A 57,671-nucleotide genomic window follows, 5' to 3' on the forward strand; every position below is an offset into this window, starting at 1 on the left:
TGCGATCTCCCTTGGCCGTCCTCCTGTCGGTGCTTGCGTACGTCGGTAGTCGGGATCCCCAGGCGGCCGAACGGGCGTTCCTGGAAGGATGGCGAGTCCTGGCGCTTTCTGAGCAAAGGTTGCTCCCTCACCAGGAGTGTGGTTTCAGCGCGCTTGATGCGGCACTCGTGGAACTGGACCGGGCGGCGCCGCAGGTGAAGAAGCAGACGCTGGAAGCAGCAGTCGCCTGCATCACCGCGGACCGGGAGGTCACGGTGGAGGAGGGCGAGCTCCTGCGCGCCGTTGCGGCCTGGATCAACTGCCCGATGCCGCCGATCATCGGCTAGGAATGTAGCGGATTGCGAGAAACCCGGTACGAGGTGCTGCGAGAGTCTCCGTGCAGCAGCGGTTCGCCTGAGTACCGGTGAACACTCTGTTGACGACTGGAAGGCGGCGGGAGCGAGCACTGCGACCTGGCGAGCCCCTCGGCCGGACGATTCGGGACGCCGGATCAGCGATGGACGTCCGCGTTCTCGCACTACCGTGCGGCCATGTCGCCCGCACGGAACATCGTCCTGTGCCTCGACGGCACGTGGAACCGGGAGGACGGAGAGTGGCCTACCAATGTCGTCCGAACGAGTCGGGCGGTGGCGCCGTCGACGGACTCGGGCCTTGCGCAGCTTCGGTACTACGACCGGGGCGTGGGGACAGGACGCTTCGACCGGGTGCGTGGCGGCGTGGTTGGCCTTGGTCTGGCTCGCAACGTGGAGCAGGCCTACGTCTGGCTGAGCCGTCGCTACCGGCCGGGTGACCGGATCTTCCTCTTTGGCTACAGCCGGGGCGCGTACACCGCGAGGAGTCTGGCCGGCCTCATCGGACTGTGCGGTATCGCTGACCCGGAGCGGTGTTCTGCCGCCGGCCGCCAGGTCGCGGATACGGCATTGGAGGGGATGTCGATCTACCGCCTTGCTTCGGGGCCGGCACGTGAGGACCGGGCGGCGCTCTACCAGGAGAACTGGACCCGCTCGACGATTGGCGGCGGTTCGGGCAGTGACACGGACGTGCGCGGTGTCCACTTCGTGGGTGTCTGGGACACCGTCGGATCACTGGGCCTGCCACTGAGCGGCCTGCGGTGGATCGCCGCCCGACGCCACCGCTTTCACGACGTGAGCGTCGGCGATCACATCCGCCATGCCTACCATGCGGTTGCAATCGATGAGCGGCGGCGGCCCTTCGCACCGGCGCTATGGCTGCACGAGCCCGAGGCGGTCGAGCGGGTGGAGCAGGTGTGGTTCCCCGGCGTTCACGGGGATGTCGGTGGCGGCGGTCCGGCCGCCGGCCTTTCGGCGGGCGCTCTGCTCTGGATGTGGTCGAAAGCCTGGGCGGCAGGCCTTGCGTTCCGACCCGAGAGCGTCGAGACGGTCAAGCCCGATCCCCTTGGCGTCCTGAGTGATTCGCTGTCGTTCGTCTACCGGGTCTGGGGCTCGCATGACCGTCCGGTGGGCGCCCGCGACGGAGATGGCGAACCGGCCGCCGCCGGCGAAGCCCTGCACTGGTCCGCGCTACGACGCCTTGAAGCCGGCGAGACGCGCGCCTACCGCGACGGAGTGGCAGGCCGCACCGTCCTGCCGCTGTTGGAGCGTGGTCTGATCGGCCGGGCCGTCGTGGGGGCCGCCGAGGAGGATCCGCGCTCGATCGCCTGGCGGGCTCCGAAGGCCGGACCGATCAGCCGCCTACGGGCTCAAGCCTGATCGCAAGGTCGGACCAGATCCAGCCGGGCTGCGCGGGCTCGTTGTCGTACTTACCGCGGAAACCGAAGCCGACCGCCATCTGCTGGCCGGTGCCGAAGGGAATCTCGGCGATGTTGGGCCGGGCCGCGGAGCGGACGAGTTCGTTCCCGTCCGAATCGGCGATCGTGAGGAGGATGCGTCCCGCGCCAGCGTCGAAGTCGAAACGGACGCCGTACGTCTCTCCGGCCTGCATCAGGTAGCGCTCGACCACACGCTGTTTCTGGGTGTGCCTGATGCCCCAGTCGGTGCGGTAGAAGACCTGCGGGGGGCCGCCCGGACCCTTGGCGATGCCGAACCCGAAGAGATCGCGGTGCCCGTCGCGTGCGAACCAGAAGAGGTTGTGGTTTCTGGACGGGACCGCGTTCCATCCGCCGTGGTAGACGCTGAAGCGGAACACGGCTCGCCGGTAGAGGCCCGGAGGCACCTCGAGCCGGGTTTCGAGACTGGGGCTGGCGCTCGTGGCGCTGTGAAAGGCCCCGGCCAGGCCGAGACGGACCACGCCTGGCTCGGCTTCCGGGACCTCCGGGCCCGTCGGTGGCTCAACGGCTCTTCGTTCGTCGGCTGGCGTCGCGGCCGACCGCTCAGGCCCGATCCGGGCAGCGGCGGCCCAGGCGACTCCCCGGGCCTGCCGGCAGAGGTCGATGAAGGTCGAACGATCGCGGCCCTCCGGGAGTCTGGCGGCGATGTCGACGACCGCCTCGGTCATCGTTTCGGCGATCCGCTGCTGGAGCTCGATTGCCTCCCGGCCCGGCGGGCGGTGCCGGAAGGCTTCGACGATGTCCTTGCGTTTCATTCCGGATCTCGGTCCTACTCGCCGCGCTCGGCGAGCAGGACCTTGTGGATGTTGTCGAGCAGGCGATTGCCGGCCTTGATCTCGCCCTTGATCTCGGAAACGGACTTGGCGACTTCCGTGACGCGCCCGTCGAGTCGGGACAGGTCGCTGTGCGTGGGGAGTTGGCTGCCGGTGGCCTCGAGTACGGAGACGCGTTCCTTGGCGTTGGAGAGCTCGCCTCGCAGCCCATTGATCTCGCCGGTATGGACGGCCTCGATCTCGATGATCTTGCTCTCGTTCGCCTTGCCGCGTGCGGTCAGGTGGGAATAGACCCCGTTGACGACCACGAGGAGGACGGGCCAAAGAGTGCCGATGGCTTCGAGGTTCATGGCGCGTGCCTGTGTCTTCCTGCGGCCATGTCGGCCAACGAGGCATGGCTTCGGTACGCCCCGCCCGTCCACTCGCCAATCGCGAGGATGCTCCGGCGCCGGCGCATTCCGTGGGAGATGTGGAGCCAGGCTGGACGGCCGAAGCCGCCGCCGTACTCGTGGATGACCTGGTCGATGTCGAGTTCTTCGACCAGGAGCGCTGCGACCGCGAACAGCCAGCCGGTCCCGGTCAGGAGGTCGACGCGGCCGTCAAGACTGTTGGCTACCAGATCCAGCGGAAACCGCCCGCACGCCCGCTCCGGTGTCCATCCGGGCCCGAGACGGATGTCGGCGGCTTCTCCGAGACAGTGTTGGGATCGCTCCGCACCGCCGACGCGGCGGTTCAACTCGATGCAGCGGTAGCCGCTGTTGACGCGGATCGGCCAGTCGAAGAGGTGCCGGAGAGGTTCCAGCGTGGTGGTCGCGAGCCGTTGCAGCGCTCCTTCGACCCCGGCGGGAGGCGCGCATTGCCGGCGCCAGAGTTCGGGATCCCGGCGAGCCGTTCCCGACTCGATCATCTCGGCAAGAGTGAAGTGAGCACTGAGACGTAGGGTTTCCGCCATGGCCGGCCATTCTGCGCCCGCGTCGTGACTCTGCCTCCGGGCGACGTGTCACGACGAGAAGGCTCCGAACAGGCCGGCTTCAACGGCCGTCGATGATGCGCCGCACCTGGCGGACACTCAGACCGTGCCGGCGGGCGATGGCGCTGTAGTTCGCGCCGTCGAACTGCTTCTTGATTCTCGCGTTCCTGCGCGCGCGGCCCAACTCCGCCCGCACCGTACTCGCGGTCGGCGCGGCGCCGTCGAGGCTCTCGGCCACGGCCAGCACGATCATGGCCGCGCGCTCCTCCTCGTTGCCGACCGCGCCGAGCCAGGCGGGCGAACGCATCGTGCGCCAGACCGCTGCGAGGAGACCGGCGACGCTCTTCTGGGCCGCCGTCACGAGGGTGCCTCCGCCGCAGCCATCGGAGCAGCCATTCTCAGGCCACCTTCGTCTCTCGCCTCCCGGCAACGTCGAGGCGGCCAAGAAGCGCGGCGACCGCTCCATCGTCGGGAAGGATGCGCTCGTCCAGGCTCTCCTCTGCGTACCGTTGCGGATCGAGCACCGCGTCGGCGACGGCAGCGGTGATTCGATCCTCGCCGCGGGCCGCGGCTTCGAGGAGGCAGTCGTCGGCCAGGGCGGCCAGGTCGAGCCAGTTGCGCGCCTGGGCCGAGGCGCCGAGGGCAGCGGTCGCCTCCGGTTCGATCACGATGGCGCGTCCGCGCCTGTTGAGCGCCCGTTCGAGGGCGGCCTCGGCTTCCTCAGGCAGCAGGCCCGCGAGCCACAGCCGGTCGGAGCGCAGTCCGAGTTCCGGTATCGACGCCGCCCGGTCGGCTTGGCCGAGCAGCACGATCCCGAGCAATCGGGCGACGCCGAGCCAGGACAGCTCCCGAAGGCGCTTCAGGGCCCGCAGCGTCGCGCGGTGCAAGACGTGCGCATCGTCGATCAGGAGGATGACCGGGTGTGTCTGGGCGCCCTGTCCGAGTACGCGCCGCACCTGATGGCTGCGCGCTTCTCCGGAACGGCGTGGACGTTCATGGGGCGCGAGCTCGCGGATGATCGCGCTCTCGATGTCGCCTATGTGAAGCCGCTCTCGGCCCAGGCGCAGCGGCTCGACGGTCCGGATGTCCCGGAGGCCACGTAGCGCCTGGCGTACTGCATGGGTCTTGCCGGCGCCGCGAGCGCCGAGAATGGAGACGAGGAGTTGCGCCTCGGCGGCCGCCTCGACCGCCTGGGAGACCCGGGTGGCGTCGGCGGTCGGCAGGTGGCAGCCGGCCCAGGGGTCGGCCGGAAGCCCGAAGCGTCTGTGCAGCAGTGCTTTCACGGTTTGTTCCCTTCTTCGGTCAACTTGCCGCCGAGGAGAGAGCCTGAAGCCGATTCGCGAGTTCGACGACCGCTTGCCGCTTCAGCCCGTGGCGTTCGAGGTATGCGGCTGCGGCGTCGCGGTTCTCGGGCGAGAGTGGAAGGGGGTAAAGCTCGGCCAGGTCACGCATCGCCTTCTCCAGGTTGCTGTAGCAACTGGCGTCCAGGGGATTGTCTAGCGGGACGGGAGGCGCCGACCGGGTCGGCATGGCGGCTACGCCCGGTATCGAGACGGCATCACTACGACGGTAGAGGTCGGCGCCGGCGTTGCCCGGAGCGCTTTGCCGGGCGACCGCGTCGGCCTCGGTCAGTCGCTCAAGCGGCGTGGCCGGCGCCGACCGGACTTCACCGTAGGCGCGTGGGCGGTAGGGGTGCGCGAGCGCCCGTTCGCCCGTGGCGGGGTCTTCGATCACCAGGACATCCTCGCCCGGGTCCGTGACGAAGGTGCGGCGGGCGATGACGCGCCGACCCGCCAGCCGGGGCGCGGACTCCGCCTCGATCTCGTACTCCCGGCCACCCCAGCGGACGGTGCCTGAGACGTCGACCCGGCGCCGAACCTCCTTTGCCAGCGTCTCGAGCGGGTTCTCGGGCAGACGGCGGAGCCGGTTGTCGGCGGGGCGTCCGTTGCTCAAGGCGGTCCAGGCGGCGGTTCGGCTGACGGTGCGGCCCGCGACCCTGGTTCGCGACGGTCTTCGCTGGTTCTCCCTGGCTTCGAACTCGGCAAGCCGCACGTTCAGCTCGGAGAGGGTGAGCTGGTCCTTTGCGTTGAGGAACAGGCTTCTCTCGAAGCGCGACCATCGGGTGCGGTGGCTGCGCTCCACGCCGCCCATTCGTTCCTTTGCGTACGGAGCTCCGGTGACGAGGGCAATGCCGAGGCGGTGGAGCAGATCGCCGGCAGCCCGGGACTTGAACAGCGCTCCCTGGTCAGTCCAGAGGTCGTCCGGTACTCCGTGCAGGGGAGCTCTGAGGTCACCCCTGTCGGCCAGCGCCCAGCAGAGGAACTCGATCGCGCCAATGGCGTCCTCACCCCGGGCCACGGCGTAGCGGGACACGACGTAGCCGGTGCACATATCCCAAAGCGCGTAGACGAGCACGCGCTGCCGCTCGGGGCCAAGCGGCTTGTTCTTGTAGCCCGTGGCGGCATATGGCCGTCGGTGCGTCCTGAGGAGCCAGTCGTCCGCACCGTCCCCGGTCCGGAACCGGCGCACCGGGACGAGATGCTCGGAAGAGGAACCGTCAAGCTGGACTGCCTGCATCGGATACTCGGCGCGCATTCGACTGCGCAGCTTCGGCCGCCGCAGGCCCAGCTCCGTGCGTGCGATCCGCTGCGCGGTGGCAACGGGCATGGTGGCGGCCTCAGGCGGGAGTTCCCCGCTTTCGAGCCCGGCCTGGATGGCCAGGTCGAGCGGAACGGGTTTCGGCGCGCGGTGCGCGATGGCGACCGCGGTCCGTGTCCAGTCCCGGTAGCGGGGCTGTTGCGGAGGCCGTTTTCGGCTCGTTCCGCCGACCGCGGCGGCGCGCCAGACGGTTGCCTCGGAGACACCGAACAGCGTCGCCAGACGTGCCACGGTTCGAGTTCGCGAGCCTCTCGGCGCTTCGCTCAGGGTTTCAACGATGGTGGTCACGGCGGCGGGCGAGAGCGATGGCGGCACGAAGAGTCGGAACGGAAGCAGTCGCGACCGGACGCACTACGGAAGGCGCCGATAGTCGCTGTTCATCGTGAGGCGCCTGTCGGCGTGTCCTGGCGAGAGGACAGCGCGAGATCGTTGATCCTCTCGATGTGGTCGGTGGCGATGGCGGCAAGGTTGAGCAACCGTTCCCGGCCCGAGCCGGGAATCGGATGCGCTTCTCCCAGCACCATCTCGGCGGTCAGGAGGAGGTCGGCGAGCTTGCCCTCGATCTTCTGAAGCGCCTCGAGCAGCTCGCCGAGCCGACGGCTCGGGCTCTCCTCGTTCCGGGCGACCGTACCGACCACTGACCGCTCTGGCTCCCTGACGAGCGGTTTCTCTTCCTTCGCCTCGTGGGATTCGATCAGTTCGCGGATCGCCCTGTTGCGTTGTCGCGGCGGCCGGGACAGAAGCTCGGCGACCTGCTTGTCGGTCGCGTCGGCTAGCTGGACGCCGGCGTCGATCGCGCTCTTCATCAGCGCCAACGCTTCCGAGGGCCGGCTCTGTGCCAGCTCGCGTAGCTCTCGCCGGCGTCGTGCTACAGACCAGGTGTCCACCATCAGGCGTGCCCGCCGACGGTCGATTGGCGTCTGCGACTCGACGAATGTGTAGAAACTCGGCGTCGACAGGCAGTTCACGGCGGATGATCCACAACGACTCCATGATCTGAGCCTCGATCAACTGCGCGAACGTACGCGCAGTCATGTGCAGGGCTCGGATGCGGCCAGCCGCCTCGTGAGCCGCGGGGCTCGGCGTCAGGCTCGTTGAGCCATGTGGGATCAGGCCCTCACTATTGTCGGTCATCAAACTCCTCCCAGGTAGTTGTGGCCGGCGTCGGCAAGAGCCAGCCTGTACCTCTCGCTGATGCGGACGATCTCCGGCGAAAGCCGCCAGCCGCTTTGCAGCCGCTCGGCCCAATCGGCTGCTTCCATGTTCTTCAGAGCGCGGAACACCTGGTCTCGCGAGCTGCCGAGCTGTGACGACAGGGAAGCCACTGTCTGGGGCTCGAGTGGTTGCCGGCCAAGGGCCGCCACAACCGCGAGCAGCACCTGGGACGCCTGCGAGATGTAGTCGCCGGGATCAGTCGGCATCGGACCGCCTCTTGCCGGATCGCTTCTCCAGAGTTGACCTCCGGAAGAACTGGCGGCCGATCTCCTCCGCCTTTTCGAGCCGCTGCCGGCGCTTGGCGAACCGCACATCGCCGCTTGCCAGCAGATACTCGAGGAGCCGGCGGGACCAGGTGTTCCTCTGTGGGAAGGCATCGGCCCGGTCGCGTCCGTCGGCGTAGCGCCGGATGACGTAGTCGTAGGTCGCGCGACGGATTCGCAATGCCTTACAGAGCGCGTTGGGCGAGCGCAGCCGGCCGTTCGCCCCGAGAGCCATCGCTTCGGCCAGTTCCCGGCCCTTCGGATCGGGAACTGGCGCCGGCGTATCGGCGTCTTCCTGCTCAGGTACAGGTCGGGCGATGCCTTGCGGCCACGCAAGATCCACCGGCCAGTGATTGGAGAACCACCGAAGAGCCCGCTCGAGAGTGCGGGTTCGCAGATCGGCGCCGGCGACGATCTGGCTGTGCCTGGCGCCGTGGTTCCAGACCAGGGTCGATACCCGAGCGGGGCTCCTGCCCGAGACGGCGCAGTAGAGAGTGAAGAGGTGGAGGATTGTGTCCCGGTAACTCACGGCGGAGGACCATACGGTACGTATACCGCGATCGCAAGCCCCCGAGGCAACTCTTTATCGTGAGAGAGACGCGGGATCGTGTCACGGGTGATTCACGGTGCGCGCCCATACGGTAAGTGTTTGCGAATCGCAAGCCCTCGGCGTGTCGGTTTCTTGTGATGAGAGTGCGAACGTGGATTCTCGTTGCCCTACACCGGCGCGATGCGGTAGGCTTACCGCGTTTTGGGGCTGACAGAGGATCTGCTGCGGGCGGTAGATCAGAGCGAGTTTTCAGACCGCGAGCTGTCCCTGCGCGCCACGGGCAATGCGGACGCGATTCGCAACATCCGGCGGGGCGCCAGGCCGCGGACGGACACGGTCGAGGCTCTCTGTTCGGCTCTCGGGTTGGCGGTCTATCTCGGTCGCGCCCGGCCTCCGCCGCTCGACGAAGCAGCTCGTAGTTCCCCGGCCCCGGACTCGGCGACGCCCTGTCAGCTCCGCAGCGCGTTTCGGATGGTCGCCGACGGCCTTCGCAGCGTAGGCTTCGAAGTGCGGGAACCGGGTTCACGCAGAGGCCGCCGGCGCCAGGACTCGCGCCGCACGGCATCGGAGTAGTCAGGGCGATAGAGAAGCCGTAGCTCGGCACCTGATCCGCGATCAGGTGGGCCGGGCTGAGAATGTGACAAGCGTCGGCCTGTGGGCGTCACGGGCGGCGCGGAGGATCGCCTGCCTGGTCTGTCGAACCACGACAAGGAGGCACCCACGATGACGATCCTGCGCCCGAACCCCAACGCGAACGTGACGCCGGGCTTCCCCGGTCCGATCTCCCGCCCGTCTCCGCCCTTCGGATTCCGCCTGGTGGGCGAGGACGACGAGGGGACGCGAGTGCGGTGGTACCCCGCGGTCGATCAGTACGAGGTCCGGATTCGGGAAGACGGCGAGGAGTACGACGGGACCGTCTTCACGACCTCGGCGTACCACACGTTCCCGGATCTCGAGGTGGGCCAGAAGTACTTCTTCCAGGTTCGGGCGATGAGCGACCTGTCCGGTACGAGCGAGTGGTCGGTGGAGATGGAGCTGGAGCCGACGCTGATCACGCTTCCGCCCGACTGCCAGCCTCCGAACCTCACGGGCGGCAAGGTGTTCACCGAGTCGGGCACGTACGACTGGCCTCATGACGACATGGGCACGGCGATGCTGGTGCTGCGCGGCGGCCAGGGCGGCCAGGGGGGACACGGCGGCGCGTCGGGAACGGGCTACGTGAAGTACGAGGGCTACCACGGCCTCACGACCACCTATGGTTCGAGCGGCGCGGCGGGCAAACGCGGAGCGACAGGAAGTCCGACGACCGTGGCGATTGGAGAGCGCAGCTACGAAGGCGCGGGCGGACGATACGGGGATGGCGGCGCCGGCGGTCGGTCGAACGCCGGCAGTAACAGCGGCGGCACCCATGTTCTTGGTCACCCCGGAGACTTCGGCCGCGTGGCCACGCCCGAGTTTCACGTGGTCCACGATCTTTCGAAGGGCGACACCTTCACGATCACCATCGGTGCTGCTGGTGCTGGCGGCGAAGGCGGGAAGGGCGGCAACAGCGCGGCCACGAACTCGCGCGTCACCAGCTTCGTCCTTGCGGACCCCGAAGGCGAGCATGGCAGTGCCGGCCCCGCCGGCGAACAGGGCGCGCGAAACGGAACTGTCCAGGTCATTCCGCTGGTTTGACCTTGGGGCTGGTGGCCGCGTCGAGAATGTGACAGGCGTTGGCCTCTGAGCGTCACGGCCGGCGCGCAGGATCGCCCCAGACCTGGCACGCCGGCAAGCAGCCGTCGGCTGAACGACTGAATCACAGGAAAGGGAATCCATGACCGCCACCTTCAACCCCAGGCCCACACGCTTCCAGTTCTCCTTCCGGAACGACACCGCGACCGTCTCCTGGGACTTCGGCGTCGACCACTGGGAGGTCGAGTGGGAGGAGGCCTCGGATCAGCGGCCCTTCACCGGCAACCAGAACAAGATGGTCACCACCAAGCGCGAGTTCACGCTGTCCGGGCTCGTCGTCGCGCGCAACTACGGCTTCCGCATCCGGCCCGTCAACGACGTCGTGGGCGCAGGCGACTGGGTTACCCACCTCCTCCACCACCGGGTGCCGTCCGCCGTGGCGCCCGTCAGCCAGACCTTCACCGAGTCGCAGGCCTTCGAGTGGCCGTGGGAAGATGCCTCGGAGGCGATTCTGGTTCTCCAGGGCGGCCAGGGAGGCTCGGGCGGCGGCGGCGGCGGGGGAGCGTCTCCCGGCTTCAACATCGGCTCGACGGTGCCCAACGTCGGCTACGCGGCGCTCTACTCCGGCGCCGAGGGCGGCAACGGCGGCGGGGACGGCGGCGGTGAAGGCGGCGACGGCAGGAGCGAGACGGAAAGGCATGGCGCCGACGGAACCGGCCGCGGCGGCGGCGGCGGAGGCTATGGCTTGAACGGCTACTTCGGCGATGGCGGCGCTGGCGGAGACTACGGGGGCAGGGGCCGGCGCACCTACACGCAGAGAAACCACGGACCGCGGGGCGGCGGTGGCGGCGGACCCAAGGGTGGAGACGGCGGATACGGTGGCAGCCCGTCACCAGCCGGCAACGGTCTCGCGACCGGCGGCGCGGGAGGCGGGGGAGAAGCCGGCGCACCGGGCGGCGCGACCACCCTCACGGTCGGCGAAACAGTGCATTCAGCGGCCGGCGGTGCCGGCGGCGGCGGCGGCGGCGGCGGCGGCGTTCCGATCACCGATCTCGCCCGGCAACCCGGGCTCGCGACTGGCGAGGACGCGCGCGGCGGCGGCGGCGGAACGGGCGGAAGCGGCGGAAAGGCGCCGGATAGCGAGGCCTACCTCAACCGGCCGGGAGGCTCGGGAGGCGCCGGCAGTTCGGGCGCCGAAGGCGAGTGCAAGACCGTTCGCCTGGCCGAACTGGCCAGGGGCACGCAACTGACCATCGCCATCGGCGCAGGCGGCAGCGGTGGCGCCGGCGGTTCGGGCGGCAGCGTCCTGGCCATCAAGGCATCGACTCAGACCAGTCTCAGAGCCACCTACGACGGCGAGGCCGGATCGGACGGCGGCACGGGAGCCGCTGGCACGGCCGGCAGCGTGACGATCTACCCGATCAGGAGTTGAAGCAGCCGGCGTTCCGATGAGCTTGCGCCGAGAAGCCGCCAGCCTTCGGGCTGGCGGCTTTCGCAATTCCGTCCCGGGCCGCGCCACCTGACCAGGCCACACGACGCCGACCAGGCGACCCCTTCCCCGAAAGTGACACGGACGTGCCACCGGATGTCCCATCGGGCCTGCAGGATCGCCGCCGATGACCAAGCGACACTCTTTCCGGGCGACCTCCCCGGTCGGACGCACGCGATGAGCATGCGACTCGCAGACTGGGTGGAGCGTCTCCGCTCGCAGACAGACCTGGCGGTTCACGGCGTCTACACAACGGCCGCGGTGCAGTCGAGCGCCGACCGCGACACGGCGTTCGTGGCCTACTTCGCGGACGAGGCGCAGCCCTCGACCGTGATCGGCCCGCCGCGTCAGGAGCACGTCGTGGCGATCTCGGTGCTGCTTCGGGTGCCGGTTCGCCAGGAGGCGAACTCCGAGAGCGTTTCCGGCCTCGAGGCCGTGCGCGACCAGGTCGACGCCGCTCTGCTCGGCTGGACGCCGCCGGGGGCTACCGGCCCCGTCACGCATCGGAGCGGGAAGGCGCTGGATCGACAGGACGAAGGGGTCGAGTGGTGGAGAGACATTTACCAGGCGCCGCAACTACGGTCGGCGTCTTGACCAGAAGGAGCGAATGATGGCCCTATCGGCAGGACGAAAACTGATCTTGGCGAAGATCGAAACGACGGCGGGCACCGCGGTGGCGCCGGCGGCGACCGACGCGATCCTCGCGATCGAGCCGACCCTCACACCCCTCGTGGGCGGCACGGTGAGCCGCGACTTGGTGCGCAGCTTCTACGGCGCCTCGGAGGACTTCCAGGTGGGCTCCCACCAGCAGATCGAGTTCTCGGTGGAACTCGCCGCCTCGGGCACCGCCGGCACCGCGCCGCAGTTGGGCAAGCTGCTCCTGGCCTGCGGCATGAGCGAGACCGTCACCGAGAGTTCGAAGGTCGAGTACGTACCGGTGAGCAAGGACGAGAAGACGCTGACCATCGTCTGCAACTGGGCGGGCCAGCAGCACACGCTGACCGGCTGCCGGGGCACCTGGCAGCTCACGTCGGGCGCCCAGCTCATCCCGCGGCTCAAGTTCACCTTCCTGGGCAAGTGGAACGACCCGTCGAGCGTCGCGGCGATCACCGGGGACTACTCGTCCTGGCAGGCGCCGACGCCCGGCTCCACGACGGACACGCCCACCTTCCAGTTGCACGGCCAGAGCAGTCTGGCCCTGTCGAAGCTGGACCTCGACTACGCCGTCCAGACGGTCCACCGCGAGGTGATCGGGGCGACCAACGAGGTGATCATCACCGGCCGCCAGCCGGCCGGCTCGATCACCTTCGACGCGCCGACGCTGGCGTCGTTCAACGCCTTCACCACCGCGAAGGCCGGCACGACAGGCGCGATGAAGATGGTCCACGGCGGCGCCGACACGGCGGAGAACGCCGGCGACCTGATCGAGATCAACTGCCCGAAGGTCCAGTTGGTCGACCCGCAGTACGGCGACGAGGAGGGCGTCCTCCAGGTCTCCGCCGGTCTCAAGCTGGCGCCGAACAGCGGCAACGACGAGATCAGGTTCACCTTCCGGTAGGACCCGAGTTCGCGGTTCGTCGGCCCTCCCCTTCCCCCTCGTAACCACCCGGGGGAGGGCCGGCGGACCGGTTTCGCTCGCAGGAACCAAGGAGACCGACAATGATGGCATTCAGACTGGCCGACCCCGAGGCGACCTACCCCACGCCGGTGGCGATCGACGTGCCGGCGGCGGACGGAAAGACCGAGAAGCTCGGCTGCGTTCTGCACTTCCGGCTGCTCGAGGCTTCCGAAGTCCGGGACCTTGCCCTCGAAGGAGACGAGGCGTACCTGGCGGGCATCCTCGCCGGCTGGGACGAGATCACCGACTTCGACGGCGAGCCGCTCGAGTTCAACGAGAAGAACGTCGAGAAGCTGGCACGGATCGGCTACTTCACTCGTTCCGTCGCCGAGGCCTACGGCCGCTTCAGCCAGGGCTTGCCGGCAAAAAACTCCGTGGCGCCGCTCGCCACTGGTTCGGCCAGGGGAGCGGCGCGGACGAGACGGAAGAAGACGCGCGCGCGTTCGGCATCCAGATAGATCCGGACTCGCTGCCGCAAGGAAGAGACTTTGATGTTCTGCCCGAAAACTGGGACACGCTGGTTGCGTTCCTCGCAGCCCAGACGCAGTGGCGGCACGGCCCGAGCGGCCGGCTCGTGGGCCTCGACTACGCCGGCGTCCGCGCCGCGGTACGGGGGCTCGTGGCTGACGGCCTGGGCAACGCAAGGCAGGGCAGGAGGCTGAGATGGCAGCGCGTGTTCACCGGCCTGCGCGTGATGGAGGCGGCCGTGCTGGAAGAGGCCGGCAAACGATGAGCGGTCGCTGGCGCGCCACACGGCCCGATGCGGCGACTCGCCAACCCGGACGACTGGAGAACTAGGTCATGGCTGGAGAAGAACTGAGAGTCGGCATTCGCCTCACCGCGGACGGCAGGGACTTCGTGGGCGCGGTTCGCGAGGCGGCACGGGAGCTCGACAAGCTGAGCCGCGCGGCGAAGAGCGCCAGCGGCGTGGCCAACGGCTTCGCTACGGCGAATAAGAAGACGGGAGACACGCTGAGGGTCGTGAAGGACACGGCGATCGCCTACGTGGCCACTCAGGCCCTCATTTCCCTTCAGAACAAGGAGCTTGCGGGGACTGCGGCTGGTGCGATCCAGAATACGTCGGGGCTTGGCGTCGCGTTGCGTGGCGGGGCTACTGCAGCCGGAGTCCTCCGAGGGGCGATGAGGGTGGCGGCCGTCGCGGTGCGAGGGTTCAGGACGGCACTGGCGTTCTTGACGGGGCCGGCCGGTCTCATCTTGCTCGGCGTGTCAGCAATCTACGATCTGGTCAGTGCCAACAAAGCGGCCAAGGAGAGCGTCAACGGCCTTCCCGACGACTTCTTCGAGTGGGGAGAGTCGATCGACGAGACCGCCGAGAAGCTGAAGGAACTCGGAGACGCTCAGAAGCGCGTGCTCGTGCGCGAGCTTGGAAGTGGCATTGAAGAAGCGACGGCGGAGCTCACAGGCGCGAGAGAGGAAGCGGCAAAGGCGCGTCGAGCTCTTGAAGCTCGGGAGCTGTACGTCAAGGACAACGCGAGGAACCAGGACTACTTGGACAGGATCGACAACGCTGACGCTGAGGTAGAGCGTCTCGAGAGTGTCGTCTCCAACCTGGAAAGTCGGCTTGCAAACACAAGGAGTGCTCTCGATCCGGGACTCTTGAGTTCGAAGGACCTGGATGACGCAGCACGGGAAGAAATCGCTCGTTTAGAGAGGGTCGAGGAGGAGAGAAAGCAACGAAGGAACGATGCTGCAGCCTCGCTGCTTCAGGTGGAGCGCGACCTTCAGACCGACCGAGAGCGGGTCATCGCGGAGTACGAAGAGCGAATCGCTGCACTTGAGCATCCCGATGCCGGTGGCGATGCCGAGCGAAAGAAGGAGCTTCGGGAGCGTGCTGAGGCCGCCAAGCAGTTGGCGCTGTCCGAGATCGAAGCCGCTGAAGCCGCAGAGCGTGCGGACAAGGAACGAGCTTCCGGTGTAGCGGCCCTCGAGGCCCTGAAACAGCGCCAGGCTGCTCTTGTCGGAGCGACTGACGCATCGACAGAAGCGCTAGCGCGCGAGACGCGAGCCCGAGAGATCCGGGAGCAGGCGCGAGCCTTGTACAAGGAGGCCACTCCGGAAGTCATCGAGCAGATCGTGACCGAAACCCTGGCTACGGAGGACTTGGAGGAGTCGATCCGGAAGCAGAACGAGGCGAGGAAGGAACGCTTCCAGCAGCAGGTGCAGCAGTTGGAGCCTCTACCCGACGTCACCAACGACACGGTCACGGAGCAGGACTCTGATGCCCTCAAGGGCTACGCGACGGGTGTCGACCAGGTTGCGGCCTCCGTGGAGAGGTACCACGACGCCACGACCGGGGCTGTGCGTGCCGTGTCCTTCCTGGATGCGGTCAAGGCAGGAACGGAAGGTCTGGCCGCACACAACCGCAAGGCCTTCCGTCTCAATCAGGCAGCCGCGATCGCCCAGGCGGTTATCGCGACGCACTCGGCCATTGCCGCCGTACTGGGGGACAACACGCTCCAGCCGACGCCGATCCGGTTCGTCTTTGCCGGCCTGATGGCCGCGGCGGGTGCGGCGCAGATCGCTGCGATCAGGGCCCAGAAACCCCCTCAGGCCTACGCCTACGGCGGCATCGTCGACAGCCCGACGTTCTTCAGCCACCGAGGCGGCCTCGGCCTCGCCGGCGAGGCCGGTCCGGAGGCCATCCTGCCGCTCAGGCGGTTGAGCTCCGGGCGCCTGGGCGTCGAGGCGGTTGGCGGCCGCGGCGACGTCATCTTCAGTCCCTCCATCCATGTAACGGTCGAGACCCCGGCCGGTGGCGACGCCCACGGTTTCGGGTCAGAGGTCGGGCTCCGCATCCGGCGCGAGCTGGAGCCGCTCATCCGCGACGTGATGGTCAACGAACGGCGCCCTGGCGGCGTCCTGAACCCTACGGATCGAGTCCATGCCTACTAAGAAACTCTCTCTCGCGGTGAGCAGCGGCTCCGGTGTCCGGCACCAGGTGCGCGTGCTCGAGAAGAAACTTGGCGACGGCTACACGCAGCGCGCAGCTGAGGGCCTGAACAGCGTGACGCTGAGGTATGAGGCGGTGTGGACCGGATTGACGCTCGAGGCAACGGCGGACTTGATCAAGTTCTTCCAGGCTCGGGCAGGGACCGAACCCTTCATCGCGACAGAGCTGCCCCCACCCTTGGAGGACAAGAAGTGGGTCTGCAAGGACTGGTCCGAGGAGTGGGTTTCCGCCGAGCGCCGCAACGTTCGCGCCATGTTCGAGGAGGACTTCGGCCTGTGAGTCTCCCGACCAGAAGCGCCTGCACACTGGCGCCGTCGTCGACCTGTTCACAGTGAGTCTTCAAGGCAAGCCCGTCGTCGTCAAACACTGGACGACGGGCCGCTCCGAGGGCGCGGGCAGTGTTCCATGGCTGCCGGCAGTGTCGGAGTGGGCGTCAGTCTATCGCGTATTCCTCATGATTATCTGTGTGCTTCTCGCGTGATGCTCGCGATCCGGTGCTGTAGTCTGCACCGAGTGTGATCGAGTGTTGGTTCTTCAGGGTGAATCAGCGGCGGAGCCGGTAGGGGAGGTTGGTAGATGGGACCGAGCAGACACGGATGGATGATTCTGGGCGGGTGCATGGCTCTGGGAGCTGGCGGTCTTGCGGTGGCGCGGGCGGAGACCGGGACCGGGCCGCAGGTGATCTCGGCGACGGTCCCTCGCGTCGCAAGCGAGGTTGAAAGGAGTCGTGGCGGAGCAACCCGCTATCAGCACGACGATGGCGACTTCCGCCAGGGGAAGTCCGCGGCAGACTCGTGGGTGGCCGAGTACGCTGTGAGATACGTCTTGCGGTCAGGCGGCGCTATTCGCTGGCTGGAGGCTTGTTTTAGTTTGTACGACATCGCGGCCGTCCAGGACTATGCTTTCGATTTCGTAGTATACTCTGATGAAACAAGGACGATCTGGAACGAGGGCTCCCAGCAGTACGACAGGGGCAGCCGCCCCGGGGACGTGCTGAGTGGCCCCAGAACGCTGCGGGTACTCCTGCCCTTTCCATCGGAAACTGAGGAGTTCACGTGCGTCCAGCAGGCGGTGGACGTGCCAGTGTCCGCTGGTTCGATTTGGGTCAGTGTTCGGATGCCCGGCGGGAGCAAGAGGCGACAGATGCGGATTTCCGGCGCCACCCTTGGGTACGATCTGTACCGTTATGCCCGAGTTGAGGATCCACATTGGCGAGAGCGCTACTTCTATTCGGAACAGAGTGTGATGCGGGCCACCGAACGGTGGCAGCCTAGCTATCAACGCCGCGCAATCAGCAAGCCGGAGAGCCGGGACTACGCCATCCGCATGGGCGTAGTCCACGAGGGCGGCCCAAGCCTGCCAGGCGGGCTCTTGCCCGGCATGTACAGCGAATGCCACCCTACGACGACGCCCCTGGTGTTCGACGGCGACTACAAGGTAAGCCTCTGCTACGAAGCCGCCGGGGGAGAAGCCGGCGAGGCCAAGGGTGGTATTTGGGCGTCCGGCCAGTCGGGGCTCCTTTGGTTCTTCGATCGCGGCAACGCCGAGGTACTAGTCAAGGTGCTCGACGGTTGTTCCCACAACGACCGGCGGTGGGTGTTCGTGGCGCCGGTGACGGACGTGGCGTTCAACCTCCATGTGACGGACAGCCGCGGCCTGCTCTGGACGCACCGGAATCGGCTCGGCGTGACGGCGGAGACGCGGGCCGACACGAGCGCCTTTCCTTGCGAATAGGCAGGGGGGCCTTCGCGGTCTAGCTTTGCCCCGTCGCTCCCGTCTGGGAGCGAGCTGTTTCCGCGCGTGGGCGCGAACCGCGCCGTCTAGCGGTGTCACGCTGCGGCGGATCGGGTTTCCGCGCTTACGGAAAGTGACGCGAAGGCCACGCCCCGTGTCACGCCCGGCCGGCAGGATCACCGCCGATGAAGGAGCGACTTCAGCTCATGAGTCCGGTTGCGGTCGAGGCGGGCCGGATGGACGCGGGTCCGATCGTGGACCTGTTCACCGTGCGCTACCTCGACGACACGGGCAGGGAGCGCGTGGAGCGGTACACGACGGGTCCCGCCGCCACGGCGTCGGTGATGTATGGCGGCCAGGAGTACCGGCCGCTGCCTATCGCGCTCGAGGGCGCCGGGTTCAGTGCGTCGGGGGCCGCGGCGCGGCCCACGCTGCGCGTATCGCTGCTCGACCGCACGGCTGCCCCCGCGGGCTGGCACGGCGCGAGGATCGATCGCGTACGGACTCTGGCGAGGTATCTGGACGGCGCTTCGGAGGCTGACTCGTCGCGCCACTGGCCGCGGGAGTCCTGGGTGGTCGACCGGCTGTCGCGCGAGGCGCGGGAAGAGGTCGTCTGGCAGCTCTCGTCACCGCTCGATCTGGAGCAGTCGATGATTCCGCGCCGCCAGGTGTTGCGCGACGTCTGCCAGTGGCAGTACCGGCGCCGCGTGGGGGACGCCTGGGAGGATCCGCCCGTTGAAGACGGCTGCCCGTACCGGGGCCGGAACGCCGCCGGCGGTCCTTACTGGAACGCCGGCGATGAGGAGGTGTCGGAAGCGGCAGAGGACGTGTGTTCGCGCCGGCTGTCGGGGTGCAGGCTGCGGTTTGGAGAGCACGGCGTACTGCCGTTCGGCGGCTTCGCCGGGGTGTCGCAGGTGCGACGATGATCGAACTGACGGCGACAGGCCTGGCGGCGCTGCGTGCCCATGTGGAGCGCGAGTGGCCGCGGGAGGCAGGCGGTCTGATCGTGGGCGGCGGCTTCTTCGCCCTGCCCAACCGGCACCCGGAGCCCGAGCGGGGGTACGAGTTCCACCAGGCGGATCTTGATGGCGCCGCCGCGGTCGTGCACTCGCACCCGGACGGAGCGCCGTTTCCGTCCCGTGAGGACATGAAGTCGCAGGTCGCTGTGGGGCTGCCGCACGGCATCGTTCCGATGACGGGAGCGTCCGTTAGTGCGACTGGCGCAGCCGCTCCGGATGAACCACGCGAGGTCGTGGCGGGAGAGCCGTTCTTCTGGCCGGACATGGATCGGCCCTACGTCGGCCGCCCTTACCGTCACGGTGTGACGGATTGCTTCACGCTGGTGCGGGACTGGTATCGGCGCGAGTGCGGGATTGAGCTGCCTCCGGTGGCTTACGAGTGGCGCTGGGACGAGACGTCGCCGGAACTCGACCTTTACTCGTCCTGGCGGAGGCGACTCGGGTGGAGCGCGGTCGATCCGTCGCGGGCGCGGCCGGGCGACATCGTGCTGCTGCGGATGGCCGGCGGCGCGGTGGCGGACCATGCCGGCGTGCTGCTCGAGGACGGGCTGCTGCTGCACCATCCGTCGCTCAAACCGTACGATCCGACGTCCCTGTCGCGCCGGACGCCCCTGAGCCGCCTGGCCCGGTGGATCGTGGAGGTGGCGCGGCCGCTGGAGGCGTCGTCGTGATCACGTTGCGGTTGCGGGGTTCGCTGGCGACGTGCGTGCGGGAGCACCTGGACGACGAGGCGTTGGGCCGTTGCGGGCCTGACGAGGCGATCGTCGAGCTGGAGGCACGGACGGTCGCGGAAGCGCTGAGTCTCGTGGGGCCCCAGGCGCCGGGCTTCGCGCTGCGCTGGGATCTCGGGAGCTGGCGCGTGTCCGTGGATGGCCGCGCACTCGAGTCGGCGGCGGGGCTCTGGATGCGTCTGGCGAACCGTGCTTACGTCTCGATCTCGCCGGTTCTGGCCGGCTCGGGGCCTGCGTGGGCGGCGTTGCCGCTGTGGGCCAAGATCGTGGCCGGCGTCAGCACTGTGTACTCAGTCGTCCATGCCGTAACGCAGATCCCCTCGATCCCCGACACGGAACACCTGGCGGAGGAGGGCCAGCGCCGGACACTGTTCTCCGGTCCAGTGAACACCGTCGCTCAGGGCGGCGCCGTGCCCTTGATCTACGGCCGGACACGGGTGGGCTCGACCGTGATCTCCGGTGGTCTGTCGCCGGATCGCCCGACCGGCGGCGAGTACACGTCACCACCGGTGATCGACCTGGGCGGAAACGCGGCCGAAGGGCGACCGGATCCAGCGGAGGATCCGCGACACGGCATCACCCGTGACGTACCGGCGCCTGGTGAGGCCTCCCGTTCGCGGTCGACGTTGCGCGTGGTCGATCTGCTTGGCGAGGGGGAGATCGAGGGCCTGGCGGACGGTCTCGAGTCGGTGTTCATCGACGGTGTGCCGGTAGAGACGGACGGTGAACTCAACGTCAAGGGCGTGTCGGTCCAGGAGCGTCGCGGCCTTGCGCACGGCCACGCGGAGCAGGGGGCGCTCGCCGGCTTCGACGTAACGGCAACGGGTTTGCCTCGCTCGAGCACGAAGGTCGCCCATGGGACTCCGGTGTCGCAGCGAGTGCCGCAGGGCTACGACGCGGCTCGGGTGACGCTGGTGTTTCCGCGGCTCGTGCAGTACGACGAGAACAACCGCGCGCTTAAGACGGAAGTCGAGGTTCGGATCGAGACGCGGCCGACGGGCCAGATGTCGTGGACCACCGTGCTCCTGCAGACGATCAGGGACCGATCTCTGGACAGGCAGGAGTTGTCCTGGCGGGTCGACCGTCCTGGGAGCGTTCGGGCGAAGGGAACATGGGAGATCCGAGTATCGCGGGAGACTACCGACTCGGAGCCGGACGAGGCGTCGGACGAAGTGCGGTGGGAGCGCACGTTCGGCCTGCGGGACGTGAAGCAGTCGTATCCGCACTCTGCCGTTGTCGGCCTGACGATGGACCTTAGCCAATCCGAGGTGAACCCGAGCAGGCGGGAGTACGAAGTCCGAGGCCGGAAGGTGATGGCGCCGCTGCCGTCCATGTGGGATCCGGACAAGCCGACATCGGAGTCGGCGGCGACCTACGGCGAGGGGATGTGGGATGGCAGATTGGCGCCCCGGTGGACGAACAATCCGGCATGGATCGCCTATGACCTGCTGACGGATCACCGCGGCGGCCTCGGGGGCGTTCCCGGGATGGCGGCCGCTGCGTACGCCGCCCGGTGGGAGTTCTTCGAGTTGGCGAGGCGCTGCGACGAGCTCGTGCCGTCTCCGGAGAGTGAGTCGGCAATGGAGCCACGGTGGCGCTTCAACGGCGTGATCGAGCGCCGGGAGCAGGCGCGGAAGGTCGTGGACTGGGTCCTGTCCGCCTGCCGGGCCGGCGCGCTGTGGAGCTCGGGTCATGCGTCTCTGGCGGTCGACGGCGACAGCGACGTGACGGCGGCGTTGGCCAACGCGAACGTGATCGACGGCGAGTTCGAGTACCAGGGTCTGCGGTGGCAGGAGCGCTACTCGGCGGTGGCGGTGACCTGGCGGGACCCGGACGACGACTTCCGGTCCGGGATCGAGCTGGTGGTGTTCGACGATCTGGTTGCGAAGTACGGGTTCCGTCAGAAGGACGTTGCGGCCGTGGGCTGCACGTCGCGCGGGCAGGCTCACCGGACGGGGCTGCTGCTGCTGAACGAGCAGGAGAACGAGTCGGAGACCGTGAAGTTCGGCATGGCGCTTGAGGGGATGCACCTGCGCCCCGGCGATCGCGTGCGGATTGCCGACGACCGGCGCTTCGAGCAGCGGGCTGGTTTCCGGATCCGCGAGGTGGACACGTCGGTCGCCGGCCAGGAGACGCTGACGCTCGACACGCCGGCGCCGCGGCTGGCTGCCGGTGGCCGGATCGTCTGGGGCGAGGGCCGTTCGGCTGAGGTGTCGGCGGCGGCGGAGACTCTGGAGCACGAGATCGCGCTGGGCGCGGCCACCGCAGTGACGTCGACCAGCGCGGACTGGTCGTTCCGCAATGACCGGTTGCCAGCCTCGCTGGGCGGCGGCAACGTGGACAGGGTGATTCTGTACCGGCAGGGTGCCAACTGGACCGCGTACGTGGGCGCCTCTCTCGACGCGGGCGCGGCGTGGGAGCGCTTCGCTGGTGCGGTCCAGGTTGCGCACCCTACCGCTGGCACGTTGGTGCTTGCGGGGCCTGACCATCCCTCGAGCGCCTACCGGGATGCGTCGCCGCCCTACAACTGGTTCGTGGGCAGCGATGACGGAAACGAGATGCAGACCTGGTTGGCGGCGTACGAGGCGCTGCCGGCAGCGGATCGAGGCGGCGTGACGCTACGTCTGGTTCAGCCCGCTCCGGTGAATCTGCAGTCTCCGCGCCTCACGACGACAGACGTACCGACGGGCCTCGGGGTCGGCGACCTGGTGGCGGAAGAGTCGGCAGTGACGGACTGGATCGTGACCCAACTGACCGAGCGGGACAAGGCCGAAGTGCAGGTCGAAGCGCGGCGCCACGACCCGGAGAAGTACAAGGCGGTCGAAAAGCGACGGGAGTTGGCGCCGCCGTTGCGCACCCCGGTGGCGCCGATGGCGCCGCCGACGGCCGTCACGGTGGCCGAAACGACCTACCGGGACCGGAACCTGGTGCGGAGTCAGCTCGAGATCGCCGTCCGCGGCGGGGATCACGATTCGCGGATCGCGCGTGTGGAGTACCAGATCCGGCGGCCGAAGCGCCGGGCGACAGCGGCCGAGATCGAGGCTGGAGACTGGTCTGTGCTGCCCAGAGGCCCGTGGCAGCCGCTTCGCACAACGCCTGCGCGGAGCATCGTCGTTCGCGATGTCGCCCTGGGTGGCTACCGAGTGCGGGCGCGCTTCCTGGGAGGCCGCCGCGAGTCGGATTGGACGCGGAGCGCGCACGTGGTCGCAGACGGAAAGACGGACGCGGGTACGGCACCAACCGGCCTTGCGGCGGAGCCGGCTATCGGTGGCTACTGGGCGCACTGGAATCCCTCGCCCGATGGGGACTACGCTCACACGGAGATCTACGACCGAGCGGGCACGCCTGGCTCGCCGGCTGCCGACGTGGATGTCTCCGGAGACAACTGGACGTTGCGCGGAAAGATCGCGGGCACGGGACTCACACGCGCGGACGTGTCAGGCACGGAGGCACTTCGGGTGGCGATTCGGCATGTGGACACGTCCGGCTTGTCTACTGAAGCGCGCGAAGTCGGTGTGGAACCGTTGGAAGGCGTGTCCGGCGCCGATGGTGAGGACGGGATCGGATACGAGTATGTGTTCGCGGCGTACAGCGAGGGCACGTTGCCGAACGCCAAGCGGCCTTCCAACAACTGGGGATACGAGCGGCAGGGCACGGTGGACGGCTTGACATGGCACGACGGCGCTCCGGATCTGACTTCGAACACGCCGGTGCTTCTGCGCGCGGAGAGGAAGGTGGTTGGAGCGCCGTCACCGGGCGATGCGGTGACGGACGACTGGAGCGTGCCGACGATCCTGGGTCGTTACGGCGAGGACGGGGTTCCCGGCGAGGACGGGGAAGATGGTCGCGGCTACGAATACGTGTTCGCAGCCTACGCGACGGATACCGTGCCGGCCTCGAAGCGGCCTTCCAACAACTGGGGATACGAGCGGCAGGGCACTGTGGACAGCTTGACATGGCACGACGGCGCTCCCGATCTGACTTCGAACACGCCGGTGCTTCTGCGGGCAGAGAGGAAACTGGTTGGTACGCCGTCCCCGGGAGACGCGATAGCGGACGATTGGAGCGTGCCCGCCGTCGTGGGCAGGTATGGAGAAGATGGCGTTCCAGGCGCGGACGGCGAAGATGGTCGCGGGTACGAGTACGTGTTCGCCGCCTACGCGGACGAGACGGTGCCGGCTTCGAAGCGGCCTCTGAATAGTTGGGGATACGAGCGGCAGGGCACCGTGGACGGTCTGACGTGGCACGACGGCGCTCCCGGGCTGACGGCGGACGCGCCAGTGCTCTTGCGAGCGGAGAGGAGGTTGGTCGGTACGCCGTCCCCGGGCGACACCGTGGCGGACGATTGGAGCGTACCCGCCGTCGTAGGCAGGTACGGGGACAATGCCGGAGCTGCCGCCCTGGACTTTGCCGCAACGGCGAACGCATCACAGGCCCAAATGACGTGGAGGGTCCCTACTACCGATGCGCCGGACAACTGGCGAGTGCAGTTCGGCCTGCCTGACTCGACCGGGATCATCAACTGGGGAACGGCGAGCTTCCTTTCGGGAAGTGCCACGGATCACACGCTCACAACTTCGGCGTTGGCATCGATCGTAGGAAAGCGACTCCACGCGCGCATCCAGGCGGCACGCTCAACGGGCGACGGGGCGTACATTCTCGGTGGTGCGGTAGAGGACGACACCGTCGTGGCGGGCACGACCTTGGTGAGTCCGACGGGCGGCACGGCGACGGCTGGCGCCGGGCAGGTGGCACTCGATTGGAATGATGTCGCCAACGCGACAGGGTACGACGTCGAACGGCAGCAGTCCGGGGGACGGTGGCAGCGGCTGGCGACTGGCCGCGCGTCCTCAAGCTACACCGACACCGGGGTGTCAAACGGCACGAGCTACCGCTATCGCGTACGGGCGACTGCCGGGTCGACCGTCGGAAGCTGGTGGACCTCGAGCTTCGTCACTCCGAACGTGGCCACGTCGGGTCCGGGAGCCCCGCGAAACCTCAGCTTGGCGGCCGACGGACAGAATGCGGCGGACGGCGACTGGGATCCGCCAACCTCCTGGGGTACCGGATCGAGCCGAACGTATCGCTACGAACTCCGGCAGGGGACCACCGTCGTTTCGTCTGGCACTACAGGAACGAGTTCGCGGCGCTTCACTGGTCTCTCTGCCGCGACCTCCTACGCACTAAAGGTGCGGTGCGAGACGACCCATGGCAACAGCAGCTACGTCTCGGATAGCGCGACGACCGCCGCGGCGCCGCCCCCGCCGCCGCCCCCGAAGAGTTGGGGAAGTTGGAGTAGTACGTGGTCCAAGGTGAGCGACCCGATCGAGGACGACTTCGACGACGCGAGCGGCCTTGCCTTCGGGCGCTTCAACAGCAACACCGAGAGTGCGATGCCCAATCAACCGTCGAGCGGCTTCTTCATGGTGCACCAGACTCAGATTTCGGGCACTTCGGTCGATCTTCTGGTGGCACAGTCCATCCCGACGACGGGCAACAACATGAGGAATCAAGCGACCGACACATGGATCGGCACAAACACGAGCTACCTGAACCAGAGCGGCCTTGATCTCAATGACTACCGCACGTCGTCTTTCAATTTCAACTCGGCACTCCAGTGGTTCGCGTCTCTTTCGAACCGCCCAAGCGGAGCTCCCGGGACCGACCGAGGCATCGCCTTCTTGACCTGGCGACGTGACAGCGATGATCCAGAGAGCGGCACACAGACGCTGCGCGTCGTGACTTCCTCAGGGATCTACCGGAAGACCCGGAGGTACGAGTGATCATCTACACGCCGGACCGCGTGATCTATCGCAGCTGTATGGGGGGCGACGAAGGGGCGATTCACTCTGCTCGGCGGAAGATGTCGGCGGCAGGGCCCACTTACCGGGAAGTCATCAACGGCGTTTCGGCCCAGATCGTGGTGGACGACGGGCTCGGTCATGAGGGTTACCTGGATGTGTCCGCCGGCAACCGCGCCCTGGTGGCCGAGGAAGGCGGTGTGGTCATTGGCGTGGTGATGGTGAGAGTCTCGAAGGACCAGTCGCGCTGGCGGGCCGAGTTGGACGCATGGGCGTGTCCGGACAAGTGCCACCCCGACCGTCCGCTCGACTTCGTCGGCGATGCGCTGATCTGGTTGCGGTCGATCGGTGTGACGGCTGCCGTCACCCGCGCCCATCTTCGGGCCTCCGGCGACGCGCCGGCTCGCGTAGTGAAGTGGGCGCCGGACCCGATCCCGGAGCATCCGTTGGGTCTGCCGCGAGTGCTGACCTACGATCTCCGGTAGCTGCTTGTCTAGGCTGCGGCCAGCGGGGGCTGAGCGCGCTCGTCAAGCCGTAGTTTCTCGCAAAGATCACACGCTTATGGCGAGTGAATCACGCAATTCTCACGTTGCTCTGGTAGGCAACTTGCATGAAGCTCACCGGCTCGGTGGTCTTGATTCTGGCGTTGGCGGGCCCCGCGGCAGCGGCCGTCCAGGGCGCCGGGGAGTACACGGACTGCGTGCCGTCGTCGCCGCAGGTCACGTTCGAGCCCGGCTACGCCGTGAGCATGTGCTTCGAGTACGAACGAGGCGGCGAGCCGGCGCAGGCGGACGCGATCGACTTCGGGCTCGGTTCGCGTCAGTCGGGCCTTCTCTGGTTCTTTGATCCGGACAACGCGGAGGTCTTGATCAAGGTCCTGGACGGGTGTGAGATGAACGGCCACCGCTGGGTGCTCGTGGCGCCGGTGACGACGCTGGCCTTCAACCTGTCGGTCGAGGAGACGGCCACCGGCAGGAGGTGGGTACACCGGAATCCGCGCGGCGGCGTGACCGCGGAGGCGAGGAGCGATCTGACGGCCTTTCCGTGCGGGCCGGCGGCGGCTTCATCGACGTCCTTGACGTGGCCCGGCGCCTCCTTTGCGGCACCGCTGACGGGCTCCATGACGGACGTTCGGCACGCGGTCGCCGGTGCGGCCGCGGATTGCGCGCCCCGGCCGGTGACGACCCTGGGCGGCGGCTTCACGGTCAGCATGTGCGTCGAACACGAGAAAGACGGCGAAGTCGTCGTGACGCAGGCGCGGGACTACGGTCTGGACTCCAGCCAGTCCGCCTTGCTGTACTTCTTCGAGCGCGACAACGCGGAGGTGCTGGTCAAGGTCCTGGACGGGTGTGCCCTGAACGGCCACCGCTGGGTGTTCGTCGCGCCGGTGACGACGCTCGGGTTCAAGCTGTCGATCGAGCCGCCCGGCGGGGGGGCCGCCTGGACGCATGCGAACAGCTTCGGCCGGACGGCCTCGGCGAGGAGCGACCCGGAAGCGTTCCGCTGTGCCGACGACGAGCAGCCGGGAGGCCCCGACTCCCTTTCCGGTCAGGTCGTCGGCTATCGGGGCGCCTGGCCGGACGTCGAGGTGATAGTGACCGCGAAGGGTGTCCTCCGGGTCGCGACGCCGGACTCCTTCGGCCGTTTCCGGTTCGATGGCCTCGCGGCCGGCCGCTACGCCGTCAAGGTACACGCGGCAGGTCACCGCACGACGCCCGCCCGGATGGTCGACGTTCCGCAGTGGGGCGGCCCTCCGGAACCGTTCGACCTGACGCCGATTCCCACGGACCCGTTCGTCTTCCACTGGGAAGAGGACCAGAGCACGGCGGGCACCGAGTACTCGGCTGCGGTCAACCGGCCGCGCGAGATCGAGTTCGAGGACGAGCCGGTCAGGGTGGTCGACAACTCGTCGGCGAACGCCCTGGCTCACGACTACAACATGCTGCTGGTGGATTCCGACGATGCTTCCTGGTCGCAGGAGCACGCGTGGCGGCTGTTGACGACCATGCGTTCCATTCCGCAGGAGACAAGGGACCCGTACCGCGCGCAGTCGCTGGTGGCTTCGCAGTGGCTGCTGACGCCCAGGTACCTGGAGGGCGACATCGAGGTGAGGACGGACCGGTCTTCTCCCGTCGTCCTGGTTTCCGAGGCCGCCTTCGTCAACGCGAATCCACGCGTGGCGACGGTGGACGGCAAACGGGGAACCTGGTTCTCAAAGCGACTGCACCACGCTCTCGTTCGGTTCGTGACGGACAACGGCCGCGACGTCGACGCCTACGAGCGGATCTTCGAGGAACGCTACGGCGTCACGACGGAGATACGCGACTACGCCTCCCTGACCTCGCCGACCGGGAACGAGGGCGCGGGCCGTTTCCAGCGTTTCCACCCGGAGGAGATCGTCACGCTGCTCAACATGCTCGAGGAGTTTCCGAGCGGCATGCGCAAGACGCAGGGTCTCACGCATCTCGTCCGGCGCCTCGACGGCACGCCTCATCCCGTGTATCCGGGAGCACCGGCCGTAGCCTGGCCGGACGCCGGCTACATCGAGTTCATGGACACGGCGTTTCTTTCGTCCGACGTCGACTACATCCACCGCCTGGTGATTCACGAGAAGGCGCACTTCCTCTGGGCTCACGTTTTCGACCAGCGGACCCGTGACGACTGGGCCCGGGTCGGTGGCTGGTACGAGGATCCACAGAGTCCGTCCGGCTGGTCCACCACGAAGACGACGGAGTTCGTCTCCGCCTATGCGCACCTGAAGAACCCGAACGAGGACATGGCGGAAACGATCTCCTACTTCATCATCGAGCCGGGCAAGCTCAGATCCCGGTCGGTCGCCAAGTACGAGTTCGTGCGAGACCGGATCATGCAGGGGAACCTGTATCTCTCCCGGATCCGGGAGGACCTGACGTTCCAGGTGTACAACCTGTTTCCGGACTACGTGTTCCCCGGCAAGGTTCGCCGCGTCGACATCAGGGTGACGGGCGGAGCCAGGGAAGACAAGGAGTTCCGCATCGAGATCGAGCTGCATGCGCTCGACCGTGATCTTGAGGGCGCGCGCCACGCGCTAGTACGGGTAAACAGCAGCGTCGGTACGTTCTTCGATCTGTATCTCGACCCCGTGGATGGGAACGGCAACCGGATCGAGGAGGGGACCGTTCTCGTGGGCACGAAGAAGCTGAGCCGGTACAGCAAAGCGGGCTACTGGCTTCCAATCCAGCTCAAGATCGTGGACAGGGTCGGCAACCGGCGCTACCAGAGAGGCGACGATTTCGGATGGAAGCTCTATGTCGACAACTTCCTGGAGGACTGGACGCCGCCGGAGTACGTCCCCGACACCGCCCGTCTCAGCAGGGGCCGGGAAAGAGTGGTGGAAGGCCGCGTCGTCCAGTCGATCGAAGCGACCTGGGAGGTGAGTGAGAACAACCTCATGCGGAAGAGCTGGCCATGCCATGCGTCCATCAACGACGAGATTCTCTCGACGCATGCGCTGGGAGAGGGCGGGGCTTTCGAGCCTGCGGAGAACCTGTGCCGAGTGAACTTTCCCATGCCGGACTACATGCCGTCTTCGATGTACTCCCTGAACTACGTCAGGATGGTCGATCGGGCCAGAAATTGGGGTGGCGCCAGGTTCACCAGCGAGCCCGGGGACGAGGAGCCTCAGCGGATCCGGGTGCGGACGGCCAATTCGGACACGGAACCGCCCGAGCTCGACCTGAACAGGATGAGCGTCGACGCGGAACCCACGAACCCTGAACAGCCGAACGGCGAGACGATCGTGAGGTTGAGTTTTCGCACCCGCGACAACATCTCGGGCTACACGCACACATCGATCCACTTTCTCGATCCGCAGGGGATCACCCACCATGTCTGGGCGTATGACGACGAGAGAGGCTATGTCTTTCCGCTGAGCGATCCGACCAGGTGGAAGGAGCACACGATCGTGCATGTCCTGCCGCCCGGCTCGGCGCCGGGAACCTGGGGCGTTTCGAACATGCGGCTCATCGACCGGGCCCACAACTTCGTGCACCACGACTTCACGGAAGTGATCCACTTCACAGTGGACTGAGGCGGCGGGTCTGCAGATGGGCGCGAGCATGGAGTGCTTCAGTCGTTTCTTCGTGAGGTCGCAGGTCGCCAGGCTTGCCGGCTCCGTCATGTGTCTTCTGGCGTTGAGCGGTCCCGCGGCGGCGGCCGTCCAGGGCGCGGGGGAGTACACGGACTGCGTGCCCTCGTCGCCGCAGATCACGTTCGAGCCTGGCTACGCCGTGAGCATGTGCTTCGAGTACGAGCGGGATGGCGAGCCGGCGCAGGCGGACGCGATCGACTTCGGGCTCGGCTCGCGTCAGTCGGGCCTTCTCTGGTTCTTCGACCCGGACAACGCCGAGGTCTTGATCAAGGTCCTGGACGGATGTGAGATGAACGGCCACCGCTGGGTGTTCGTCGCGCCGGTGACGACGCTCGCGTTCAACCTGTCGGTGGAGGAGACGTCTACGGGGAAGAGGTGGTTGCACCGGAATCCGCGGGGCGGCGTGACCGCGGAGGCGAGGAGCGATCTGACGGCCTTTCCGTGCGGGCCGGCGGCGGCTTCATCGACGTCCTTGACGTGGCCCGGCGCCTCCTTTGCGGCGGCGTCGCCGGGACCCATGGCGGACATCCGGTACACGGTCGCGGGTGCGACCGCAGATGTCGCCGGTGCGGCCGCGGATTGTGCGCCCCGGCCGGTGACGACCCTGGGCGGCGGCTTCACGGTCAGCATGTGCGTCGAACACGAGAAAGACGGCGAAGTCGTCGTGACGCAGGCGCGGGACTACGGTCTGGACTCCAGCCAGTCCGCCTTGCTGTACTTCTTCGAGCGCGACAACGCGGAGGTGCTGGTCAAGGTCCTGGACGGGTGTGCCCTGAACGGCCACCGCTGGGTGTTCGTCGCGCCGGTGACGACGCTCGGGTTCAAGCTGTCGATCGAGCCGCCCGGCGGGGGGGCCGCCTGGACGCATGCGAACAGCTTCGGCCGGACGGCCTCGGCGAGGAGCGACCCGGAAGCGTTCCGCTGTGCCGACGACGAGCAGCCGGGAGGCCCCGACTCCCTTTCCGGTCAGGTCGTCGGCTATCGGGGCGCCTGGCCGGACGTCGAGGTGATAGTGACCGCGAAGGGTGTCCTCCGGGTCGCGACGCCGGACTCCTTCGGCCGTTTCCGGTTCGATGGCCTCGCGGCCGGCCGCTACGCCGTCAAGGTACACGCGGCAGGTCACCGCACGACGCCCGCCCGGATGGTCGACGTTCCGCAGTGGGGCGGCCCTCCGGAACCGTTCGACCTGACGCCGATTCCCACGGACCCGTTCGTCTTCCACTGGGAAGAGGACCAGAGCACGGCGGGCACCGAGTACTCGGCGGCGGTCAACCGGCCGCGCGAGATCGAGTTCGAGGACGAGCCGGTCAAGGTGGTCGACAACTCGTCGGCGAACGCCCTGGCTCACGACTACAACATGTTGCTGGTGGACTCCGACGACGCCTCCTGGTCGCAGGAGCACGCGTGGCGGCTGTTGACGACGATGCGTTCCATTCCGCAGGAGACGAGGGACCCGTACGGGGCCCAGTCGCTGGCGGCTTCGCAGTGGCTGCTGACGCCTAGACACCTGGAGGGCGACATCGAGGTGAGGACCGACCGGTCTTCTCCCGTCGTCTTGGTCTCCGAAGCCGCCTTTGTGCACGCGAATCCCCGGATAGCGACCGTGGACGGCAAGCGGGGAACCTGGTTCTCGAAGCGGCTCCACCACGCCCTCGTGCGGTACGTGACGGACAACGGCCGGGACGTCGACGCCTACGAGAGGATCTTCGAGGAACGTTACGGCCTCACGACGGAGATACGCGACTACGCCGCCCTGACCCGATGGACCACCGGCGAGGGTGCGGGCCGTTTCCAGCGTTTCCACCCGGAGGAGATCGTCACGCTGCTCAACATGCTCGAGGAGTTTCCGAGCGGCATGCGCAAGACGCCGGGCCTCACGCACCTTGTTCGGCGCCTCGACGGCACGCCCAATCCCCGGTGGCCAGAGGCCGCGGCCCTCGCTTGGGATCAAGCGGGCTACATCGAGTTCATGGACAAGGCCTTCCTGTTGTCCGACGTCGACTCCATCCACCGCCTCGTGATTCACGAGAAGGCGCACTTCCTCTGGGCTCACGTCTTCGACCAGGGGACCCGCGACGACTGGGCCCGGGTCGGCGGCTGGTACGAGGATCCGCAGAGCCCGTCGGACTGGTCCACCACGAAGACGACGGAGTTCGTGTCCGCCTACGGGCACGAGAAGAACCCGAACGAGGACATGGCCGAGAGCATCGCCCACTTCATCATCGCGCCGGACAAGCTGAGGTCCCGGTCGGTCGCCAAGTACGAGTTCGTGCGGGATCGGATCATGCAGGGGAACCTGTATCTCTCCCAGATCCGGGAGGACCTGACCTTCCAGGTGTACAACCTGTTTCCGGACTACGTGTTTCCCGGCAAGGTCCGCCGCGTCGACGTCGCGGTGACGGGCGGAGCCATGGAAGACAAGGAACTCCACGTCGAGATCGAGCTGCATGCGCTCGACCGGGATATCGAGGGCGCTGCCTGGGCGTCCGCCCGAGTGGTCAGCAGTGTCGGCACGTTCTTCGAGCTCCGTCTCGACCCCGTGGACGGGAACGGCAACTGGATCGAGGAGGGGACGGTACTCGTTGGCAAGAAAGAGCTGAACCGGTACAGCAAGGCGGGGTACTGGCTTCCGCTCCAGCTCGTGATCGCGGACAGGGCCGGCAACGAGCGCTACCAGAGAGGCGACGACTTCGGATGGAAGCTCTATCTCGACAACTTCCTGGAGGACTGGGTGCCGCCGGAATATGTTCCCGGCACCGCCCGCTTCGACATGGGCCGGGACAGAGTGGTGGAAGGCCGCGTCGTCCAGTCGATCGAAGCGACCTGGGAGGTGAGTGAGAACAACCTCATGCGGGAGGGCAGGCCATGCCATGCGTCCATCAACGACGAGATTCTCTCGACGTATGCGCTGGGACAGTACGGGGCTTTCGAGCCCGCCGGGAACCTGTGCCGAGTGGACTTTCTCATGCCGGACTACATGCCGTCGTCGACGTACTCCCTGGACGACGTCAGGATGGTCGATCGGGCCAGCAATTGGGGTGGCACCACATTCACCAGCGAGCCCGGGGACGAGGAGCCTCAACGGATCCGGGTCCGTACGGCCAACCCGGACACGGAACCGCCCGAACTCGACCTGAACAGGATGCGCGTCGACGCGGAACCCACGAACCCTGAACAACCGAACGGCGAGACGATCGTCACGTTCACTTTTCGCGTGCGCGACAACATCTCGGGCTACCTGGGTGGGGCGATCATCCTTCGCGATCCACAGGGCATAGATCACTTCGTCTACGCGCGTTATGCGGACAGCTACCTTGTCTTTCCGCGGGGCGATCCCACCAGATGGGAGGAGCACACGGTCGTGCACGTCCTGCCGCCCGGCTCGGCGCCGGGAACCTGGGGCGTTGCCAACATGCGGCTCGCCGACCGGGCACAGAACTCAGTGCATCACGACTTCACGGAAGTGATCCACTTCACAGTGGACTGAGGCACCGGGTCGGCAGATGGGCGCGAGCATGGAGTGCTTCAGTCGGTTCTTCCCGAGGTCTCAGGTCGCAAGGCTTGCCGGCTCCGTCGTGTGTGTTCTGGGATTGGCGGGTTCCGCGGCGGCGGCGGAACAAGGTCCCGACTCCCTCACCGGTGAGATCGCGGGCTATCAGGGCGCCTGGTCGGATGTCGAGGTGCTGCTGACCGCGAAGGGCGTCCTCCGGGTCGCGACGCCGGACTCCTTCGGCCGTTTCCGGTTCGACGGTCTCGCCGCCGGCCGGTACGCCGTCAAGGTCCACGCGGGCGGTCACCGCACGACGCCGGCACGCATGGTCGACGTCCCTCAGTGGGGCGGTCCTTCGGAACCGTTCGACCTGACGCCGGTTCCCACGGACCCGTTCGTCTTCCACTGGGAACAGGACCAGAGCACGGCGGGCACCGAGTACGCGGCGGCCGTCAACCGGCCGCACGAGATCGAGTTCGAGGACGAACCGGTCAGGGTGGCCGACAACTCGTCGGCGCACGCCCTGGCTCACGGCTACAACATGCTGCTGGTGGATTCCGACGAGGCCTCCTGGTCGCAGGAGCACGCGTGGCGCCTGTTGGCGACGATGCGTTCCATTCCGCAGGAGACGAGGGACCCGTACGGGGCCCAGTCGCTGGCGGCTTCGCAGTGGCTGCTGACGCCTAGACACCTGGAGGGCGACATCGAGGTGAGGACCGACCGGTCTTCTCCCGTCGTCTTGGTCTCCGAAGCCGCCTTTGTGCACGCGAATCCCCGGATAGCGACGGTGGACGGCAAGCGGGGGATCTGGTTCTCGAAGCGGCTGCACCACGCCCTGGTGCGGTACGTGACGGACAACGGCCGCGATGTAGACGCCTACGAGAGGATCTTCGAGGAACGCTACGGCGTCACGACGGAGATACGCGACTACGCCGCCCTGACGCGATGGACCACCGGCGAGGGCGCGGGCCGCTTCCAGCGTTTCCACCCGGAGGAGATCGTCACGCTGCTCAACATGCTCGAGGAGTTTCCGAGCGGCATGCGCAAGACGCAGGGTCTCACGCATCTCGTCCGGCGCCTCGACGGCACGCCTCATCCCGTGTATCCGGGAGCACCGGCCGTAGCCTGGCCGGACGCCGGCTACATCGAGTTCATGGACACGGCGTTTCTTTCGTCCGACGTCGACTACATCCACCGCCTGGTGATTCACGAGAAGGCGCACTTCCTCTGGGCTCACGTTTTCGACCAGCGGACCCGTGACGACTGGGCCCGGGTCGGTGGCTGGTACGAGGATCCACAGAGTCCGTCCGGCTGGTCCACCACGAAGACGACGGAGTTCGTGTCCGCCTACGGGCAGCTGAAGGACCCGAACGAGGACATGGCGGAGACGATCTCCTACTTCATCATCGAGCCGGACAAGCTCAGAGACCGGTCGGTCGCCAAGTACGAGTTCGTGCGGGACCGGATCATGCAGGGGAACCAGCATCTCTCCAGGTACCGGTATCTCCCCCAGTTCCGGAAGGACCTCGCGTTCCGGGTGTACAACCTGTTTCCGGATCCCGGCAAGGTCCGCCGCGTCGACATCGCGGTGAGAGGCGGAGCCAGGGAAGACAAGGAAATCCGTGTCGAGATCGAGTTGCATGCGATCGACCGGGATCTCGAGGGCGCCGCCTGGGCGGCCACCCGGGTCTTCAGCAGTGTCGGTACGTTCTTTGATCTGTTTCTCCAGCCCGTGGACGGGAACGGCAGGAGAATCGAGCGGGGCACCGTTCTGGTGGGCACGATGAAGCTGAGCAGGTACAGCAAGGCGGGGTACTGGCTTCCGGGCCAGCTCAAGATCGGCGACAGGGTCGGCAACGAGCGCTACCAGAGAGGCGGCTTCGGATGGAAGCTCTATGTCGACAACTCCTTGGAGGAGTTGGTGCCGCCGGCGTACGTTCCCGGCACCGCCCGCTTCGACATGGGCCGGGACAGAGTGGTGGAAGGCCGCGTCGTCCAGTCGATCGAAGCGACCTGGGAGGTGAGTGAGAACAACCTCATGCGGGAGGGCAGGCCATGCCATGCGTCCATCAACGACGAGATTCTCTCGACGTATGCGCTGGGACAGTACGGGGCTTTCGAGCCCGCCGGGAACCTGTGCCGAGTGGACTTTCTCATGCCGGACTACATGCCGTCGTCGACGTACTCCCTGGACGACGTCAGGATGGTCGATCGGGCCAGCAATTGGGGTGGCACCACATTCACCAGCGAGCCCGGGGACGAGGAGCCTCGACGGATCCGGCTGCGTACGGCCAACCCGGACACGGAACCGCCCGAGCTCGACCTGAACAGGATGAGTATCGACGCGGCACCCACGAACCCTGAACAGCCGAACGGCGAGACGATCGTCAGGTTCAGTTTTCGCGTGCGCGACAACATCTCGGGCTACATGGATGGGGCGATCGTCCTTCGCGATCCACAGGGGATAAGCCACTACGTCTACGTGCGCTATGCGGATCGCGACTTGGTCTTTCCGCGGGAGGATCCGACCAGGTGGGAGGAGCTCACGGTCGTGCACGTCCTGCCGCCCGGTTCGGCGCCGGGAACCTGGGGCGTTGCCAACGTGCGGCTCGCCGACCGGGCCCAGAACTCCGTGCATCACGACTTCACGGAAGTCATCCACTTCACAGTGGACTGAGGCGCGCGAAGCTGGATCGAACGGACCTGGCGCCCGCGAGTCAACGATTCGTTGAGCTAGTCAACACTCCTGCGCAGGGTTTCTCGCAGGAGTTCGAGGCCGGTTTCTCGCACGCCTCTAGTGAGCTACCCGATGCCGCCGATGGTTACGCCTCTCGAATCCACCTGATCAGCTCGCGGAGGTTGGGCCGGTTGCCCTGACTGAGGATGCCGACCTTGTAGATCCTGCCCGCCACCCAGGCGGCGCCCCAGACGGTCACTGCCATCAGCACGATCGAGACGGCGACCATCCAGGCGGGTACGTCCCCCATCACGGCTCGGGGGTACATCATGATCGGGCTGAAGAAGGGGAACAGGGCCACCCAGTTCATCCACTGCATGTTGTTGCCCTGGAACGTCATCATCTGAAGCATGAACGGAATGATGATCAGGAAGATGAGGGGCGCTTGCGTCTGGCCCGCCTCCTGCAGATTCCTGCACATGGCGCCGACCGCGGCGAACAGGCTCGAGTAGAGGAAGTAGCCGAGCAGGAAGAAGACGACGAGCAGCAGAACGGCGCCGGGGCCCGGCAGGTACTGCCGGAACTGAGCCAACTCTTCGAAGTCCGAGGCGGCGGCGATCAAGGTCGGCAAAGCAAGGCTGGCCAGCAGAGCCACGCAGCCGATCCAGATCGCCACCTGGGTGAGCCCGACGGCTCCCACCCCCACGATCTTGCCCAGCATGAGCTGCCAGGGTCGCAGCGACGAGATCACCAGCTCGACGACCCGGCTCTGCTTCTCCTCGAGGACGGATTGCAGCGTCTGGGCGCCATAGGCGAGCATCATGATGTAGAGGATGATGCCGCCCGCGATGCCGGTGATCATCCCGGTGATCCGTTCGGCCTCGGCTTCCTCCGCTTCCTCCTCGTCGAGGCCCACTGGCTCGTACTCCAGCGAGCCGCCCTGGAACAGCCGCCGCACCGATTCGCCGTCCTCGAGCTGGCCGAGACGCAGGTCGACGACCTCCTCGACGATGGCCGCGCGCATCAACTGGCTGCGCACTCCGCCCGGCGGTTCCTTCGACCGGTAGGCGAAGACGGCTTCGCTGGCCGTCGTGTCGTCGAGCACGATGTAGGCCTCGAGTTCCTCGTCCAGCACCTGCTGGTCGAGCTCTTCGGTGCCGGTCCCGGGCGCGGCGAGTTCCACGTCGTATCCCGCCTGATCCAGAGCTTGCTGGACGCGTTCGCCGAGTTGTCCGTTCAGGTCGATCAGGGCGATCTGCCGCTCCGACTGCTCGGAGAGAACCGCCACGAAGCCGACCACCGCCATGATGCCGATCATGAGAAGGGGCATGCCCAGGGTCGAGAGGATGAAGGCCCTCGTCTTGACGCGCTCCACGTACTCGCGGCGGATCACCGACCAGACCTGCTTCATGACGCACCTCCCGTCTGCGAAGGGGCATCGTCGTCGCCGGGGTCCCCGGCATGGCGCACGAAGATCTCGTGCAGCCGGGGTTCCAGCAACTCGAACCTGCGCAGGCTGACTCCCTGCGCCACGACCCGGGCCAGAATCTCGTCTGGGAGCACATCGTCTTGAGGTGTCAGATGGAGCGCGTCGCCGGCCTCTTCGACCTCCGAGACGCCGGGCCAGGTGGCGACCGGGGGAGCCTCACCCTCGAACTCCACCGCCACGACGCCCGTGCGCTCGCGCCGCTTCAACTCCTTCAGGTCGTCGTCGAGCACCTTGCGCGACCGCGAAATGAGGCAGACCCGCTCGCAGAGCCGCTCCGCCTGCTCCATGAGGTGGGTCGAGAAGAGGATCGTCTTGCCGCGCTCCTTCTCCTCGAGGACGATCTCCTCCAGCACGTCCTGGTTGATCGGGTCGAGGCCGCTGAACGGCTCGTCCAGGATCAGCAGTTCCGGATCGTGGAGCACCGTGGAGATGAACTGCACCTTCTGCTGCATCCCCTTCGATAGCGCCTGCACCTTCTTGGACGCCCATTCGCTGAGTCCCAGGCGCTCGAGCCACGCCTCGGCCCGGGTGCGGGCGAGGGACCGTGGGACGCCACGGATCTCGCCGAAGAAGACGAGCTGGTCGAGCACCTTCATCTTCTCGTAGACGCCGCGCTCCTCGGGCAGGTAGCCGACGCGGCTGCGCCGGGTGAAGTCTGGGGCGCCGCCGAAGAGCTCCACCGAGCCGCCGTCGGGCAGGAGGATGCCCATCATCATGCGGATCGTGGTCGTCTTGCCCGAGCCGTTGGGTCCCAGCAGGCCGTAGATCGTCCCGGGCTCGATCGCAAGGTCGAAGTCATCGACCGCGGTGTGGGCGCCGAACGTCTTGCGGACGCCGGAGAGGCGTACAACGGTTCCGTTCTGAGTCATGGAGGCCTACTCCGTTCGTGGGGGCGGAGAGAGGATAGTCGATCGGTCTCGTGGCGCCGGTTAGGCTACGCCGACATTCTCAATGCCCGGGGACGGGAGAACGGAGGACGCGAGATGAAGAGCTCACGGAGAAGCGTCGTCGCCGCGGCGAGCCTGGTCGCCATGGCCTTGACCTTTGTGGCGGCTGCGACACCGGCCCATGCCGAGGAGATCCGCCCCGGCGTGTACCGGACTCCGGATGCCCGGTTCGAGAACCTGCCGGGCTTCGACTTCGAGCCGCACTACCTGGAGATCGACGGTTACCGCGTTCACTACCTTGACGAGGGACCTGCCGATGGCGAAGTGATCCTGCTGCTCCACGGCGAGCCGACCTGGGCGTACCTGTTCCGGAAGATGATCCCCGTTCTCGTCGAAGCGGGACATCGCTGCATCGTGCCCGACCTGATCGGCTTCGGGCGGTCGGACAAGCCGGCGAGCATGGACACCCACACCTACAGGTTCCACGTCGACGCGATGACCAAGCTGGTCGAGGCGCTCGACCTGCAGCAGGCCACCTTCTTCGGCCAGGACTGGGGCAGCCTGATCGGCTTGCGGGTCGTGGCGGAGAACGAGGACCGCTTCGCACGGGTCGTCCTCTCAAACGCCGGTCTCCCGGTTGGCGGAGCGGCCGGCCCGGAGGACTTCCCCGAGAACAGCGCCTTCATGCGGTGGAAGCAGAGGAACCAGGCGATGATCGACGCTGGCGACATTCCCACCGGCCGTATGCTGGCGACCAACACGGGCGACCCGTCGATCGCGGTCGCCTACGACGCGCCGTTCCCCGAGCCGGCCTACAAGGCCGGGGCGCTGATCATGCCGCAGCGGGTGCCGGTCTTTGCCGACGATCCGGCCAACGAGGCCAACCGCAAGGCCTGGGAGGTGTTCGAGAGCTGGGAGAAGCCCTTCCTGACGGCCTACGGCGACCGCGACCCGATCACGCGGGGCGGCGAGGTGCCGTTCCAGAGGCGAGTCCCCGGTGCCCAGGGCCAGCCGCATGTCAAGGTCGAAGGCGCGGGCCACTTCATCCAGGAAACGCACGGCGAGGAGCTGGCGGGGATCATCAACGAGTTCATCGCCGCGAATCCGGTGGAGTAGGTCGGGGCCGGCTGTCGCCGCGCCGAACTCTAGGTGTCGGAAGCCGAGTAGCCGAGATCGGCCGGGTTGCAGTTCCGGTGGTCGGGTTCCGGGTCGACCGCGAAGCGCTTCGCGGCAATCGTCGTGTGGCCCTGGACGAGCGCCTTGGCTATGCGGTGCATTCCGTCCATCACCCGGCCGTCCATTCCCAGGATGATGGGGTGCGCGAGGTCCGTCGCCTCGATCAGCGCCATGTGCTCGACCACTGACCGGACCGTCGGCCGGAAGTGGTCGCGGTCGAACCAGTAGACATGGTCGATCTCGGCGATGTCGGCGAGTGGCACCTCTTCGACGGGCAGGTCGGCGCTCAGTTCGATGAGGCGGTGGACGTCCCAGGCCTTCTGGCCGTCCTTGTCGGGCATGAAGTGGTACTGGCGCCGCATTCCCGCAGGCTATCGGGAGGGTGACGGTTCGCCGATAGGGCGCGCTATGCTCGCCGGCCTCTGTTGACAGTGAGTCTGATGCTCGGAAAGGAGCTTGGGATGTCGAAGTGGACCGTTCGGGCCCTGGTGTTTGCGGTGTTGTTGTGCGTGAGCGTCCCGGTGATGGCGGGAGACGAGAAGTCCGACGCTTCGTTGGGGCTGGTAGCCATCAACGTGGCGGACCTTGAGCGGTCCGAGAAGTACTACGCCGAGGTGCTGGGCTTCACTCGTGCCTGGCAGTACCCGCCGGACTCGGACGATCCGATCGAGATCGGTCTGGTGGCGCCCGGCGGCGGAGCTGGCCTCGCACTGGCCCACCTGAACGACGATCCGCTCCCTGAGGGCAAGGGCCGGTACGGCCGGATCATCCTCAACACGGCGAACGCCAAGGCTCTGGCGAAGAAGGCCGAGGCGGCTGGTTCCACGCTCCGGTGGGTCACCATTCCCGGCGACAACCCGCCGACGATCGTGTTCTTCCGCGATCCGGACGGCTACGAGATCGAGCTGTACCAGGCTGCGTCGCAGTAGGGGCGGTGAGGACCGCGGCGAAGGCGCTTCCGGTTCGCGCGCTCAGGATCGGGTCGTTACCAGGACGATCGTGAGCGTCACGAGCGACACCGCCGCGAGAATCCCCATGAACCCCAGGCTGAAGGCGACGAAGCGCGCGATCAGACCGGGCCACCCGCCTCCGTACACCCGGCGCATCGCCACCAGGAGGTAGAAGAGCGAGACGATCGCCACCAGTCTGATCACGATTGGGTGAGCAATTCCCTCGGCTGTCAGCATGGGCATTCCGATGATTGAGAGGAAGGTCCCGTAGTGGCAGCCGAAAGCCAGGTGCTCCTCCAGGTACCGTCGCCAGTAGACGAGTTTGAGCATCAACATCATTGCGACTGGGGTGAAGAGGTTCACGATCGGGTAGATCGTGTCCAGCCGCTGGTTGAAGCGGGCCTGGTAGGCGGGGTCTCGTAAGTCGGCGCCAAGCACTTCTTCAAGCGCCGCGATGTCCTCCTCGGTTTGGTTGGCGAGAAGCGCGTCGAGATCGGTGACGCCAGAAAGGCTCATCACCGCGAGTACCACAGCACTCGCTGCGATGTACAGCCGGATCGGCGAGGTGTACGCGAGCCGGCGCCCGGCTACGTACTCGGCGGTCAGGCGTCCCGGCGAGAAGAACAGCCGCGGCAATGTCCGCAGCAGCCGGATGTCGAGAACGGCAACCTGGCGGCCGAGGTCCCTCAACCAGTGATGGAGGGGCCGTAGCGGGGGGCGATTCTTGGCTCCGCACTGGGAGCAGAACCTGCCGGAGAGCGGTTCGCCGCATTCCAGACACAGTGCCTGGACCACGTCGCCGGACTGTTCTTGGGTCTCCACCGCTTTGCCGCACGATCATGCCAGACGGCGACGGCGATCGCGGGATTCCCGGCGGCTGCCACGCTCCCGGTCTCTAGTCAACAGTCAGGCCTGCAGTTCCCTGCCGATCTCCAGGACGCGGTCCAGGATCTGCATGACATCGTCCTCGGTGGTGCGGGTGTTCAGCACGCAGAACCTCAATGAGAACCGGTCGCCGAGCCGGGTGGAGGCGATCATCGCGAATCCCGACTGGACGATGCGGTCCTGGATCTGGCGGTTCAGTTCGTCGAGGCCTTCACCTGAAACAGGTGGTTCGGTGGCAGGTCCTCGGTAGCGAAAGCAGACCACGCCCAGGCTCGGAGGCGCCAGAAGTTCGAGCTCGTCATCGCGTGCGATCCGATCCGCTGCGCTCGCGGCGATGCCGATGGCCGCGGCGATGGCTTGCCGGTGCGCGGCCAGGCCGTACCGCTGGACCGACAGCCATACGCGCAGGGCGCGAAATGCACGGGTGAGTTGCAGCCCGCGGTTGCAGAAGTTCACCTGCTGGGTGCCGAGATCGGTGTCCTGCATGTAGTCGGGCAGGATGCGGAAGGCGGACTCCAGCCGGGTGACGTCGCGGGCCATTAGGCAGCCTGTCTCGTAGGGCTGCATGAGCCACTTGTGCGGGTCGAGCGTCACGCTGTCGGCCAGTTCGAGGCCCTGGAGCAGAGGTCGGACTTCCGGATCGAGGACGGCGAAGCCGCCGTACGCGGCGTCTATGTGGTTCCAGAGCCCTTCCGCCCGAGCGATCTCCGCCAGCTCCACCAGCGGATCGATGGCGCCGGTGTTCGTCGTGCCGGCGTTCGCCACGAGGCAGAACGGTTCCAGACCCGCCTCGCGGTCTCGACGAATGGCTTCCAGCAGAGTCGCAGGAACGATGCGGAACTCATCGTCGGTGGCCAGGACCCGTATCCGCGCCGGATCGACTCCGGCAATTCGCGCGGCGCGCCCCACCGAGCCGTGGGCCTGGTCGGAGATGTAGACGACGCCGCGCTGGGGGTTTCCAGCGGCCTCGCGCGCCGCGACGACGGCGAGCAGATTGGCGGCCGATCCACCGCTCGTGAACAGGCCGCCCGCCCCCTTCGGGTAGCCCAGCCAATCGCGAAACCAGTCGGTGACCGTGAGCTCGATCTGGGAAGGTCCCGCGGACGCCAGCCAGGTCCCCTGGAAGACGTTGTACCCGCTGATCAGGAAGCTGGCCAGCACGGAGGCCCATGAGGGGCTGGCGGGCACGAAGGCAAGAAAGCGCGGGTGATCGATCCGCGCCGCGAGCGGCATTACGTCGCGAACTATCGTCTCGAGCAGTGGATCGAGATCCCGTCCCTCCTCGGGAGGAGGTCCATCGAGCAACGCCTCGGTGACATCGCGCGGCGCCGTCTGGAACGCCTTGTCGTCCCCCAGTTCGCTCAGGCGCTCGACGATGGCGTCCACGACCCGGTAGCCGGACCGGCGCATCTCCTCCGGATCTTCAAGGATCGACACGTCTCGTCAGACCTTCCTGGCCGCACCGGTCCTGGACCGACTCACAGCGCGGCAGCTATCGTACAGCCCTGAGAACCACTTCACTCCGCCTCCGCCCAGGGAGACGCCTTCTCCTTCTGGTGTTCGGCCTCTCCATGTTCTCCTCCCTCGTCTACGAGGTTGCGTGGTCGCGCTCGTTGTCGCTCGTGTTCGGGACGACGATCTACGCCTTCACCGCGGTCCTCACTGCGTTCATGGCGGGTCTGGCCCTCGGAGCGTACGGCTTCGGAAGGATCGCCGATCAGACGAAGAAACCCGTCCTGATCTTCGCGAAGCTCGAGTTCGCGCTTGGCGCCTGCGGTGTTCTTCTCATACCCCTCTTCGAGTTCACCTACGGCGTCCGGTTGGCTCTGTTCAGCCAGCTCCAGGGCTCTTCCGCGATGTTGTTCATCATGTTCGGCATCGTCTTCCTTCTCCTCATCGTGCCGACGGGAATCATGGGCGCCACGTTCCCGCTGATGACGAAGATCTACTCCAGGAACTTCGACCGCGACATCTCGGACGTGTACGCGGTGGACACGATTTGCGCCGGCGCCGGCGCCATGGTGGGAGGGTTTCTCTTCCTGCCGTACCTGGGCCTCTCTCAGACGATCGTGCTGGCCGCCGCGCTCAACCTGCTGGCCGGCTTCGTGCTCTACCAGGGGAGGGAGCGATGAAGCTGAGGTCGCTGCTCCTGAGTGCCTTCTTCTTCTCGGGCTTCGCCGCACTCGTGTACGAAGTCATGTTCACGAAGGGGTTGATTCTCTTCGTCGGCGGCACGGTCTACGCGTACAGCCTGATCCTGACCGCCTTTCTCACGGGAATGGGTTTCGGCAGCCTGCTGGCGAAGCGCTTCCGGAAGACGGATCTCGCCACGCTGTTCGCGTACGTTCAGCTCGGGATCGGCGCCTACGGGCTGCTCTTCGTCCCGATCCTGAACAATCTGGACATCGCGTACCTCGCGATCTACAACGTTTCGGGCGGCAGCTTCGGCGTCTTCCACTCGCTCCTGCTCCTCCTCGCGTACCTGGTCCTCCTGGTGCCGACCCTGCTCATGGGGATGACCTTTCCGGTCGTGAGTCGGTTGATCACCCGTGCAGAGAACATCGGCACGGATGTCGGAAAGCTGTTCTGTATCAACACTCTGGGTGGAGTGGCCGGCGCCTTTGTGGGCGGTTTCGTTCTGCTGCCGGTGATCGGCCTGGAACGAGCGATCCTCGTGGCCGTCGCGCTGAACCTCCTCATCTCGGCGGTGGTCTTTCTTGCTGCCGGCAAGGGCGGCAGGCTCGCCTACGGCGGCGCCTTCGCCGTCGTGGCTCTTCTTGCGGCGTCTCTGTCCGGCGCGAAAGTCGATCCCTACCGCTTTGGCATCTACCACCAGCATGGGCGGTTCGAGACCGCGAGCGAGTACCGGGAGGCGCTTGCACGAGAGAGAGCAGCCGCCGGCATCTCGTTCTCCGACTACGGCCTGTACGGCTCCGTCGTGGTGAAAGAAGAGGGCCCGGTCAAGGTCCTCATGATCGACGGGAAAGTCGATGCCGGAACGGGTTTGGACGTTCCTACCCAGCTTCTCCTGGGGTACATCCCCAGTCTCATGCACCCGGACCCGAAGGACGTGGCGATCATCGGCCTCGGCAGCGGGATCACCCTGGCCGCGGTCGAGAGTCTCCCTGCGGTGGAGAGGATCGACGTGCTCGAGCTGAACCCGACGGTCGTCGAGGCTGCGGGGCTCTTTGAGGTCGAGAACCGGAACGCCCTTGCCGATGAACGAGTCGAACTCACCGTAGGCGACGCGAGGGACGTTCTCTCCACGACCGAGCGGACCTATGACGTCATCGTTTCCGAGCCTTCCAACCCCTGGATCGACGGGGAGGTCTTCCTCTTCACCAGGGAGTTCTACTCGGTTGTCGCCGAGCGTCTCAACGAGGGGGGACTGTTCCTGCAGTGGATCGGCGCCTACGACTTCAACCCGGAGGATCTGAAGGTCTCCCTGCGAACGCTCGCGACAGCGTTTCCCCATGTCCAGGCGTGGGCCGACGCGAGAGGCGTGGATTTCTTCCTGTTGGCCTCGGAAGCACCCATCGCCAGGGACTACGAAGGGATCGCGGCTGCATTGCGAGAACCGGTCATCCGTTCCGACATGGAGGCGATCGCCGAATTGTCGAACCGCGCGCCGTTCACGGATCCGGATGTCTTCTTCTCGTTCTTCGTTGCGCACGACGAGGCTCTCGACTCCTACGCCGCGGGCGCGCCGGTCAACACGGACAACCGACCGATCATCGAGTTCAGGACGGCAAGGAACAGGGTGGGGCGGACGACGAGCAGTCTGGGTGCCATTCTCGCGCACACGAGCGGCGGCGGCGCGACGACGACGGTGTCACCCCCCGTGACCGCTCCCGTTTCGGGCGACGCACTGTCCTTTCTGGGTCTCAACGCGACGATCGACATGCCCCTTGCGGAGGTCGAGTACGCCTACGAGTACACGATTCGCGGTGAGGATTCCGCGAGCCTTCGTCTGGCGCTCGAACTGACGAAGCACGTCATCTTCACCGACGGAGAGAACCTGCTGGTGGTCCGTGGACACCCGCGAGAAACGGAGCCACCGGTCGAGGAGTTCGCGGCGATCGCGAGTTCCCTGGGATCGGCTGTTCTCGGCACGGTCGAAGTGGAGCGACAGACTCGCTACCTGACCCGGGGCGAGACGATCTCGGCGATGCTGTGGCACTGCAACCGCCACCTGTACGTGACGTACTTCGAGCATCCGCCGGGAGCATCGCTGCCGTCGATGTTCGACACCCTGGCGGGAGTCAGTTGTGCTGCGACTAGACCGTAGACTCGGCTGCTTCTAGAAGCTGAAGGCGACGTTGAAGCGGTACTCCGACGGCCTCTGGTAGGCAATGTCGCCGCCGCCCCTGCCGGTGGGCAGGCCCGACACCGGATTCACGAACAACTGGGCGTCCCCGTTGAGGGCGTTGGCGAGTTCCGCGCCGACCTTGATCTCGTACTTGCCGTTGATCGGCGGGAAGATCCAACTGGCATTGAGGTTCAGCTCCGTAGCGGTGTCAAGCTGCTTGGAACCCTGGGGATCGAGAAACTCGATGACTCGTTCCCTCTGGCCAGACACCGGGTGGGAAATGAAGACGTACCGCTGAGACTCCCATAGCCGGCCGGTTCGGAAGCGGTAGTGGGCGCTCGTGGTGAGCGTGTGTTTGCCGATCGGCCAGCGCTTGGCAGCGAGGAGGTTGAAGATCTCCGGAAACTCCGAGTTGTTGGCGATCGGGAGGTTCCCTTTGTTGCGGGTGTTCACATCGCTACTGCCGTCGGTCCCAACGCCGCCTATGGCCTGTATGTAGTTTCCGGCAGCCTCAGTGCCCTTCGCATCGCCTGCGTAGAAGTTGGCGCGCAAGGTCCAGTTGTTCCGGAAGTTGCGGTTGAGTTCGAGGATGAAACCCTCGTGCTCGCGCGTCAGGGGCAGGCGCGACGGCACTCCGTGCAGGGAGGACAGCCGGTTGACCTCGGCCTGGGTCCAGTTTGCCAATGCGAAGACCCGCCTTCCGTTCTCGTCGAACTGGACGGTCGTAGCCCAGATGTTGTCGTTGTCGCTCACGGTGTACATGGCCTTGGCGACCCAGTTGCGGTGGAACTGCCAGTCGACGCCGAGGGTGTACGCGTCTGAGTATTCGGGTTCCAGGTTCCTCGTTGCCTCCCTCCCGGCGCTGGCCACGATGGAGCTGTTCAGGATGTCGTAGGACTGGGTCGCGGGATTCCAGTTGAAGACCTGGCGGGTGTTCGTGCCGTTCGAGCCCTGGTCGAAGTTCTGGGTCAGCGACATGTTGAAGAGATTCAGGTAACGCCCGGCGGTGCCGCGGACCAGAATCCGGCCGTCGGCGTTCGCGTCGTAGACGACGCTCAATCTGGGCGCCAGCTCGTCGTAGTCGTTGACCTGTTCCCCGATGTTGTTGTCCATCGACTGGCCCTCGAGCCGCAATCCGGCGGTGACGACCCACTTGTCTCCGATATCGATCCGGTCCTGAATGAACAGGGTGTTCAGCTCGCTCTCGCGGCGGAACAGTCCTCCGTCCGGCGGCGCGTAGACCGTGACGGTCTCGGGGGTGGTGAAGCCACCGGGAACGTCGTAGCCGAAGCCGCGGCCGCTGTACTCCCTCTCGGGCCAGTTGCGGTTGTCGAGGCCCATGACGTGGCGCTCGGCGCCGAGACGAAGCTCGTGGTTCTTGCCGGCGAAGATCGTCGCGTAGGCGTTGATCTGCTGGCGGGGACCGTCCGAGAACCGGCCGGACGGGCCGCCAACAAGGCAGCCATTGAAGAAGAGCCGGGTGGCGAGGTCGTAGTAGCGGAAGTTGTTGCTGGACGGTGTGTGCGGATCTCCACCCGAGAGACTGTCCTTGCGATGGAGACAGTTGTCGGTGCGAGTGTCCGTGCTGTCGCCGACCTTGAGCTCCGCGAAGACCTTCGGGGTGGCGGCCCAGTTCCACAACGCCGTGTTCAACTCGGCCGTTTCCTGGCGCCCGTTCAGGCTGAACAGGTCCCCCGTTCGGTTGCCCCCGCCCTCGCGGTAACCCGGCGTGCGCACGTAGGTCGCGGCGAGCTGATGGTCATCTCCCGGCTGGAAGTTGACCTTGGCGACCGTCGATGACCCCTTGTAGCTCCAGTCGAAGACCGGGTCCGCGATGACGTCCGGGTTCGAGTTCGTGCTGGCGCCCCGGATCCTGTTATCGGACAGTTCGGCGTGGGCCGCGAAGAACCAGGCGCGATCGCGGTAGATCGGGCCGCCGAGAGCGGTCTCGTAGTTGTTGATGATCTCGTCGGGGCCGTTCAGATCGGGGTAGTCCCGAAACTCGCCCACCCACGCCTGGTTCTGGGCGACGTAGTAGAAGTCGCCGTGCAACTGGTTGGTGCCCGACTTGATCACCGTGTTGATCGTGGCCGTCTGGGTGCGCCCGTACTCGGCGCCGCGCCCCTGGGTATGAACCTCGGTCGCGGCGACCTGCGTGGTCGCCATCTTGAACTTGAACACGCCGTAGTTGCCCGTGACCTGGCTGACGTCGACGCCGTCGATGTTCACCGTGCCTCCGTCGCGGGGACCGCCCATGAAGCTGTTGAGCCAGTCCTGCTGCTTGGAGCCGGAGTTGGCCGGCAGGACCGCCAGGCTGTTGACGTGGTGACGCGTGATGAACGTCGTCAGCTCGGCGGTCTCGGCGTCGATCCTCGCCGTCGCCCCGGGCTCGTACTTGTTGATCATGGGCGCTTCGGCGACGACCTGGATTTCCTCGGCTTCGCCGCCCCGCAAGGTGAGGTCGACGGCGCGGCGCGCGCCGGGATCGAGCGTGACGGCGACTTCGCTGCTCGAGCCCAGACCTTCGAGTTCGGCGCTGAGGGTGAAGACGCCGTCGAGCAGCAGGCTGAAGCGGAACTCCCCGGCCGCGTCGCTGATCGCGTCCCTGGTGTTCTGCTGTCCTGCCAGCGTCACGCTGGCGCCCGGCAGCGGGTCTCCCTGGGCGTCGAGCACCCGGCCTTCGATCATTCCCGTGCCCGGACCGTCGGCCCAGAGCGGCAGGGCCGCGCAGGCGATGACGAAGAGCATCCAGATGCTGCGCTTGAGGGCGGCGATCTTCATAGCTCCACCTCCATGAGTTTCCGACCCGGGAGGTGGTAGGGGGCCTGGCCCTCTTCAACGGCCGGCTCCGCCCTGGTCTCCGGCATCATCTCGCGGAGGATGCTGGTTGGCGGCCGGCCGTTCGCTCCTCGGGGCGGCTCCAACGTGGTTGGAATGTTTCTTCGATTGTAGCGCCAGAATCTTGCCGCGTCTACCGCCATTCTTGACACGCTCGCCTCAAGGCGGGCAACATGGAGATTCCCACGATGCAGGCATCCATCCGCCTCGCGCTGCGCCTGGTCTTCGTCTGCGGGTTGGCGTCCGGCTCCGGTTCGGCACAGCCGGGTGCGACCGACGGCGACTGGCGGACCTACGCCGGGGACACCTGGGCCTCGAAGTACTCGGCGCTGGACCAGATCGACGCCGACAACTTCGGCGACCTGGAGATCGCCTGGCGCTGGAAGACGGTGGATACCCATCTCGTCCTGGCGGACGACAGCGGCGCGTCGCTGGTGCCGTCGGGGGTGGTGTTCGACCGCGTGGCGGAGCAGCAACCAGACCTGTGGCTGCGGCGTCCGGGGTTCGGCGCGATGTCCTCGACGGCGCTCGCGGTCGACGGTGTGCTGTACCTGATCACGAGCGTCGAGCAGGCGGCGGCGATCGACGGGCGCACCGGAGAGACGATCTGGGTTCACGACCCGCGCACCTACGAGAGCTCCGCGCTTCCGACCAGCAGAGGCCATCGAGGGGCGGCCTACTGGGAAGGAGACGGCGAAGCCCGCATCGTGTGGGGAACCGGCGCGGGGTACCTGATCGCCGTTGACGCCAGGACCGGGGTGCCGGCCGCGGACTTCGGAGACAACGGGCGGGTCGATTTCGTCGCCGATCTGCCGCGCTCGCCCCGCGGCCAGCCCTTCCAGTTGCCGGTCGGCTCGCGGTCGGCGGCGCCGCTCATCGTCGGCGACACGATCGTCCTGGGAACCAACCACACCGACTTCATCATGTCCAGGGAGGCGGTGCCCGGCTTCATCTTCGCCCACGACGTGCGGACCGGGAAGCGGCTGTGGGAGTTCCACATCGTGCCGCAGAGCGCCGACGAGTTCGGCGCCGACACCTGGGAAGACGAATCGTGGCGCAGAACCGGCAACGGCAACGCGTGGGCCAATCTGAGCGCCGACCCGGAACTCGGCTACGTCTACGTGCCGACCTCCGCCGTGTCTCCGGACCACTACGGCGGCCATCGCCTGGGCGACAACCTGTTCGCCAACAGCATCGTCTGTCTCGATGTCGAGACGGGCGAGCGGGTCTGGCACTACCAGCTCATTCACCACGAAGTCTGGGACTACGACAGCCCGACGGCGCCGAATCTGCTCGACATCACCGTCGACGGACGTCGGATCAAGGCGGTCGCCCAGGTCACGAAGCAGGGCTTCGTCTACACCTTCGACCGGGTGACCGGTGAGCCGGTCTGGCCGATCGAGGAGCGCCCGGTGCCGACCGACACCGACCTGGAAGGGGAGGTCATGTCTCCCACCCAGCCGTTCCCGACCAAGCCGCCGCCGTTTGCGGTGCAGGGCGCCCGGATCGAGGATCTGGTGGACTTCACTCCCGAGATTCGCCAGATGGCGCTCGAAGCCGTCGGAGGGTTCAGGCTCGGGCCGCTCTACACGCCGCTGTCGCTACGCGGCACGATCTTCCGGCCGGCGGCGGGCGGAGGCGCGAACTGGTCGGGCGCCACAGTGGATCCCGAAACGGGCGTGCTGTACGTCCCCTCCACGAACGGCCACTCGGTGCTCCGCTTCCGTGACGGACGGGCCGGCACCGACCTCCGCTACATCGCCGATCGCACCGATCCGGTCGGTGGGATCATGCGCGGCCGCACGACGTCCTGGGGGCAGTTCGAGCCCGTGGCTCGAGGTGTCGCGTTTCTCGACGGAGGCAACCCGACCCGGCAGCCCACGATGCCGCGGGGGCTGCCGCTGTGGAAACCGCCCTACTCCGCGATGGTCGCCATCGACATGACTCGGGGCGAGCACCTTTGGACGACGCCGCTGGGCCGGGGCGCCCGTTATCAGGACCACCCTTTGCTGCGCGATCTCGATCTGCCGCCGCTCGGGGGCGATCACAGCCGCGCCGGTTCGCTGCTGACCAGGACGCTGCTGATCCACGCGCTGAACAGCGGTGGGACCGACGATGGACCACAGCTCGTGGCCTACGACAAGGCCACCGGCGAACCGCTGGCGGGGGTCGACCTGCCCGGCCGCGGGCTCGGCTCGCCGATGACCTTCCTGCTCGACGGTCACCAGTACATCGCCCTCACGGTCAGCGGCAGGGTTCCCGAGCTGGTCGCCTACCGGCTGCCATCGGAGAGTCGATGATGTGACGTGGTCCTCACGGAGCGTTCGTAGAGGCCGCGGCGTTGATTCACGCCGCCGAGGAACGCCTGCGGCCGTCTCCGTGCTCCTCGCGGCGCTCGTCGTCCTACCCGGCACGGTCGCCGCCCGTTCGCTCGAGGCCGACGTCGCGCGTCTTCTCGATGTCTCGTGTCTTCGCTGTCACGACGTCGAGACCGAGACGCCGCTCGATCTCGAGAACCTGGGCTACGACCTCGACGATCGGGGGACCTTCCGGAAGTGGGTGCGGGTCTTCGAGCGTCTCGAGGCGGGCGAGATGCCTCCCCCCGGGACGCGGCGACCCCCGAGGCGGGTCGTCGACGCGGCGCTCGGTGCGCTGGCGAGAGATCTGGAGACGGCGGACCTGGCGGCTCGAGCCGCCGGACAGACGCCGCCGCGCCGTCTGACGGGGCTGGAGTACGAGTACACCGTCGAGGACCTGCTCCTGATCGAGGAGGACCTGGCGCGCCTGCTCCCGGCCGAGAGCGCGTCCGCCGGGTTCGACACGCTGGCGACGGAGCAGGGGATCTCGCCGCTTCACCTGCGCAGCTACCTGGAAGCGGCCGATCGTGCGCTCGATGCGGCGATCCGGCTTGGCGGGCGTCCGGCGAGCGCGGCGCACCTGATCGATTATCCGAGCAATCCGGCTTCGTACCACATGGTCCGCCAGAGCGTCAGCAAGAAGCTCGATGACGCCGTCGCGATGTTCGTCGATGAAGACCACCACAACACGAGTGGGTCCTTTTCGGCCAGAAACCTGAGGAGCGACAGCCACGGCTTCTCGGTCGTGCATCCGGGTCTGTACAGGGTCACCGTCGACGCCTATCCCTACCAGGCATCGACGCCGGTCACGCTCCTTCTCGTTCGTGCCAACCCGAACGGCGACAGGACGTTGCTCGGTGCCTTTGACTTACTGAACGGGGAGTCGGGCACGTTCGAAGCCACGACCTTCCTCCACCCGACCGACTACGTCTTTCCCGAGGTGGCCGACCTCGACTGGCACACGGAGGTCGAGGGCTTCTACGCCCCCGTCGAAGACTGGTCGGCAGAGGCCCAGGTCGTGGCCGCGGGGAAAGGGCTGGGCCGGCGGCTGCTTAACAACCGGGTCTATCACCCGATCTTCTACCACCCCACCGAGATCCTCGTGGACGGGGCCGCCACCTACAAGGGCGAGGGCGTTGCGGTCAGGTCGCTCGCCATCGAAGGCCCGCTCCTCGATGGGTGGCCGCCGCCGTCGACGCGCCGGCTCTTCGACGGCATCGAGTTCGACGCCGCCGGCGATCTCCAGCTCACGAAGGAACCGTACGAGCACGTCGTGGACGTCGTCTCGCACCTCGTGCCGCTGGCGTTTCGACGGCCGGCCGAAGCGGGTGAGGTGGACGCCTTCGCGAGCCTGGCCAGGCCCGCGATCGCCGCGGGACGGGAGTTCGTCGACGCCGTTCGCGTTCCGCTGCGCGCCATGTTGAGCGCACCGCAGTTTCTCTACCACGACGACCGGCCCGGCGAACTGGACGACTTCGCCCTCGCGACCCGACTCTCGTACTTCCTGTGGAAGAGCCTGCCGGACGAGGAGCTCTTCGCGGCGGCTCGGGAAGGCAGGTGGTCGGAGCCGGAGGTGATGGCGCGGCAGGTCGAGAGGATGCTCGACGACGAGAAGGCGCAGCGCTTCATTGGGGACTTCGTCGGCCAATGGCTGCGGCTCTACGAGATCGAGCTCACGAGTCCCGACGAGAGGCTCTATCCCGAGTACGACGATCTGCTGCATCACGCGCTCCAGGAGGAGACGAGGCTGTTCTTCACCGAGCTCGTGAAGAGCGACCTCGGAGTCCGGAACCTGATCGACTCCGACTTCACCTTTCTCAACCGCCGCCTGGCGGAGCACTACGGCATCCCCGGGGTGGAGGGGCAGCACATGCGCAAGGTGTCGCTGCCCGACGACAGTGTGCGCGGCGGCGTCCTGACGCAGGCCAGCGTTCTCAAGGTCACCGCCAACGGCACGACGACGTCGCCGGTCTTCCGCGGCAGCTTCGTTCTCTCGAACCTGCTGGGCCGGCCGCCGAACCCGCCGCCGCCGAACGCCGGCTCGGTCGAGCCCGACATCCGGGGCGCCACGACGATCCGCGAGATCCTCGCCAAACACCGCCGGGACCCGACTTGCAATGTATGTCACCGCGCGATCGACCCACCGGGATTCGCACTGGAGGCCTTCGACCCGACCGGCGGCTTCCGGACGCGCTACCGCTCCAGCGGCGAGGGCGACACGCCCACTGGGACCCTGTACGGTCGCCCGATCCTGGAGTACAAGGACGGGCCGTCCGTGGATTCAGGCGGCGTCACACCGGAAGGCAGTTCCTTCTCGGGCATCGCCGAGTACAAGCGACTCCTGCTCGCGGAGGAGGAGGATCAGATAGCGCGCCACTTCATCTCGCAGCTCGTCGTCTATGCGACCGGCGCCGAGATCGGCTTTGCCGACCGCGACGAGCTCGCGCGGCTCGTCGCGCAGAGCCGCGAGAGCGGCTACGGCGTGCGCGGGATCATCCACAATGTCACCCAGAGCCCACTCTTCAGGGAGCGGCAACGATGAACCAGCCCCTCGACCGACGCACATTCCTCCGGACTTCCGGGGTCGCCCTGGCACTCCCGCTCCTCGAAGCGATGAGTCCGGCGCTGGCCCGGGCGGCGATCCCGGCGCCCCGGCGGATGGTGACCGTATGCAACGCACTCGGCCTGCACCCGCCGTCGCTCTTTCCCGCCACAGCGGGTCGGGACTACGAAACGACCGAGTACCTGGAATTGCTTCGGGACCACAGGAGCGACTACACCCTGTTCTCGGGGCTTTCCCACGACGACCAGAACGGCCGCCAGGCCCATAGCAGCGAGGTCAGTTGGCTGACCGCGGCCCGCCACCCGGAACTCGCCGGATTTCGCAACACGATCTCGGTCGATCAGTTTGCCGCCGGGGAGCTCGGCTATGTGACCCGCTTTCCTTCGCTCGTGCTGGGCACCGACACGACGGTGCAGCGGAGCGCCAAGGGCACGCAGAGCCAGTCCTTCACGAGACGGGGCGTCATGGTGCCTTCAGAGACCAGTCCCGCCAATCTATTCGCCCGGATGTTCCTCGCGGGGGATGCCGACGAGGTCGAGCGGCAGAAGCGGGATCTCGGCGATGGACGCAGCATCCTCGACGGCCTGAGCTCGCAGAGAAAGGCGCTCGACCGGCGCGCCAGCGCCGCTGATCGAGGACGGCTGGACTCGTACTTCGAGGCCGTGCGCGCGGCCGAGAAAGGCATCACCGAGGCCCGGGCCTGGCTCGACCGGCCCAAGCCGCGGGTGGATCGCGAGCCCCCCGTCGACGTCCGGGAACGGCGTGACCTCATCGGCCGCGTCCAGTTGCTGATGGACCTCATCCCGCTGATCCTGCAGACCGACTCGACCCGTGTCGTCGCCGTGATGATCCAGGAGTTGCGGGAAGTACCGAAGATCCCGGGCGTCTCGGGGACGCACCACAACCTCTCGCACCACGGTCAGGATCCGGAGAAGATCGTGCAGTTGAGGAAGGTCGAGACGGAGATCGTCAAGTGCTTCGGCAGCCTTCTCGAGCAGCTCAAGGGATGCAGCGAGGCAGACGGCACGTTGCTCGATCAGACGGCGGTCCTCTTCGGCAGCAACCTCGGCAACGGGAACTCCCACGACACCCGCAACCTGCCGATCTTCCTCGCCGGCGGCGGCTTCGACCACGGTCGCTATGTCGCCCACGACAGCGAGGACAACGCGCCGCTTTCCAACCTCTACGTCACGATGTTGCAGCACATGGAGCTGGAGGCCGGGTCGTTCGGGCAGAGTACCGGCGTGCTGAGCTGGTAGGGCGCCGGCCGGAGGCCGGCGACCACTCTCCTACCGCCTTTCCGCCCACTCCTTCTCCAACTGCCGCGCCCCGCGCATCGTCATTCCCATCGAGTAGTTGCCTTCGTGGCAGGCGTACTCGTAGATGCGCTCGTCGGTGTGCAGCCACGGGAACGAACCGCCCCAGGTCGCCTCGTAGTCGGGATCGTCGACGCTGAATTCGTAGAACAGGCTGCCGTCCGCCTGCGGCGTGAAGCGCTCGACGATGCGCAGCCCCTCGTGCGCCACGCCGACGGGACTTCGGACGTTCTTGCGTCGCTCGTTCGCTCCCCTTGCCACGCCCTTGCGGCGGAAGTTCGTCGTGTCGACGACCAGGGTGTCGCCCTCCCACCGGCCGATCGATTCGCCGGCGTAGGAGAGCACTTCTTCCGGCGGGTGCTCCGAGCCGAGGCGGACGATGCGCGCCTCGTGCATCAACTCCGCCAGGATCACGACATGGGTTGCGGTCTGGGTGATGCGGTAGTAGGCGCCGTAGCCCCTTCGCAGGGTCGGGATCGTCGCCCGATCGGAGTAGATGCATCGCTCCCAGAGGCCGATGAGTTCCGGATCGTCGAAGATCCGGTGTTCCCCATTCGTCGTCGGGATGGCCCGGCCTCGTATCCCGGCGACTTCGTCCGCCCGCAGCCACCAGGCGCCGTCGGGATTCGGGGGTCCCATGCGATCGGCGATCGTGAATGCCGGCCGCCGCTTCCTTCCCGCCTCGGTCACCGGCGGCATGCGGCCGTTCGGTGGGTCGGTGAGGACGGAGTTCCGGTGCCTGCCGTCGACCGTGAAGACGATCGTGCCCATGTCGAGAAGTGAGAGGGCGTTGGCGCCGGTGACCCGGCCGCCGGCGTAGCCGCCATCCGGCGGCGGAGGACGATCGGGGTCACTTGGGAGGCCTTGCTGGGCGGCCCTCGCGGCCGCGGACTCCTCGATTCTCCTGGCGTCGTCGGCGCCCATGTAGGGGTCGTCGCCGTATCTCGGATGGCGCTCGAAGGGCGTCAGCGTGTTGACGGTGTACGTGCCTGAGAGATCGGGCTCGCCGCCCGGCATCCGCGGAATGTCGTTCTCCGCGGCCGGCAGGGCGAAGGCCACGAGTTGAGCGGTCTCCGGGCCGCTGCGCGCGGTTCTCGAAACCACCTTGCCGCCGGCGGGCACGACGATGTACTGGCGGCCCTGGTGCAGGTAGGTCATCGGTACACCGTGCAGGGTGGCCTCCGTCTCCACCTCCGCCAGGAGCTTGCCGGTTGCCTTGTCGTAGGCCTGGAGGTAGCTGCCCCTGGCGGCGCGAGCGTCCCAGCTCGGCCAGTTCGGCACGTAGGTGATCAGCAGGGTCCTCGTGATCAGAAGTCCACCCTCGCGGTTGCCGCTCGAGGGGCGGCTGCCGAGGGGGCCGAGATCGAGATGCCGGATGGCGGGGTGGTCGGTCGGTCCCTCGCCGAACGGCACCATCCAGGCGTGCTCGCCGGTGTTCAGATCGATCGCCGTGATCCGCTGATACGGAGGCTTGAGGAGCGGCAGTCCCTGGGGGCTTCCGACACGACCGCCGCGGCTGACCCATCTCCACTCGCTGCGCGCCGGGTCCGGCGGCGCAACCGCCACGCCGGTCGGCTGCGTTCGCGACTGAACGTAGAGGACGCCGGTCAACGGATCGAGCGAGGCGCCGGGATGGTTCGCTCCACCCGCCATCCCCGGCACCGCGAGCGTCGCCGTCTTGCCTCCCTCGCCCGCGACGATCGGGGGCGTGAACATCGGTCCCAGGAGGAACTCGTCGGCGATCTCGAGCGCCTCCTCTCGCAGTTCCGGCGTGAAGTCGATCAGATCGTCGATCGTCACGCCCTGGAGATCGAAGGGCGCCGGCCTGGTGGGGAAGGGCTGGGTCGGAGCCGTCCACTCCCCGGGCACCGTGGTCTGCGGCACCGGGAGCTCTTCGATCGGCCAGATCGGCTCGCCCGTGACCCGGTCGAAGACGTAGGCGAAAGCCGTCTTGGACACCTGGGCGACGATTTTCCGCAACCGGCCGTCGATCACGACGTCTGCGAGAACTGGGGCGGAGGCGATGTCCCAGTCCCAGATGCCGTGATGAACGGTCTGGAAGTGCCAGATCCGCTCGCCGGTTTCGGCGTCGAGACAGAGCAGGCTCTCGGCGTAGAGGTTCGCGCCGGGCCGGTGGCCGCCCCAGAGATTGCCGGTCGGCGTCGTGGTGGGGATGTAGACGTAGCCGAGCTCCTCGTCGCCGGCCATCGCTCCCCAGACGTTGGCGCCGCCTACCCACTTCCAGGATTCGTTGTGCCACGTCTCGGTGAACTCTTCGCCCTCCCGCGGAATCGTGTGGAACCGCCACTTCGGCTCGCCGGTACGGACGTCGTAGGCACGCACGTGGCCGGGCGGAAGACCCTGCTTCGTCGCCGGCGCATCGGCGATTCGCGAGCCCACGACGAACGTGTCGCGAATCACGATCCCGGGCGAGCCGGCGCTGATGTCGCGCTGGAAGACCTCCTCGCGGCCCAGGCGGTCATCCGACAGGTCGACGATGCCGTCTTCTCCGAAGGCGGGGTCGGGGCGTCCCGTGGCGAGGTCCAGCGAGATCAGTTGCTTGCCGCTGGTGATGAAGATGATGCGCTCGGCCTCGCCGTCGGTCCAGTACTCGAGGCCTCGGGGAGTGGCGCCGTAGGCTTGCGGGAACTCGTAGCTCTTCGGGTCGTAGAGCCAGAGTTCCTCACCGGTCGCGGCGTCGAGGGCGACAATCTGCCAGAGGCTGGTCGCCATGTAGACCCGGCCGCCGATCATCAGCGCCGAGCCCCGGAAGGTGCCCGGCTCCTCCCTCAGGTCGTGATCGGCCGACTTCCAGCGCCACGCGACCTCGAGTTGCTCGAAGTTCCCGGCATCGATCTGGTCGAGGGGCGAGTAGCGGGTGAAGGCGTGGTCGCGGCCATGATGGGGCCACTCGGCGCTTCCCTCGCCTGACTGGGCGAAGGCGCCGGTTGCCGTCGAGGCGGCTGCCAGCAGTGCCAGGACCAGGGAGGCCTGCCAGATGGCGGAGCGCCGACGAACGTTCTTGTTCACTTGGCCCGCTGCAAGGCGGCTTCGGTGAGGATCCGCAACTGATCCACATCATCGGCGCTGGCGCCCAGGTCGATGACGATCGTCGTCCCGTCGGCGAGGATCTCCCAGCCGTCGGTGTCGGACTCGCCGACCAGGGTGCCTCGATCGGCCGGAGGGCCGAAGTCGGGGTTGGCGAAGGCAAGGAAGTCGCTGGCGGCGAGGCTGGCCGAACGCGCGGCGACGCCGAGGATGTGGTCGTCGAACGCGATCTCGACGCCATTCAGTGCGGATGTCTCGGTGGGGGCGAAGTGAAGCAGATAGCT

Annotated in this window: 42 protein-coding genes (2 of these 42 only partly in view); 25 read left to right on the plus strand and 17 right to left on the minus strand. The window is 67.0% G+C overall.

The genetic code is table 11. From position 1 onward, the window contains the following. Together OXI49_06685 and OXI49_06690 are read left to right on the plus strand one after the other, a co-directional pair. Nucleotides 1-326, plus strand: partial view of a M48 family metallopeptidase gene (locus tag OXI49_06685; protein ID MDE2690186.1) — the 3' portion only. 1,600 nt of this gene lie to the left of the window's left edge; only the last 326 of its 1,926 coding nucleotides appear in the window; its start codon lies off the left edge, out of view; it ends in the stop codon at nucleotides 324-326. Between the two features lie 204 nt (nucleotides 327-530). After that, nucleotides 531-1,730: a DUF2235 domain-containing protein gene (locus OXI49_06690; GenBank protein MDE2690187.1), complete on the plus strand. Its 1,200-nt coding sequence runs from the start codon at nucleotides 531-533 to the stop codon at nucleotides 1,728-1,730. Here the strand turns inward: OXI49_06690 and OXI49_06695 are convergent. The 9 genes from OXI49_06695 to OXI49_06735 all read right to left on the minus strand — a co-directional run bounded on the left by OXI49_06695 (nucleotide 1,705) and on the right by OXI49_06735 (nucleotide 8,215). Beyond that, the gene (locus OXI49_06695) at nucleotides 1,705-2,562 is read right to left on the minus strand and encodes a hypothetical protein (protein MDE2690188.1); all 858 of its coding nucleotides are present in this window, start codon (nucleotides 2,560-2,562) and stop codon (nucleotides 1,705-1,707) included. The two genes, OXI49_06690 and OXI49_06695, sit on opposite strands and share 26 nt — an antisense overlap. Nucleotides 2,563-2,576: 14 nt before the next feature. Further along, nucleotides 2,577-2,930 (minus strand): DUF2730 family protein, encoded by a 354-nt coding sequence (locus tag OXI49_06700; GenBank protein MDE2690189.1) that lies wholly within the window; start codon nucleotides 2,928-2,930, stop codon nucleotides 2,577-2,579. Further along, nucleotides 2,927-3,532, minus strand: a complete 606-nt coding sequence (locus OXI49_06705; protein ID MDE2690190.1) for a D-Ala-D-Ala carboxypeptidase family metallohydrolase — start codon at nucleotides 3,530-3,532, stop codon at nucleotides 2,927-2,929. Before OXI49_06705 ends, OXI49_06700 begins: the two co-directional genes overlap by 4 nt. A 79-nt stretch (nucleotides 3,533-3,611) precedes the next feature. After that, nucleotides 3,612-3,911 (minus strand): hypothetical protein, encoded by a 300-nt coding sequence (locus OXI49_06710; GenBank protein MDE2690191.1) that lies wholly within the window; start codon nucleotides 3,909-3,911, stop codon nucleotides 3,612-3,614. 37 nt (nucleotides 3,912-3,948) lie between these two features. After that, nucleotides 3,949-4,833, minus strand: coding sequence for an AAA family ATPase (locus OXI49_06715; GenBank protein ID MDE2690192.1), 885 nt, complete (start codon nucleotides 4,831-4,833; stop codon nucleotides 3,949-3,951). A 19-nt stretch (nucleotides 4,834-4,852) separates the two neighbouring features. Further along, complete coding sequence (locus tag OXI49_06720; GenBank protein MDE2690193.1) at nucleotides 4,853-6,439, minus strand: hypothetical protein; 1,587 nt, start codon at nucleotides 6,437-6,439, stop codon at nucleotides 4,853-4,855. Between the two features lie 146 nt (nucleotides 6,440-6,585). Beyond that, nucleotides 6,586-7,176, minus strand: coding sequence for a hypothetical protein (locus OXI49_06725; GenBank protein MDE2690194.1), 591 nt, complete (start codon nucleotides 7,174-7,176; stop codon nucleotides 6,586-6,588). Nucleotides 7,177-7,341: 165 nt separating this feature from the next. Then, complete coding sequence (locus tag OXI49_06730) at nucleotides 7,342-7,629, minus strand: hypothetical protein (GenBank protein MDE2690195.1); 288 nt, start codon at nucleotides 7,627-7,629, stop codon at nucleotides 7,342-7,344. Beyond that, a complete protein-coding gene (locus tag OXI49_06735) occupies nucleotides 7,619-8,215 on the minus strand; it encodes a hypothetical protein (protein ID MDE2690196.1) in 597 nt (198 codons plus the stop codon). The genes OXI49_06730 and OXI49_06735 overlap by 11 nt, the downstream gene beginning before the upstream one ends. A gap of 744 nt (nucleotides 8,216-8,959) precedes the next feature. On the opposite strand from OXI49_06735, the gene OXI49_06740 reads away from it, so the two are divergent. The 16 genes from OXI49_06740 to OXI49_06815 all read left to right on the plus strand — a co-directional run bounded on the left by OXI49_06740 (nucleotide 8,960) and on the right by OXI49_06815 (nucleotide 35,569). Further along, nucleotides 8,960-9,913: a fibronectin type III domain-containing protein gene (locus tag OXI49_06740; protein MDE2690197.1), complete on the plus strand. Its 954-nt coding sequence runs from the start codon at nucleotides 8,960-8,962 to the stop codon at nucleotides 9,911-9,913. Between the two features lie 139 nt (nucleotides 9,914-10,052). Next, complete coding sequence (locus OXI49_06745) at nucleotides 10,053-11,342, plus strand: fibronectin type III domain-containing protein (protein ID MDE2690198.1); 1,290 nt, start codon at nucleotides 10,053-10,055, stop codon at nucleotides 11,340-11,342. 234 nt (nucleotides 11,343-11,576) lie between these two features. Beyond that, nucleotides 11,577-11,993 (plus strand): hypothetical protein, encoded by a 417-nt coding sequence (locus OXI49_06750; protein ID MDE2690199.1) that lies wholly within the window; start codon nucleotides 11,577-11,579, stop codon nucleotides 11,991-11,993. Between the two features lie 46 nt (nucleotides 11,994-12,039). After that, on the plus strand, nucleotides 12,040-12,957 hold the full coding sequence (locus OXI49_06755) for a hypothetical protein (GenBank protein MDE2690200.1): 918 nt from the start codon (nucleotides 12,040-12,042) through the stop codon (nucleotides 12,955-12,957). A gap of 104 nt (nucleotides 12,958-13,061) precedes the next feature. After that, nucleotides 13,062-13,475, plus strand: a complete 414-nt coding sequence (locus OXI49_06760) for a hypothetical protein (GenBank protein ID MDE2690201.1) — start codon at nucleotides 13,062-13,064, stop codon at nucleotides 13,473-13,475. 38 nt (nucleotides 13,476-13,513) lie between these two features. Beyond that, on the plus strand, nucleotides 13,514-13,750 hold the full coding sequence (locus tag OXI49_06765) for a DUF1799 domain-containing protein (protein ID MDE2690202.1): 237 nt from the start codon (nucleotides 13,514-13,516) through the stop codon (nucleotides 13,748-13,750). A gap of 125 nt (nucleotides 13,751-13,875) precedes the next feature. After that, entirely contained in the window at nucleotides 13,876-15,930 is a 2,055-nt protein-coding gene (locus OXI49_06770; protein MDE2690203.1) for a hypothetical protein, read from the plus strand. Beyond that, a complete protein-coding gene (locus OXI49_06775; protein ID MDE2690204.1) occupies nucleotides 15,920-16,267 on the plus strand; it encodes a phage tail protein in 348 nt (115 codons plus the stop codon). The genes OXI49_06770 and OXI49_06775 overlap by 11 nt, the downstream gene beginning before the upstream one ends. 1,047 nt (nucleotides 16,268-17,314) lie before the next feature. Continuing rightward, nucleotides 17,315-17,722, plus strand: coding sequence for a hypothetical protein (locus OXI49_06780; GenBank protein MDE2690205.1), 408 nt, complete (start codon nucleotides 17,315-17,317; stop codon nucleotides 17,720-17,722). A 185-nt stretch (nucleotides 17,723-17,907) separates the two neighbouring features. Further along, nucleotides 17,908-18,648 (plus strand): phage minor tail protein L, encoded by a 741-nt coding sequence (locus OXI49_06785; GenBank protein MDE2690206.1) that lies wholly within the window; start codon nucleotides 17,908-17,910, stop codon nucleotides 18,646-18,648. Further along, nucleotides 18,645-19,412: an NlpC/P60 family protein gene (locus OXI49_06790; GenBank protein ID MDE2690207.1), complete on the plus strand. Its 768-nt coding sequence runs from the start codon at nucleotides 18,645-18,647 to the stop codon at nucleotides 19,410-19,412. Before OXI49_06785 ends, OXI49_06790 begins: the two co-directional genes overlap by 4 nt. After that, nucleotides 19,409-25,255 carry a phage tail protein gene (locus OXI49_06795; protein ID MDE2690208.1) on the plus strand — a complete coding sequence of 1,949 codons (5,847 nt, stop codon included), beginning with the start codon at nucleotides 19,409-19,411 and terminating at the stop codon, nucleotides 25,253-25,255. The genes OXI49_06790 and OXI49_06795 overlap by 4 nt, the downstream gene beginning before the upstream one ends. After that, complete coding sequence (locus tag OXI49_06800) at nucleotides 25,252-25,758, plus strand: hypothetical protein (protein MDE2690209.1); 507 nt, start codon at nucleotides 25,252-25,254, stop codon at nucleotides 25,756-25,758. The genes OXI49_06795 and OXI49_06800 overlap by 4 nt, the downstream gene beginning before the upstream one ends. 125 nt (nucleotides 25,759-25,883) lie before the next feature. Then, nucleotides 25,884-29,342, plus strand: coding sequence for a hypothetical protein (locus tag OXI49_06805; protein MDE2690210.1), 3,459 nt, complete (start codon nucleotides 25,884-25,886; stop codon nucleotides 29,340-29,342). A gap of 16 nt (nucleotides 29,343-29,358) precedes the next feature. Beyond that, nucleotides 29,359-32,889, plus strand: coding sequence for a carboxypeptidase-like regulatory domain-containing protein (locus OXI49_06810; GenBank protein MDE2690211.1), 3,531 nt, complete (start codon nucleotides 29,359-29,361; stop codon nucleotides 32,887-32,889). Nucleotides 32,890-32,977: 88 nt separating this feature from the next. Further along, on the plus strand, nucleotides 32,978-35,569 hold the full coding sequence (locus tag OXI49_06815; GenBank protein MDE2690212.1) for a hypothetical protein: 2,592 nt from the start codon (nucleotides 32,978-32,980) through the stop codon (nucleotides 35,567-35,569). Nucleotides 35,570-35,714: 145 nt separating this feature from the next. On the opposite strand, the gene OXI49_06820 is transcribed toward OXI49_06815, so the two are convergent. Next, nucleotides 35,715-36,980, minus strand: coding sequence for an ABC transporter permease (locus tag OXI49_06820; protein ID MDE2690213.1), 1,266 nt, complete (start codon nucleotides 36,978-36,980; stop codon nucleotides 35,715-35,717). Beyond that, on the minus strand, nucleotides 36,977-37,927 hold the full coding sequence (locus OXI49_06825) for an ATP-binding cassette domain-containing protein (GenBank protein ID MDE2690214.1): 951 nt from the start codon (nucleotides 37,925-37,927) through the stop codon (nucleotides 36,977-36,979). Before OXI49_06825 ends, OXI49_06820 begins: the two co-directional genes overlap by 4 nt. A gap of 114 nt (nucleotides 37,928-38,041) precedes the next feature. Here OXI49_06825 and OXI49_06830 point away from each other — a divergent pair, with 114 nt between their 5' ends. Next, entirely contained in the window at nucleotides 38,042-39,061 is a 1,020-nt protein-coding gene (locus OXI49_06830) for a haloalkane dehalogenase (protein ID MDE2690215.1), read from the plus strand. A gap of 29 nt (nucleotides 39,062-39,090) precedes the next feature. On the opposite strand, the gene OXI49_06835 is transcribed toward OXI49_06830, so the two are convergent. Then, the gene (locus OXI49_06835; GenBank protein ID MDE2690216.1) at nucleotides 39,091-39,483 is read right to left on the minus strand and encodes a hypothetical protein; all 393 of its coding nucleotides are present in this window, start codon (nucleotides 39,481-39,483) and stop codon (nucleotides 39,091-39,093) included. Between the two features lie 99 nt (nucleotides 39,484-39,582). Between OXI49_06835 and OXI49_06840 the strand changes: the two genes are divergently transcribed. After that, nucleotides 39,583-40,050, plus strand: a complete 468-nt coding sequence (locus tag OXI49_06840) for a VOC family protein (protein MDE2690217.1) — start codon at nucleotides 39,583-39,585, stop codon at nucleotides 40,048-40,050. A 42-nt stretch (nucleotides 40,051-40,092) separates the two neighbouring features. Here OXI49_06840 and OXI49_06845 read toward each other — a convergent pair whose 3' ends face one another. Next, nucleotides 40,093-40,761 carry a DUF3667 domain-containing protein gene (locus OXI49_06845; GenBank protein MDE2690218.1) on the minus strand — a complete coding sequence of 223 codons (669 nt, stop codon included), beginning with the start codon at nucleotides 40,759-40,761 and terminating at the stop codon, nucleotides 40,093-40,095. Between the two features lie 216 nt (nucleotides 40,762-40,977). Continuing rightward, nucleotides 40,978-42,393 (minus strand): aminotransferase class I/II-fold pyridoxal phosphate-dependent enzyme, encoded by a 1,416-nt coding sequence (locus OXI49_06850; GenBank protein MDE2690219.1) that lies wholly within the window; start codon nucleotides 42,391-42,393, stop codon nucleotides 40,978-40,980. A gap of 119 nt (nucleotides 42,394-42,512) precedes the next feature. Between OXI49_06850 and OXI49_06855 the strand changes: the two genes are divergently transcribed. Both OXI49_06855 and OXI49_06860 read left to right on the plus strand, forming a co-directional pair. After that, nucleotides 42,513-43,088 (plus strand): fused MFS/spermidine synthase, encoded by a 576-nt coding sequence (locus OXI49_06855; protein MDE2690220.1) that lies wholly within the window; start codon nucleotides 42,513-42,515, stop codon nucleotides 43,086-43,088. Next, nucleotides 43,085-45,244, plus strand: a complete 2,160-nt coding sequence (locus OXI49_06860; GenBank protein MDE2690221.1) for a fused MFS/spermidine synthase — start codon at nucleotides 43,085-43,087, stop codon at nucleotides 45,242-45,244. Before OXI49_06855 ends, OXI49_06860 begins: the two co-directional genes overlap by 4 nt. A gap of 12 nt (nucleotides 45,245-45,256) precedes the next feature. Here OXI49_06860 and OXI49_06865 read toward each other — a convergent pair whose 3' ends face one another. Next, on the minus strand, nucleotides 45,257-48,046 hold the full coding sequence (locus OXI49_06865) for a TonB-dependent receptor (protein ID MDE2690222.1): 2,790 nt from the start codon (nucleotides 48,044-48,046) through the stop codon (nucleotides 45,257-45,259). 230 nt (nucleotides 48,047-48,276) lie between these two features. Here OXI49_06865 and OXI49_06870 point away from each other — a divergent pair, with 230 nt between their 5' ends. The 3 genes from OXI49_06870 to OXI49_06880 all read left to right on the plus strand — a co-directional run bounded on the left by OXI49_06870 (nucleotide 48,277) and on the right by OXI49_06880 (nucleotide 54,282). After that, nucleotides 48,277-50,403, plus strand: a complete 2,127-nt coding sequence (locus OXI49_06870; GenBank protein ID MDE2690223.1) for a PQQ-binding-like beta-propeller repeat protein — start codon at nucleotides 48,277-48,279, stop codon at nucleotides 50,401-50,403. Between the two features lie 79 nt (nucleotides 50,404-50,482). Further along, a complete protein-coding gene (locus OXI49_06875; protein ID MDE2690224.1) occupies nucleotides 50,483-53,002 on the plus strand; it encodes a DUF1592 domain-containing protein in 2,520 nt (839 codons plus the stop codon). Next, nucleotides 52,999-54,282: a DUF1552 domain-containing protein gene (locus OXI49_06880; GenBank protein ID MDE2690225.1), complete on the plus strand. Its 1,284-nt coding sequence runs from the start codon at nucleotides 52,999-53,001 to the stop codon at nucleotides 54,280-54,282. The genes OXI49_06875 and OXI49_06880 overlap by 4 nt, the downstream gene beginning before the upstream one ends. 30 nt (nucleotides 54,283-54,312) lie before the next feature. On the opposite strand, the gene OXI49_06885 is transcribed toward OXI49_06880, so the two are convergent. Continuing rightward, nucleotides 54,313-57,369 (minus strand): PQQ-binding-like beta-propeller repeat protein, encoded by a 3,057-nt coding sequence (locus OXI49_06885; GenBank protein ID MDE2690226.1) that lies wholly within the window; start codon nucleotides 57,367-57,369, stop codon nucleotides 54,313-54,315. Then, nucleotides 57,366-57,671, minus strand: the end of a protein-coding gene (locus OXI49_06890; GenBank protein MDE2690227.1) for a sulfatase-like hydrolase/transferase. 1,884 nt of this gene lie beyond the right edge of the window; only the last 306 of its 2,190 coding nucleotides appear in the window; its start codon lies beyond the right edge, outside the window; it ends in the stop codon at nucleotides 57,366-57,368. Before OXI49_06890 ends, OXI49_06885 begins: the two co-directional genes overlap by 4 nt.

It is taken from the genome of Acidobacteriota bacterium, from assembly GCA_028875725.1.
Classification (GTDB): Bacteria; Acidobacteriota; Thermoanaerobaculia; order Multivoradales; family Multivoraceae; genus Multivorans.

Coding starts and splice junctions, on each gene's coding strand:
- OXI49_06870 (MDE2690223.1), top strand. CDS start 48,277: ATGGAGATTCCCACGATGCAGGCATCCATCCGCCTCGCGCTGCGCCTG.
- OXI49_06750 (MDE2690199.1), top strand. CDS start 11,577: ATGAGCATGCGACTCGCAGACTGGGTGGAGCGTCTCCGCTCGCAGACA.
- OXI49_06810 (MDE2690211.1), top strand. CDS start 29,359: ATGGGCGCGAGCATGGAGTGCTTCAGTCGTTTCTTCGTGAGGTCGCAG.
- OXI49_06760 (MDE2690201.1), top strand. CDS start 13,062: ATGGCATTCAGACTGGCCGACCCCGAGGCGACCTACCCCACGCCGGTG.
- OXI49_06825 (MDE2690214.1), bottom strand. CDS start 37,927: ATGACTCAGAACGGAACCGTTGTACGCCTCTCCGGCGTCCGCAAGACG.
- OXI49_06705 (MDE2690190.1), bottom strand. CDS start 3,532: ATGGCGGAAACCCTACGTCTCAGTGCTCACTTCACTCTTGCCGAGATG.
- OXI49_06780 (MDE2690205.1), top strand. CDS start 17,315: ATGGGCGTAGTCCACGAGGGCGGCCCAAGCCTGCCAGGCGGGCTCTTG.
- OXI49_06690 (MDE2690187.1), top strand. CDS start 531: ATGTCGCCCGCACGGAACATCGTCCTGTGCCTCGACGGCACGTGGAAC.
- OXI49_06785 (MDE2690206.1), top strand. CDS start 17,908: ATGAAGGAGCGACTTCAGCTCATGAGTCCGGTTGCGGTCGAGGCGGGC.
- OXI49_06840 (MDE2690217.1), top strand. CDS start 39,583: ATGTCGAAGTGGACCGTTCGGGCCCTGGTGTTTGCGGTGTTGTTGTGC.
- OXI49_06830 (MDE2690215.1), top strand. CDS start 38,042: ATGAAGAGCTCACGGAGAAGCGTCGTCGCCGCGGCGAGCCTGGTCGCC.
- OXI49_06805 (MDE2690210.1), top strand. CDS start 25,884: ATGAAGCTCACCGGCTCGGTGGTCTTGATTCTGGCGTTGGCGGGCCCC.
- OXI49_06820 (MDE2690213.1), bottom strand. CDS start 36,980: ATGAAGCAGGTCTGGTCGGTGATCCGCCGCGAGTACGTGGAGCGCGTC.
- OXI49_06860 (MDE2690221.1), top strand. CDS start 43,085: ATGAAGCTGAGGTCGCTGCTCCTGAGTGCCTTCTTCTTCTCGGGCTTC.
- OXI49_06775 (MDE2690204.1), top strand. CDS start 15,920: ATGCCTACTAAGAAACTCTCTCTCGCGGTGAGCAGCGGCTCCGGTGTC.
- OXI49_06740 (MDE2690197.1), top strand. CDS start 8,960: ATGACGATCCTGCGCCCGAACCCCAACGCGAACGTGACGCCGGGCTTC.
- OXI49_06865 (MDE2690222.1), bottom strand. CDS start 48,046: ATGAAGATCGCCGCCCTCAAGCGCAGCATCTGGATGCTCTTCGTCATC.
- OXI49_06730 (MDE2690195.1), bottom strand. CDS start 7,629: ATGCCGACTGATCCCGGCGACTACATCTCGCAGGCGTCCCAGGTGCTG.
- OXI49_06880 (MDE2690225.1), top strand. CDS start 52,999: ATGAACCAGCCCCTCGACCGACGCACATTCCTCCGGACTTCCGGGGTC.
- OXI49_06745 (MDE2690198.1), top strand. CDS start 10,053: ATGACCGCCACCTTCAACCCCAGGCCCACACGCTTCCAGTTCTCCTTC.
- OXI49_06790 (MDE2690207.1), top strand. CDS start 18,645: ATGATCGAACTGACGGCGACAGGCCTGGCGGCGCTGCGTGCCCATGTG.
- OXI49_06700 (MDE2690189.1), bottom strand. CDS start 2,930: ATGAACCTCGAAGCCATCGGCACTCTTTGGCCCGTCCTCCTCGTGGTC.
- OXI49_06695 (MDE2690188.1), bottom strand. CDS start 2,562: ATGAAACGCAAGGACATCGTCGAAGCCTTCCGGCACCGCCCGCCGGGC.
- OXI49_06835 (MDE2690216.1), bottom strand. CDS start 39,483: ATGCGGCGCCAGTACCACTTCATGCCCGACAAGGACGGCCAGAAGGCC.